This window comes from Rhizobium sp. BK512 (assembly GCF_014194915.1).
Classification (GTDB): Bacteria; Pseudomonadota; Alphaproteobacteria; order Rhizobiales; family Rhizobiaceae; genus Rhizobium.
Genome location: NZ_JACIAS010000012.1, coordinates 169,415 through 224,185, shown reverse-complemented (window position 1 = coordinate 224,185; position 54,771 = coordinate 169,415). Strand labels below are relative to the sequence as shown.

Here is a 54,771-nt window from a genome sequence, read left to right as displayed (position 1 = left end):
GGTGCGGACTTCAGGAGAAAACTTGTTCGTCGTCTTGCTTGTCATAGACCCTACTTCTCACGAGTTGGGGTCTCCGGCAAAGCCGGGACGGTTCAATCGCAGGCTGATGCGCGCGACCGACGTGACAGATTGACAATGCTAAGATGAGTTCCGGCGGAAATCTGGATGAACTGCCCCCATTTCGACCGGACACTCGGCATAAGCAGAAAGGCTCAAGCACAGGCTTGAGGACAGGCTTATGTCTAACGAGTATCGACACGTTGAATTGCTCACGGGTGATGTTCGCCGGAGGCGGTGGACAACCGAGCAAAAGCTGACAATCATTGAGCAGAGTTTCGAACCAGGCGAGACGGTATCGTCTACGGCTCGCCGCCATGGCGTCGCGCCCAATCTGCTTTACCGGTGGCGCAGGCTCTTGAGTGAGGGAGGTGCTGTAGCCGTGGATTCTGACGAGCCGGTTGTCGGCAATTCGGAAGTAAAGAAGCTGGAGGATCGCGTCCGCGAGTTGGAGCGCATGCTCGGCCGAGACGATGGAGGTCGAAATCCTCCGCGAAGCCCTTTCCAAAGCGGACTCAAAAAAACGGATATCGCGGCCGATCTTGTTGCCGAAGGACGGTTCGCGATGAAGACTGTCGCAGACACGCTGGGTGTCTCCCGTTCCAACCTCATCGAGCGGCTGAAGGGCAAATCAAAGCCGCGTGGGCCATACCACAAGGTCGGGGATGTAGAGCTTCTGCCCGCCATCCGCAGTCTGGTGGATCAAAGGCCAACCTATGGCTATCGGCGGATCGCCGCGCTCCTCAATCGCGAAAGGCGAGCCGCCGATAAGCCTGTCGTCAACGCCAAACGGGTCCACCGCATCATGGGAAACCACGTCATGCTGCTGGAGAAGCACACGGCCGTTCGCAAGGGCCGCCTCCACGATGGCTAGGTCATGGTCATGCGCTCCAATCTGCGCTGGTGCTCGGACGGTCTGGAGTTCGCCTGCTGGAATGGCGAGGTCAGGCTCAAGCAGTTCCGCCGCGTCGCCACCAGATACGATAACACCCAAAGATCATTCTCGGCATTCCTCGCTTTGGCCGCAGCCAAAATATGGCTGCCATACTTTGTCAACAGGGCCTAGGAAAGTTTCACGGAACAGCAATGAGCTACGGATGGATGAAGGGTTGCTACTCGCCTGAACGCGTGGAGCAAGAACAGAAGCTTTTAACGACCGCCTTTAGTTCGTGAAAATCGACAAGGCAGGCAACTCCATCGCCGAAGCTGATGGGGCGGTGGGGCCTTTAACGATTTCTGAACTTTTTCTGCGCGTTTGCTGCGCCGCACGATTTACGAGCATTCTGCAACCTGATACCCAAAGCTCAGGGTTGAGGTTTCAGGTTCAAAATGGCAATCACAGATAATCGGCGTTACCGGCCTTCGTTCTGGCGGCGGGCGGTTGCTTTGCTCACACAAACTCCAGAGACATTGAGCGAGTGGCACTGGCACGGCGAGCAGATGCGCCGCCAGTTGCCTGACGGCACCTTTGCCGAGCGCGAGCCTACGGAAGAAGAGCTCTTCGACAAGGTCGAACGCCAGGCCTGGTGATCAGCCAAACGTGATAGCGAAGGTGGAAGCATAAGCCGCATTCACCACCGCGATCTGATCTGCGGTCAGCACTTCATTCCAAATCTTTGCAGGCAACGCGTTGGCGCTTGAGAGGCCGTTGTTGCTCGTATCGCTGTTGTAGCCGTAGAGCTGGGTTCCTCCCGAATTGCTCGGCGACGCAGAGCGTTGCGTCGGCGTACCAGTGATGACATAGTTCAAGGATTCGATTACAGCTGTCGGGTTTTCGACATGAACTGGGCAAGCGTGTTCTTGAAATCCTCGAACAGCGGCATTGTGCTGTCAGGGCTTGCGGCTGACCACCAACGAGCGCGTAGTCCACATACTCGCGCTGGGACGTGCCGCCCTTGCCGAACACAAGGTGGAGCCATTGCTCGTTAGATCCAAGATCGCCCAACCGTGCCTTGGAGTACGAGTATGCGGGCGAAACAGCGACGTCGATGCCCGGCGACGTACCGCTTGGGAACAGCATGTGGCCCGCCGCTGGCAGGATCTTGCGCGCCTTCGTGGGATCGCCAGCACCGCCGCCGCCGTTGGTGTAATACTGCTGGATCAACGGATGCTAATCGTCATCGGGCGAAAGCAAGGTCCCGCCCTCCGACGTTTGACGCTGACTTCGATGCCTCGATCTTTACAAAAATTCTCGTTCAATGGTCGCAAAAGTTACGATCGGGTATTTAAGCAGAGGGAACATACAGACGCTGTTGGTATTTGCAGTGCGCGGACTCTTTGCCAAGGCCCTAGCCGGAAATCATGGCGAGGTTTGTCGACACTCTTGAACATCGACTTAAGCGTGTAATGTTTAAACGCGCCGCAGCCTTTACGTGTTTTGACCGGCCGTCTACCGGATATGCGGGGCTCATCAGGGCAATCGGAACATGCTTATCGGTCGCATTCTTCCCGATTGGAACTCATTTCTTTCACCGCACGTTTGGCACAGCATTTTAAGACAGGGCCGAGATGTGCCACCTCTATATTGTCAATGGCCTGACCCGCTTCATCCGTGAGATTGCGAAATTTTAAGGTGTCATTTGCCCGATGGCAAGCTAATGATCCTCGGTATGCGGATACAGTGGATGATCATCGCGACGCTAACGAGCCTGTTGATGTGGGGCGGCGTCTATGATGTTGCCTTCGGCATCCTGCGTCGCGGTCACCACGATCTGACGATTGCTCATATAGAGCGTCGACTGGAGCGGCGCTTTCTGTAATTCCGGCTGCTGATTAGCATGTCATAGGTTCGGTGATGGCAACTTGCGATCGGTCTGTCAGCCGGATGGCGCCGGGTCCAAAGCAATCGAGAACGAGTAGAGACACGGCTTGCCTTCTAGCCAGGCGGGGCGCGTCTGCGAGAATGAGAGGATGTAGACATCACCGACTGCTGCCTTGTCGGAGAAAACAAACGGAAAATCACCCTCTGGCGGCTGGAAGTCTCGCACAGCACCCTTCTGCAGTCCGTAGCGACAAGCACTATCGCCGTTTATTGTGAACCTGACAGTCTTTGCCAGTGTCGGCGTAACCTTATAAAGTCGACTCGATCCTATTGACTGGCCGCTCACCTCCACATGGTCTTTAAGCTGAAAGCTCTCCAACGGTTCGGCCGTCGCTACGATCGGCGATGACATCAACAGTGCTAGGTGGAAGGCAAATTTGGACTTGCGCATTCAGCTCCTCCTAAGAAAACTCACTTCGCCCACGCTGCGCCCAAAAAAGTGAATATCGATCGAGACAAATAGTAATTGTGTGCAGCCAATACACTGGCATCGTCACCCCTCCTCACGGCGTGGCCGCGCAGATATTTCGTGAGGCAACTCGCGGCGCTTTTCTCACCTATATCGATCCCACTCGCTTATCTTGTCAGTAGCCTGCCTTAGATCCGAGCCGTGAAACCTAAGACGGAGTGAGCGGTATCAGGCCATAGGTTTCGCGTAAATCGTCGATGCAACGATAGAAGGTAAAAATCCACAAAAGGTTAGCCATCATGGTAGAGACCATGGCTGCCTTATCAGTGCAACATGCTGAGAAGGGTTCGCACGGCGAACGCCACTCGATACTCTCCACATCAGCGCACAACAATTGAATAGGTACCATCGCCAACGACTACGCCATGGGAAACTGGCAAATCAATTCAAGCACGTGACTTCTTACAGTTCGTACCATATGCGCGGGTTATCGCCTGACTGGATCATCAGCCAGCGAAGATCCGTATCCTTCCAGCCCTTGATCGCGTTCGTGCGGTTGTCGAGCACAAGATCGCCCTGATCGGTCTTGACGACCAAAACCGCGTGACCTTCGCCGTAGGGCGTCTTCGTCACCGCAATCCGCAGCGCCTTCGGCGACCAGCCCATCGCAATAAGATGATCACGCTTCGTCAGCGCGAAATCCTCGCAGTCACCCGATTTCACGTTCACCTGCCAGACATCGCCCTGATCCTGGCTGTCGTTGACCGGGCGAATCGAACGGTTGACCGAGGCATTGACCGATCGAAGCTGCTTGTTCGCGAATTCATTCAGCGAAATTTCCGAAGCTCCACCGCGTGCCTCGCATTCACTGGGGTTTTGCGCGCAGAACATCACATGGGCGAAAGGTGCCGTAGTCCGGCGCTTTTCGGAAATATAGCTGAATGCCGGCGCGGCCTTCAATCCGCGGGCAATACCGGCAGGACCGGCGGCCTGCGCGGTCTGAACCGCAAACAGAGATGCAAGCGTCACCGCAGTAACCAGTGCGTGCTTAAACATTTTCTTACCCCGTTTCGACGACCGCATTGCGGTCGAATGTCCATGCCGGTTGAAATCCGGCCTCCATTGGTCGAAGCTCTATCCAGCTTCAGCCAACGGCGGGAACATACGGAGGCAGGGCTCTCGATCCGTTTAAATCGTTCTGGACAATTTTAGCGAACCATCTTTTTCCGAAGCGACCGACTGGGCGGCCAATTCTGGTACTAGTGTCGCACCGGATTCGCGCGGGGTTGCCAAAGTCGCAGAATTCTTGCAGACACAGGCCCAGAGGCGCCGAGGGGTCGGCCAACCATTCAAATTTTGGCCGTGGCTGTGACGGATAGATTGAAGACCATACTTGCCGGCTTCTACTGCACGGTGGTGCTCACTGCCGTCATCCCGTTCGGCTTGGTCGATGCAACTCCTTTTGCGGCGGTCGCGATCGGCATGTTTGCGCTCGGTCTTGCCGCACTCATGCTTTTTGGTGAGCCAAAGCGTGCTCGCTGGATCTTTGTTTGGACTTTGCTGCTGTTCCTCGTCACATTAGCCTGGGTCGTCGTCCAGACAATTCACATGCCCTGGCCGTCGCTTATCAATCCCATTTGGAAAGATGCGCGTGTCCTTTTAGGCGAATCGAGGGATACGATTTCGGTTGCGCCGGCCGACACGCTCGCTTCTCTACTGTATATTGCGTTGCCCGCAATGACATTCTTGACGGGCCTGATCATTGCCGATACCGACAAGCGGGCGCGCCGAATTCTGATGGTCCTTGCCGTTGGCGCAGGTTTAATCGCGCTGTTTGGGCTTGCTCAATTTCTATTATCTCCGAAGATGCTGCTGACCGAGAACAAGCGGTACTATCTCGATAGCCTCACCGCCGTTTTCGTCAATCGCAACACAGCGGCAACCTTCCTCGGTCTGGGCTTTCTATTAACTGCGACATTTGCTTCCGAAAACGGCCGCGCCTATTTCGGTTTTTCATCCGCGCCATCAGGCAGTTTCAATGAAGGCTTAGGCTTTTGGCTATTCGTTGGCTTTGGGCTTTCCTGCCTAACCGCCTTGATGCTAACCCAATCCCGCGCCGGTCTTGTTGTGACAGGCTTGGGCTCGGTCGTTTATCTTCCGTTTCTTGCTAGCCAATGGAGAGGCAGACGCTCCGGACAGGCGTTGCAGGCCGGCTCTGCTTTCCGCAAATGGCTACTCGTCGTCGGGGCACTTTCGCTCCTTTTTGTCGCCGTTTTCGGCGGTAGAGCGATCCAGCGCGCCGACCAGAAGGGCACAGATGACGGTCGCTTCTGCATATGGTCGGATACGGTTCATGCCATTTCACACAACTGGCTTGAGGGAACCGGCTTTGGTACGTTCCGAACCGTTTACCCTGCCTACCGGACGCCAGATTGCGGAATCGGCGGCATTGTCGACAGGGCCCATAATTCGTATCTTGAGGGCTTCCTGACGCTAGGAGTGATTTTTCCGATTGTTGTCTTGCCGATTTTTTTCGTTCTCCTGAGGGCTTTCTGGATCGGGTATCGAGAACGCCATAGGCTAAGGCATTACGCTATCTTGGGTTGTTCTGCCACGATTTTGACGGCGGCCCATGCGACAGTCGATTTTTCAATTCAAATTCCAGGGTTTGCCATATTTTTTATGGCGGTTCTTGCTGGCGTCATATCAATTTGCTGCGGTCGCGAAGAAAGACTCAGTGAAAACAGGAAGGCCCCGTCAGGGGAGTTGCGAATCGGCCACCCAGTCGAACCTGTTGAAATATGACGATTTCAAGGCTCCCGATAGTCAAAATCGCCATTACAGAAATCCATAATATTCGTCTTGGTTGCATTTGAATTGCGGCAGAATCTTAATGTATCAAACGCTGCTAATTTACCATAAATGGGACAATCCATGTTGCCCTCTTGCCACAATAACCTTCTGTTAGGTATGGAGTACCTGACGGGGTCGGATAATTACTTGTCTTTTAAGTTGTCGACGGGCTAGACAGTTTCGAGCTATTACTAAGTAGGGTCAAGATGCGCATTCCTGTAACTCGCCGTAGCGGCATCGTCGCGTCGATGCTGATCGTGCTTTCCAGCTGCACGTCTCTCCCGAGGTCTGGTCCTGATCATACCGAGATCGATCGCGCCGCAGCAATTAAGGTTACCACTCCTGAGCGTAAGGTTGGGATTGACTACGTTCTGATCGATCTCAACAAAGGGATTCTGCCCTTTTTCGATAAGGTCCCGTCGAGTTCTCTGCAGACTGGGTTTGGTGGTGGCCGCGGGGGTGCTCCTGACATACCGCTCGGCTTCGGCGACGTCGTACAGGTTTCGATTTTCGAAGCGCAGGCTGGTGGTCTCTTTATTCCGTCTGACGCTGGCAGCCGTCCGGGTAACTACATCACCCTCCCGCAACAGACGATCGATAAGGCCGGCACGATCAGCATTCCCTATGCAGGCCGCGTCCCGGCCGCAGGACGTATGAAGGAAGAGGTCGAGCAGGATATCGAAGACAAACTGGCAAGCCGCGCGATCGAACCGCAGGTCGTTCTCACGACTACAACCAGCCGCTCTTCGGAAGTAGCGGTTGTCGGTGACGTTAATAGCCCGCAAAAGATCGTTCTTTCTCCGGCCGGCGATCGTATCCTCGACGCGATCTCCGAGGCGGGCGGCCTGACGACGCCCAATATTGAAACCAACGTTACGCTTCAGCGTCGCGGTAAAACCGCATCAATCGCATACGAAACGCTGCTGAAGAACCCGTCGGAGAATATCTTCCTCGCGCCCGGCGACACTGTCTCTGTCGAGCACGAGCGCCGAACGTTCATCGCGCTTGGCGCATCCGGGATCAATAACCGGATCGACTTCGAGGATTCGAACCTGACCCTTGGCGAGGCGATGGCGAAGGCTGGAGGTCTCCTCGATTCGCGTGCAGACCCTCGCGAAGTTGTCGTTTATCGAAAGGTCAATCGCGGTATCCTTCAACGGCTGAATATCGATACAGGCCGCTTCAAGGATGATCAGGTACCGGTCATATTCCGTGCGAACCTGCGCGATCCAGCGACACTGTTTGCGGTTCAGGAATTCCGGATGGCGGACAAAGATGTCATGTATGTTTCCAATGCACACTCTGTCGAGCTTGTGAAGTTCCTGGATATTCTGAATTCTGTCACCTCTACTGTCAGGGGCGTTTCCAACGATGCGCTTGATACGCGCGAGGCGGTCCAAGAGCTGGGGAATTAAATATATTAAGTAATACTTCGAGCACCTGATATCGAACGGACTGGTGCTCAACGGAGTTTATGTTATAAGCTCCGTGTCCATTGGAGGCTGGGAATGATAAACGCAGGGAAGAATACTTTAACGGGCACAGCTATCGTCGCGCTCAGCGTTCTTGGCTTTGCGACGTCATCATTTGCGGGCAACTGCTTTTCGGGGCCCGGTGCGGCAAACGGCTCGCAAATGGATGCCTTCAGGGCAACGCCTGCAAGCATCCTTACGGGCAATCCGTCTGACAGCTTACTCATTGGTTCGGTTCGCGATCTTACCGCAACCGAAACGGGTGTGACGGCAACGATGCTGACACTGGCGGCGAACCCGGCGACGACGGATGCTCAAAGAGCAGCGATCGGCGCAGGTCTCGGACGTGCCGTTAACGTTTGCCGTCCCCAGCATTCCGACCTTGCCGATGAAATCTCGGCTGCTATCGCAGCAGCAATCCTTGGTAATCCGGCGCTCGCGGGTCTGCGCACGGCATTTGAGGCATCACTGACCGGTCAAACTGCTGTTGCTGCGCTCGGTGGTGCAGGTCCGGGCGCAGGTCCGGCGGCTGGTGGTGACATCAGCGGTCCTGGTGCTTCAGGTTTGGGCGGCCCTGCGGATGGCGCCGATGGCGGTGGCGCTGCTCAGGGTGCGGGTTCTCTGCAGACTGGGGCTTCAGGCGGCGGCAACTTTACGATTATCCGTAACAGTTCTGTCAGCGGTAGTATTTAATCCGCATTAATAGCAGGTATTGCTGCACTTCAGGGGGCCGTTCGGCCTCCTTCTTCATGTCGTCCCCTTCTAGGAAGAACTCCTGTCTCGTACGCCGGTAAATTCCGGTGATGGAGCAGATCGTTTTCACATCGGTTTGGACCGGTAGATCATGTCTCAGCGCGCAAACGCAAAAGGTCGAACGCAACAAGGCGCCGCAGTCAAGATTGGGTTTCCCCTTCCCTCCCCCGTGTCTCTCTTATTTTTTGTAACTGCGATTGCACTGCTGATCTTTGCAGTGTCCGATATTCGGCAATCGGCTCGCTTTGCCGACGTCTTTCTCGTTGCAGAGAGACTTGAGCAATCCGGACAGGTCAGCCCTGAGACACTCACCAAGACCACAGCCATGACCGACATGATTGTCTCCGGCGACTATTGCCGCTCGGATATCGTCATGGCGGGTACGACGCTCGTGCTCAATCGGCTGGATACGGCCGATGAAATCACCGGCTATGACGCGTGGCTCAGAGCATCTGATGGCGCTGAACGTTTCATGCGCCATGCAGTCTCTTGCATGCCGACCGAGAGCAACCTCTGGCTGAGGCTGGCAATGGTCCGGTCCGTGATCGTGCAAGAACCGAAGGCGATTGCGCGATTTGTCGATATGTCCGCCCGGCTTGCGCCGGCTGACGAGGTCGCTCTATTGGCGCGCGTGTATTTCTGGAATCGTCTTCACGCAGCTACGCTTGAGGCGGCGCGTAAGTCGCTCCAGGGCGACGTCAATCTCCTCCTGGCGCTCGGTGACCCTCATGAAGTCGGACCCTCTTTGGCTGTGATCAGCCCTGCCCTGCTCCCCTTTGTAAAGGAAGCCGGCGCTAAATTGCCGCCCGATAGAAAGGCCCTACTGCTCGCGTTCGGCGTTAAGGCTTTCGGCGCGCTTCGCCGATAGAACTAGCTTAGTATCGTCGCCCGGCCATCCGCGATCCGAAGGATGGTTAGCCTGCCCGTTGCAAATGCTCCAGTATCTATAGCAATCCGCCCATTCCCGAAGAAGGGTCGTCCGACCGGGGTATGCCCGTGTACGACAACTACTGGCAGTTCGGGCCCCTGTGTAAGAAATGGCTCACGAATCCATAATAAATCTTGGTCCTGTTGTTCGGAAAGGGGAACCCCGGGGCGAATTCCGGCGTGAACGAAAACTAAATTGCCGACAGTCACCATTGACGGCATATTTACCAGCAGGTTTTTGTGGTGGGTTGGAATGGCCTCATTAATGGCGCGCGCTAGCGCCAGAGTGCCCCCATGTCGCAACAGGTAGGCCGGATCGATGCCGTATGAATTTAGGGTCTTCATTCCGGCAAATTGCCGCCAACTGAAAAAATAATCCGGATCGTCAATTAAACGTAGAAACTCGTCTTCGTGATTGCCACAGAGCGCAACCTGCGTGATTTTTCCATTGGCGGGCTTGGTTATATGCTCGATCACCTCCTTAGATTGAGTGCCTCTGTCGATGTAGTCTCCCAATAAAACCAGCAAAGCCGAACCACTATAATTTTCGGCATCGCCGTATATAATGTCTTTTGCTCTTAGCAGCTCCGTGTAACAGCCGTGCACGTCACCAATTGCATAAACAACGGAGAAATCCCCCGGGTTGAAGCTTAATTTGCTCCTGAAATGCCTTTTCTTAGATGTTGAGCCCGCCTCAGGTTGTACGAATAAATTCCTTATGGCATCGCGAATATGTATCATAATTCCGGCAATTCCTTGAAAAACTATGCTAATCCGCGATCTGAAGTTCGAAGCAATTTATGAGAGGGCCTGTTTCCCAACGACATTAGACGAACTAAGTTTCTAGTTGATTGACTCAAATATTTTGGCCCGGGCTCACGGCATTTGCATTTTTCTGATATGAGCTCCCGTCTTGAACGGCCGCTTCCTGGCTGCGATCGTAGTGCGGCAAGCCTAGGCTTCACCGCCGGCCGAATAGAGAAGCGACTAACCGTCTGCGACGATGGCGGAATGGCAAGCGCACTTGCGGGGTTCATCAAGCAATTCCAACTTCGTTTCGCGCCGTGTCGAGACTGAATTGAGCGCCATGGCCCCTCGCAGCCAAGTGCCGTTTTAGTGCAGTGGAATATGGTGAATGGCCAAGGATTCCAGATAGGCGATGACTGTCAAAGGCTTGATATGTGCCGAGATCTTTTTATAGTGCGGTGATAGTCTCGTTTTGGGTTAAAGCTATGTTATCCAATGTGCAGTCGCTTAGGGGATTCGCCGCCCTAATGGTTGTTTATTACCATGCGCACGGCCTTCTAATAAAACGCCATACAGAGCTCGGTTTAACTAACGAATTTTGGGCCCGGGAACACGGGCTGACAAAATTTGGCGCGCTTGGCGTTGATATATTTTTCATCATTTCCGGTTTCATCATTTTTCATTCTGCGTGGGACAAGAAAATTACTGCTCGTTCTTTCTTATTCCTACGGGTGAGAAGAATTTACCCGCTTTACTGGGTTGCCTCGATCTTGTTCATTGCGATAACGTTCCTTCCTGGTACAAGCTATTCTTTGTCTGGATTGGATATTTTTGCGTCCCTCTTGTTAATCCCCAAGTATTTTAATGGGGACGTAAAGCCTGTCCTTGAGGTAGGCTGGTCGTTATATTACGAGATGTTCTTTTATCTTCTCTTTTCGGCGCTTATATGGCAAGCCAGGGAGAGAATTCTAGTTCAGATGACGGGTTTATTTTCTCTCCTTATAATCGCGGGGAATTTTGTTAGTATAGATTTTGGCATTTGGAAGGTTATCACTAACGAACGTTTGCTTGAGTTTATCGCAGGCGGGTGGGCTGCTTATTTTTATCGAAACGGCAGTATTCGCTGGAATGGCTATTTGCGATGGTGTGCAATAATTGTGGCGGTGTCGGGTACTATTGCGTTTGTTCTCTTTGATGAGTGGCGGGAAGATTATAGCGCGCTGATCACAAGAGCTCCCATCGCGATTGCGGTCTTCTCATGCTTCCTGTTCGACGAAAAGTTGAAGAACTATGTAGGAGGTCGAGTGACGTCATTCCTCGGAGACGCGTCATACTCAATCTATCTCTTTCATATGTTTCCTTTCATCATCCTGTCGGGCATGTGGAAGCGAGGCTTGGGCGTTCCGCCGTTTGACGGTATCGCTACATGGGCAGTGCTGATATGTGTCGGCGCGGCCGCTGGGATCGGAGCTCATCTCTTGATCGAGAGACCGATGATGTCGCTCCTACGTGGTAAGCAGTTTTACCGCACCGTGCCCGCCGGATAGGTCTAGGTTGGTATTAAGGCGGGCCGCTAAGAGGTTTCACCTGAGTTCGAGTGTTCAGTCCGGATGGGGACCTGTCTCGGGGTCATGTCAGCGCCCTGCGGCCCTTGCTGACCGAGTATGTATTGGTCGATGTCTCTTAGCGGCCGCCGGCGAATGGCCGCGAAACTTAGTACTGTCGATTATTGCCAGTCGTCGATCAGCCCGGGTTCCGACTTGCGTTTCCAAAGCGCGTCCCATACGCCTTCTCCGACCATCGGCGGCACCCGACAAATGCCGAGTTTCACTTTCCATAACGCTCATAGATGCCACGCCATGACAGCGCATACCCAGTTAGAGCATTTTCGTCGAGATAGCTGCGATTATTGCAGGAAGGTTGGGAATCTCGTCTCGCTCTGCAGGCAGAAACCCTTGAATGTTCCACCGGTCTGTATCCAACACGCTGCTGCTGATTGGGTAATCACTTTGTCAACAAGGCGCTGGTTAGTCGCAGCACGAGGAATTTCATAGCGCAGCAACGACGCTCTTTTTTCGCGGCAACTGCCTGAGAAAGAGAGTATTTGAAGGGCTGTGACGCTCGCACGCAAGCTGGAACGACTCCCACTAATTTGGCCATTCCTTCCCTAACCAGTCGGCTGCGGGTGCTCAAATGCATCCTTCTGCTCGGCAGGCGCTGTGAATGTATGTCGACAGTATGCACAACGATTTAGCGAGATACTCAGCGAGTTACGCTGTGTGAAGTACCAGCCGCGTTATCAAGTCCTCGCCGTAAAACCCGGAAAATATCGTCATTGAAGAATGGGGCCAATATAGCGATTGGCCCCGTCCAATCGTTAGATTAACCAATCGGAATGGAAATCTGCGGCGTGAACGCCCTTGAGAACAACCATCGATCCTTCAGGAGCCTCTGAATTGATAAGATGAGTATCGGCGCCGGCGTCGACGATCTGCCAGTTACCAGGCTTCTCGACATCAATGCGATCCCCCGCAGAACCATCAAAATCCATGATGGTGTCAACTGCAGGCAATTTCGGCTGACCATTCACATCTTCCATAATCAGGTCACCGTGACCGATAACAAAGGTATCTGCGCCATCATCGCCGAAAAGGAAGTCGGAGCCGGTTCCACCAGAGATTTTGTCGTTTCCAGCTCCCCCATGGATGGTGTCAGTGCCGGCACCGCCTCGAATGAAGTCGGCGTCGTCGCCGCCATAGATCGTATCGTTGCCGGTACCGCCCTCGATATAATCTTTACCCTTGCCGCCATGGAGAACGTCATTGCCGGATTCCCCATAGATGAAATCGTCGCCATCGCCGCCGTCAACGAAGTCATCTCCCCCGGCGGCATGAATGATATCGTTGCCACCCTCGCCGTAGATCGTGTCGCGAGTCTCGGCAAGCGATCCAGATCCCATGTCGATTGTGTCATTGCCTTCACCAGCGTGGATGTTGGTCAATGTGTATTTCGAGATTGCCAGATTGAGGCCAGGATCGGACGTTCCCGTCCTGAAAATGATCGTGTCGTTGCCCGCACCACTGTCGATATTGAAAGTGGAATCCTTTACGAGCGTCGGGCTGTCCCAGCCGGCGAAGCCGGCGTTGAGTGAGTTCACCACATTCACGGTGATCTTGTCGTCGCCCGCTCCCGTTTTAATGTCGGCTCGCTTGGCATTTTCTAGGGTAATATCTGCAGAGTTGGCGGTGGTGTAGTCAAGGTTGGCGTAGACGAAGTCGGAGACCGTTACGGTGTGGTCAAGATTGTCGTCGACCTTAATATAGGCGTCCTTGTTCACCCCCCAGTTGGTGGTGTTCTCAATTTTGAAATCAAAGGTGTCGTCGCCTACGACCGCGCTGTAGACGCGCTTCGCTGTCGGATCGTCGAAAACAACGTCGTCACTCACCGTGACTGCAAGCTTCTCTGCGCTCGTGCGAAACTGTAATGCCATAAATGATCTCCCCGCGCGAATACATCGCGACCAACTAGAATACACGGAATAGATGCGCTTAAGTTTGTCTGCACCTATCTGGGCGAAGTCTTAGCTTAGTGGTTAGACATCGTAAAGGAAATATTAAACGAGGGTCGCGTAAAAAATATGACTATCGTTAATACTGGCGCAGAGTGGTTACAGTCAGTATATAAATACTTCTAGTAGCACTTCTATATTAAGTTGCAAATCGTTTGCGGGGGCCGATCTGGGGTTCGCACCAATTAACGTACCCAAGTGGACCAGTGGCGAAGGTTCTACAAAGAGGTAAGGTTAACTTTTAATTAAACGGCTGAGGATGCCGCTTTGCGAACAATAAATGGTTGCCGGCATGAGCCTGCTGTGCTTGGAGTATTATCGCCTGATTAGACAGTAGATAGTCCCGTTCTGCGCGGGTTCAGAAGATCGGTACTGAGATGAGTAAGCCACAGTTCGGCGGAATGGGTAAAATTAAATATATCGAGATGGTCGGTCGATGCAAGTTTGCCGTGTTCGGCGTGGTGATTGCCAGCGCCCTCGTCAACATTTTGTATCTGACGAGTTCCCTGTTTATGCTCCAGGTATACGATCGGGTGATACCGAGCAAAAGCATTTCGTCGCTGATTGCCTTGGCCATTTTAGCGTTGTTACTATACGCCTTCCAAGGGCTGTTTGAGGTATTTCGCGGCCGCTTGCTGGTTCGCATCGCTGGCGCTTTTGACGAGGCAGTTGGCGCCGTTGTGTTTCAGGCCGCGATCAGAGCTCCCATATCGAAAAAAATGGCGACTGACGGATCTCAGTCCATGCAAGACTTTGATCAAGTTCGAACGTTCCTCGCGAGTGCAGGACCGTCCGCACTTCTCGATCTTCCATGGCTACCTTTATATATCTGCATCTGCTTTTTGTTCCATCCTATTGTCGGAATTGTCGTAATTGCTGGCGGGCTGGTTTTGCTTTTGCTCACATTCGTGACGAATTTCAGCACGCGCGCGTCAGCGAAATCGGTTTTTGATCTTGCCGGCCGTCGAAACAGCCTTACCCAAGCCGCACAACGAAACGCTGAGGTTGTCCAAGCAATGGGTATGGGGGCGGACTTAACAAGGATGTGGTCCGAGCAAAACGATAATTATCGTATCAATTATCGAAAGAATGCCGACGTGGCCAACGCCTATGCGGTCATGTCGAAAATATTCCGCGCTGCTCTGCAATCAGGCGTTCTCGCGGTAGGGGCAGTACTCGTCATTGAAGGTCTCGCCACCGGCGGCATCATTATCGCCGCGTCAATTCTCACCTCACGAGCCCTGTCTCCGATCGAGCAGATCATCGGCAACTGGCGAAATATCAAAGCAGCTCAGCAGGCTTGGCAACGGCTCCAGGCGACGCTAGCGGACACGCCACCATGGAACGCAAGAACGGCACTCCCCGCTCCATTCCAGTCGCTCGTGGTTGACGAACTGGCGAGCGCACCACCTGAGCAACGCCAGCCGACCATCTCGGGAATTACATTTTCGCTGTCAGCGGGAAGTGCTCTTGGCGTGGTCGGGCGCAGTTCATCAGGAAAGTCAACTCTTGCGAGGGCGGTTGCTGGAATATGGCCTGCATTACGTGGAACTATTAGGCTGGACGGAGCCGCGATAGACCAATGGGATCCGGAGCACCTTGGCAAACATGTCGGTTACTTGCCGCAAGACATCGAGCTGTTTTCTGGAACTGTGGCTCAGAACATATCGCGATTTCGGGAGAACCCTGAGTCTGGCGACATCATCAACGCGGCCAAAGAGGCAGGCGTCCACGAAATGATCCTCAAGCTTCCAAGGGGTTACGATACGGAGATCGGGCGGAACGGATCGATGTTATCAGCGGGGCAGAGGCAGCGAATTGCATTAGCGCGCGCACTCTACATGGATCCGTTTCTCGTTGTTCTGGACGAGCCGAATTCCAACCTGGACGCCGAGGGGGAGGCAGCGCTGACGGAAGCAATATTAAGCGTTCGTCGTCGCGGCGGCATTGCGATCGTTGTCGCTCATCGACCCAGCGCTTTGGCGGCTGTCGATCAGATCCTGATGGTCAACGATGGTCAAGTTCAGGCGTTCGGGGCGAAAGAGCAAGTTTTTGCAAGAATTATAAGGCAAGTGCCGACTTCCATGCCGGAGGAGCGTCCCGTTCCGCTCAAGATCGTAGGTGAGGCACACGAATGAAGCGCGCTTCCGTAACATCAGACGTTTCTTTGCGTCGAAACGCACTCGCGGTTATGGCGCTCGCGGTGCTGCTTGTCGTTGGAATAGGCGGATGGGCAGCATCGACATCGCTGTCGAACGCAGCGATTGGCGATGGTACCGTAATCATCGATGGTAGCTCAAAGAAGATACAACATCTTCAGGGCGGCATCGTATCTAAGCTGTTGGTGGAGGAAGGCCAACATGTCAATGCCGGCGATATTCTTCTGCAACTTGATAGTGCGTCGGCAAGAGCGAACCTCGGTATTGTAGAATCATCTCTTGCGCAGCTCTATGTGCGAAGAAGCCGCCTGCAAGCCGAATCTGTCGGCGCGGCCTCATTCTCAATGGACGACTTGTCTCGTGCAAAGCTCGATACTGCTGACAGCAAGAGATTCATTGATAGCGAGATGCAGCTTTTTGCAACTCGGCGCTCCGCATTGCTCGGGATGAAAAAGCAATTGGAGGAGCAGAGCGCGCAGCTCGGTGATGAGGTCAGCGGCCATGAACTCCAGATTGAAGCAATCGATAGAGCCACCGTACTGGTGACTCAGGAAACGTCGGCCGCCGACAGCCTCTATCAAAAGAAGCTTCTTACACTGCAGAGACTGAATGCATTGAAAAGGCAGATGATTCAGTTGGCAGGCGATAAAGGGGAGCGATTGGCAGCAAAGGCTCAGGCAGAGGGCAAGATTGCAGAGACGAATCTGCAAATCCTGCAGCTCGACGAAGATCGCCGAAACGAGAATTCGAAGGAGTTGACGGATGTCAACGCGAAGATCGCTGAGATGGAGGAGCGCCGCACAGCCGCTCTAGATCAGATCAACCGTCTTGATATCCGTGCGCCCGTCGCCGGCCAAATCTATCAGCTTGATATTCACACAATTGGAGGGGTGGTCTCAGCCGGGGAACAATTGATGCTGTTGGCCCCTGATCAACAATTGCTGACGGTCGAAACGAAGATCGCTACGCGGAATATTGATCAGGTATATCTATCTCAGCACGCGGACATAAGGTTTTCAGCCTTTGATCAGCGGACGACGCCAGAGGTAGAAGGGAAAGTCGTTGCAATATCGCCGGACGTTATCACCGATCAACGCACAGGAATCAAATACTATTCAGTGATGGTCAGGCCCGATTCAAAAAGCCTTGCACAACTGAAGGGACTTGCGCTTTATCCGGGCATGCCAGCTGAGGTGTTCATCCGTGTCGCTGATAGAACCGTGATCTCTTACCTGACAAAGCCGCTCACCGATCAAATGAAATATACATTTCGAGAGTGACCGCGGATATCTTGACGGATGACAAACCCGTGGAGGCTGCCGCGCGCTCAAACTCCACAGATCAGAGGCAAACAGAAACTCTTTATCTGACCCGCAAAACCATAGTCCGAAGATCTAACGCCTTCATTTCTTGCCGCACAGAACGCAGTTACAGCAAGCCTCAGGCGGGGAACTAAATTCTTGCGCCAGCCGCATGATCTGGTTCGCCCGCGCAGCAATATAGCGGCGTTGCCGCACTCAAGCTGTCGTACTTTTTGAGGCTCGCTTTGATGCTGTTTGCCTATTCCACCCTGGCAGAGCGGCTCCATGCTTCCGGTTGTCCAAACGCGCCGACTGCCTTGACCATGCAACGCACGTCCTTCCCAAGGTCCTGATCTTCCAAGGTGAATGTCGCCGACGGCGAGATGGAACGCGGGTAACCGTCAACATACCAGTAATACCACACGTCGCGCAGTTCCGGCGGAAGGTTGGCTTTGCAAGTTAGAGCCTGCCCGGCACTGCGTACCCCATCTATTGTCGGCAAAGCTAAGAAAGGCTTCTCGAACGCTTCCAGTTTTTGCGCACGCTGGAGCACTTCGACAAAATCGATCTCGAAGTCGTGGCTGACTGCCCGATCCGGCTCTCCATCCTCCAACCTCAGTGCGTAGTCGATAATTAGGTACCGTCTCTGAAGATATTCCTTCGGTGTGGGGCATCGATAGAGCTCAATCATCTGCTCCTCACCATTTTTTTCCAAAGAGACCGACAGGCTTGTGAAGTCACTGCCGGTAGCAAATTCCCAAGTATGCCATTTTCCGTCCCAAACGGTGAAATCTTCCTCGGTCCCAAGCCTGGCCGCTCGGAGTTCGCCACCCCAGACCTTATAGCGCTTAGCATCTTTGCGCAGATGTCCGAGCAACCCGGGATAGGCGGCCGAATGCACATGCGACGATGCACCATTCAGATAAAGCGGATTCTTGCCGTCGAATTCCCAAAAATCGATTTCAATTCGTTCGAGTTCTCTCGCGAAAAGCGGTTCCAGTGAATAGCACCAAAATGCCGGAAACAGCCCTCCGGGTACTTCCGAATATTCGCTAAATCTGCAGCGCAAGCGGAATATTGCTTCCCCCTCCCACGAGTGACCCTGCCCCGCATCGTTTACAGTGTAAATCGCCGGCGCAAACCACTTTTTCTGATTTCTGAGCGAAAGCTTTAAGCCAGCTCCGTCGGGTTCAGCGGTCTGTTGGTAGAGATTGAGCTTCTTGGTCGGAGGGATGACCTGCGCGCTAGCGCCGACCGCTGAGTTCCATCCGGGTGCGAACCAGGTGGGCGTGGATCGGGGAGCAACCGCGGAAGACGCGATGCCCGTTCGCCTGAAGTCTTCATAAAACACACGTTGAAAGTCTGGCGTAAGTCTTGCCGGAGCCCCCATCCTTGCAGAGGTTTGGCCGGGACGAAGGCCATCACCCCAGTTTTGCCAAGCTTCGAGGTCCAATTTGTAGGTCGGTCCTGAGTCTTCTTCATCGATTGTCGGAGGTGACAACCGATATGGATGATCCCCAGGGAGATCCGCTTGGCGCTTCACGCGCCAGGCAGCCCATCCTTCGATCTTCTGGACCATCCGCTCGCTAAGTTCGCCCTGGCCAAAGACGATGCAGTCGTAAGCCCATTCCATCTCCGGCGATCTCTTACCGCCTATTATGCTTTCAGGGCCGCCGTCCGGCATGGGCCAAGCCCAATTTATGATCTCGTTTACATATCCGCTATCGACGCCGTTCACGCTTGCAAACAATCGACCGTTACGGCGATAGGTCAGGCTAACATTCCACGCAGATCCATCGAGAATAAAACCGGTCGCTTTCAAGCTTGCTTTAACGGTTCCGGATTCAGTAGCGCCATGCCAGACTGTAGCAACGGTAGCTTTGGTTGCTGCGCCTTGAATGGCGATCTTCGGATGGCAATTCTGGGCGCTAGGCCCGTCATTAACGCTCAACACCTGAGCGACCGAATCCGTGTCGCCCGCGTTCTTCGCACGTGTGATCGTCAGGCACCATCGGTACAGTCTGAGGCTGTCTTTGACATTTGGAAAACGGAGGTGAACGTTCTCGTTTCCCGAAAAAACAATACCGTCATTTGAGGTTTTCTCCGGCTGCAGTGTTTGGACCGGCTGCGAAGCCTCAAGAGGTAGAATACCTCGCCCCTTGTGCATCGACACAGGACCTTCAGGAACATCTTCCTGGAAGAATGCCGTCGCCAACATATGTGGCAAGGACTTCAAGTCCCAGACACCTGCGCTATCCTGGACCGAGACGTCGCCGCTCGCGGCGAAGGCATTGGATAAAGTCGAAGGTAAAATCGCGACGATCGCTATCTGTGACGTCGCGCTGAGGAGGAAATTGCGTCGAGAAGTTTTCATCGTGCTCCATCAACGTTTGATTATGAGTTTGCAAAGAAGGGTGGTTGTCCAGCCACGCAGTGAAATCAGATTTCTTGCCATTATCTCCAATAGGTAGGCGAAATTAAATCATCGACTAGGTAAAAATGTGGATGCTGGCGACGGGCCGGGACAACTCTTCAACAGAGTGATCCGAGGTTCTTTGGAGGTTAGACGAAGATGGTCTGATGACCAACCGCGCCGATTTTGCGCCGATTGAGCGCGTCGGTGCCGGTAGCAGAGGGACGCAAGCGATCACTGGGCGAACGTCAGTGTCATCGCGTGAAGCGCTTCGCAACGGCACACGAGGCACGCCGATGATAGCGAGCGCCTCGGCGCATCTTTGACCTCTCTCGGCCGCCGGCAAGCTCACTGTCACCGACGGCACTATTGAGAGACACGCCAAGGCAAGCCGCGAAGTGCATGAGAACATTACGCGGCACAAACGGAAGCTGTATCAGGCCGCTTTCGCGCCAGGCATCATAGAGAAAAGCGGTCTAAAGGAACGGTCTATAAGATCGACTTGGTGCGCCAGCGCACGCGAACCTTCCGAGATTAGATCCGGGCCTTCCTTGTTGATCACTGCTCGGATGTTCTCGAGCACCTTCTCGGACCATGCAGCTTCCTGCAGCCTGACAGTCTTGATGGGGTAGTCCATCTGTTCGAATATTGCGGTCAATTTGAACACCGACGGCTCAATGCTCAAGACTGGCGTGTCTTCGCACAACGCAAGTATCGACGCGTGCAAACGACTGCTGACCAATACCGCGCAATCTTTGTAGAAGGACCGAAGCTCGATGTAGCCGGGCTGATGTTCCACCACCGTGCCATTGCTGCTCAACCCGGCGAGATAGGTCGAAAATTCGCGATCATGATTGACTGCATTCGAGACGAAGACAACCGGGCGCTTAAATTCTTCCAGTCCTTTCATGAACTGAACCCATTCGTTGGATCCGGATAGTGCCTCAAGACCGTTAATAGCAAGCGCGATGCTGCCTTTTTGAGATTTGGCCTCGCGCGCTTTCTCTTCGCGTGACGCGAGAAAAACTAGGTCCGGAGATTCGTGCAAGCGCTCCTTCGAAACGCCCAGGCTAAGAGCGACTTCAACCGATTTGGCATCGCGCACCCCCACATAGTCCAAATGTGAGTACACGTGCGCGATCAATGTCCGGAGGCGTTCATCAGCAATTTCCAGACTGTGGTTGATGACCGCCGTCCTGCGGCCGCTGAGTTGGCCGATTCGTAGTAGAAGAAGAAGCCTCATGACCTGATCAGGACTGCCGGTTGGGTGGATCTCGCCTGCCGGATTCCACACGATGAGGTCCGACGAGGTGCATCCCGTAACCGCCTGCAACAACTGAGGCTTTTCTATCAGCAGAAGTGACGCCAGCGTTTTCCGCAGCGCGACTTTTCGCTTAACGCTCCTGAGAAAGCCGGTGAGTTCCTTTGCGGTTTCATCGAGCTTAACGAGCCCCTCCCGAGCTTCGGGGAGTGCCTCGGCGCTTTTGTCGCTGAAGCGACGTATCAACTCTCTGGCAAGATTGTCGAAGCTCTGGATCGGATCGGCGCCAAGCCCTTTCAATGAAAAGGACTCGAAATATCGCGGATAGCGATCCAACGCGACAACTTTTCCGCGTCCCGCATTGGATACGAAATATTTCAAAAATTGTTTGGAAAGTGCTTCGTTTCCGGCATTCTGGGTTGTCAGACGCGAGATCAAAAGGGTGGTCCCCTGCGACATGGAATTCTATCCTTTCGGAATGGATACGAGATTGACTTTACGAATCATTTGGCGAATCCGCGGAATGTACGATTCACCCGCGGGACCGAGCCAAAAGGAGGGCGCGGCCGACAGAAGCGCCAGCATTACGACGGCGCCGCCGGTGCCGCCAACAACGTGACGAAGGATGAGCGGCCACTCAGAAAACGTCCAGACAAGGAGTGCATCGGCTGTCGCAATAACGGCAGCAAGTATACCGGCCTTGCAATGAATCCAAAATATCGGAAGGGCCGAGATGTTTCCGATCCTAAGGGCAAAAGCGATGGAGATGATGTAGAAGATCGTGACAGCGCCAGATGTCATTAGGGCAACCCCGGAGACACCATGGCTAAGACCGAGTACAGCACCTCCCACCATCAACGCCGCGTAAATGAACTGTCTCACGACGGCGGCTCCCGATCGTCCGGCAGCAACAGCGAAATTCTCTGAAATCTTAAATGCGCATCGTGGGACGAGTGCCGCGAAGAAAAACTGCGCTACGAGGATGGTTTGATCCCACTTCGCGCCGAGTGCGGCATAAACGATAAGCTGCGCGTGCACCACCAAGAAGACGGACATGCACGCGTAAGCCGGCACAGCTAGATGAAACGCTTGTCTGAAGCTCGCCGCCAAGCGAAGCGGGTCGTCGCGTCGCGATGAGAAAGCCGGTAGAAGAACGCGGGAGAGCGGGGTTGCCGTGATACCCACCACAAGGTCAAGCAACTTCCATCCACGCGAATAAATGCCAAGGTCGTAAAACCCCATGGAGCGTCCGACCACAGCATTCGCGCCGGTATTTGCGACCCAGTTCATGACATTTGCCAAGCTGAAAAGAGCAGAACTGGTCAGATCCCGGAACGCAGCCTTTTCGAGTTCTGGCCGGAGCGATATTTTGGCCTTGAAGGCAACAATAGCGGCTTCCATGGCGCCTGCCAAAACCATTCCGACAACCAATGCCCAAGGGCCAAAGCCCCAGAGCGCCATCGGGACTGCAACAAGGACGTTCCCAAATATTTGCCCGACAAGACTGCCAACGGCAATGCTTCCGAACCTGCTGTCTCGTTGAAGTGTTGCGCTCGAGACGGCAAAAACTGCCTTAAAAGGGATTGTTAGAGCCGCGACGTAAAGCAGATCACCGACCGACTCCGAGCGGAAAAAAAACCCGATCTGAGGGCTGAGAAGCACAATCAAAGCAATCAATACAAGGCTCAGCAGCATCGCAACGGTCAACGTTGTGCGTTGCTCCGCTACACTTACAGATTGCTTTTTTATAAGACTTACACCGAATGCGCCGTCAAATATAACATTTGCCAGTGCAAGAACAACCAATGCAGCACTGACCAGACCGAAATCGTTCGGCGAAAGTAGCCGCGCAAGGATGGCTGTTGACAATACGCTTACAAGCGCGCTGCCGATCCTTCCACCTACGAGCATTGTGAAGCCCTTTAGTACCTTGGCTTTAGAACTCATCGGATCTCGCTTCACTTCTGATAGAAATTGTAAGAGGCCTTTTATCTGGTACCCTTGGGCGTGAACGAGTCGTTTTCGCCAGCCACGAGGGAAACAACCTTCGCGGATCGCGGGGGCGCGCGGCTGTTGAGATTGAACTGGACCATCTCCGTAAGGTCAGGGTTTGGAGAATCAACATAGCTTCCCGGTCTGCGACTATCCCGCACATGAACAAATATCGTTCCAAACTCGATCTCAAACCAATTCCAATTCGGGAAAGGTTTTCTCTACGCAAGCTCGCCAGGTAAAGCTCTCAGCTCTTATTCTGGCATCGTCGCCGCGAATCTGACGTCCTCTCGGGTTGTCCACACTCTCGGCAATCACTTTGGCAAGACCTGGAATATCATCGGGCTCGAGCAATATTCCAGAATTGCCTAGAACTTCGGGGATGCCGCCTGTGCGGGACGCTGCCGTTGGACATCCCTGTGCGGCGGCCTCGAGCAAGACGAGTCCGAAACCTTCAACTTTGCCGCTCAAGAGTTGAGCATAAAGGACGTGAAGGGCAGAACGCCGATAAAGTCGTTTCAAATCCCCTTCGCTGATCCGACCAGTCATGAGGAGCGAGACATTCAACCTCTTTGCCTCTGAGACAACTTTCGAGGTATATTGCTCGTCTTCCGGACGTCCGGCTATCACATAGACGAGCTTGTTTGGGCCGACCTTATCCTGCGCCACCGCAACGGCTCGAACCGTCTCCAAATGGCCCTTCCGAGGTTCGATACGTCCGACAGTCGAGATGACAGCTTTATCCGGCGAGATTGCCGCGAGCTCGGCATTGTCAAAATCGCCTTCCGTGCTCTCGAACCAACTCGCCTCGACTCCGAGGTAGCTGACCGCGTCCCGCGCTGGTGCTCCGAAAGCGTTGACAAAGATCTCCCTCGTCGCTTGGGAATTGTACAAAACCATTTCAGACGAAAGATATGCTCGTCGTGCCAACGCGAACAATGGTGAGGTTTTTCCAAACTTGGCGACCTCGCTTCCGTGGATCATCGATCGATATGAACGGCGATGCCATATACGGGTCGCATATAAAAAAAGCACGCTCCGAATATCCGCGGCGAGGATAATCGTATCAGCGGGCAAAGCTCCGATGATGCGCAGTGTGTCAATCGCGCCTCTCAGGCCTATCTTATGATGGCGCAATATCCGCCGATTGTCTTCGTGCCTATCATTTTCATAGGTGAGTTCTGGATACGATGGCGCTGCCACCGTTACACGGTACCCAGCATCGCGCAGTGTCCGCGCAATGCCGCCAGCGTAGGTGGCGATGCCTCCGGGGAAAGGCACGTATTCGCAGCTGATCAACAAAATATGGCGAGATTTGATATTTCTCATATTTCCATTGGTCTCCGTGCCTTAGCTATACGAGTTGTCTGAAGTGCAAGATTGCAGAAAACTTAACGCTCTCACCTTCTTAGAACCATACTTCTGAATTCAACTGCCCCGCTGATCGTGCTCATCCGGGTATGAAAGCCAGGTGGTGGTCTTCTGGAAAAGAGGCGGTCATTGCCGCTTCAACTAACAATCACGTCCGGCTGTGCGGGAGCGATGAAGACTGAACCAAAATTGGGTCGAACGACGAAGCTGACACATTGATCTGTCCCTACGCACAACATATTGCAATGCAATATACAGCCATAACCGCCACCTTATGCAAGGGCAATTAGACGAATGCAATGGCCGCTGCACGAAAATTTTGCGACAAATCGTGCAGAATTGACATAGTCGGAACGATAGGGTTCGATGCATCGTCTTGCTTCGGCAAATTGGGAGCGGTTCTCCTTAATCACCGCTAAAATCGCTTTAGCGAGCCGCCTCTCTATCGCATCCGGAAACGACAAAGGTTGCAAATTGCCTATCAGAATCGAGATCAGTGCTTCTGAGACACGGTGGTCATGAAGCGTTGATACTTGTGCTTGTCTTGACCTCGTGGGCGAAAATGAGCCGCTTGAACCCGCTAAGAAAAAGGTGTGAGTATCTTGAGATTTAGAGCTTTGGACTCAATACGAGGAATTGCCGCGACGATCGTGGCATTGGTCCATCTGACCGCCTCGGGCTTTTTCTACGATATTCCCGTCATTCGAAATGGTGGCCTTTCAGTGCCGCTATTCTTTGTCCTTAGCGGATTTGTGATGTCCGCATCCTATGGCACGAGACTCAGGGGGCGCGAAGATTTGCGAACGTTTTTTATAAGGCGTTTCGGTCGCGTCTATCCGATCCACTTCGTGATGCTTACCGCGCTTCTCGTTTTGGAGATTCTGAAACTGGTGATGGTCAAAAACGGGATCGAAAGTGGACAGTCCCCATTTTCGGGATCTAACAGTGTCTCATCGCTTGTTGCAGGCTATCTGCTCTTGCAGTCAATCATCCCGTTCGGGGACTATACGTGGAATGGACCGAGTTGGTCCCTAAGCGTTGAGTTTTACACATACGCAATATTCGCCGCGGTCGTATTTCTCGGCGCTACGCGATTCAAGCTTGCAACGTGCTTGCTTTGGTTGAGCAGCGGAATCCTTTTGGTGTGGCTCGAGGTGAGTGGAACACATGTCCACATGACGAGTGGCCGAGGACTGCTTTTGTGCATCTTCGGCTTTATGTCCGGCGTCTTGCTGCACTCTCTCTTTATGAAATATCATGAGATTTTGTCAGCGTTTTCAACGCTGCTGGAATTTGCTGCGTTTCTCTTGGCACTTTCGATATTCTGGTTTGATCCGCTTGGCGACGTCGGAACAATCCTGGCGTTTTCTGTTGTCATTTTCATTTTCGCGGGCGATCGGGGAAAGGTCTCGGCGCTGCTTCATACCTTTCCGTTGCAATTTCTTGGGCAGATTTCCCTTTCGATCTATCTCACGCACTTCGTCATTCTGTCAGTTCTAAACGGGGCTATTAGAGCTGCCCAGTCGGCTTTCAAGGTCCCGCTAATGACCAACGTCAATATGATCAATTTTGGACCGAGCGGCTCTATGGACGCATTGGCGCTCGTCTACTTGGCCGTTGTAATCGCCGTAAGCACGTGCACATTCATTCTCATCGAGGAACCATTTCGTCTGTATTTTAACAGCATTTCGAAGAGACTGCCGGCGCGTTATTCTCTGAGTGCCGGGATTGCTGAGATCCGCCGGTTACATGCAGAGTCGCGCCCCTTCGCAAGCAGCTTCGCGCCAACCGATCGGCAACGAACGCAATCGATAAATAACGACGCCTGACGCCTCTCGCTGTCGAATTAATTGCCTGGCGGCAGGGAACTTGGGCCTGCCACCGGGCAAGTAGCAAGGCAGGTTCTGAAGCCTCGAGATTTATTGGGAACTCGGATACATCCACGTCATATTTCTCCCTTAAAACACGCTCGCGACTCCATTGGCTGAATGCGGCGCAGACTGCCCGCTTGGTCTCGGCGCACCAGCAAGCTAGGTTTCCGCTCCGGTTGCTAAAGCGCCTCTACAAACCTCGGAAAACAGGCTCGATGGTCGTTGACAAATTATGCTGCATTGCAAAAACTAGCCGTGCTGTGTATGAACGGGCTTCATTCAACTCTGCGAAAGATTTGATATGCATATAGTCATGATTGGTTCGGGTTACGTCGGTCTGGTATCCGGCGGCTGCTTTGCTGATTTCGGTCACCATGTCACCTGTGTCGACAAATCCGAAGCCAAGATCGCGGCTCTTGAGGCCGGAGAAGTGCCGATTTTCGAACCGGGGCTGGATGCCATTATCAGCCATAACCGTGCTGCTGGCCGTCTGGACTTTTCGCTCGATCTAGCCGGCCCGGTCGGGGATGCTGATGTCGTCTTCATCGCTGTCGGCACCCCGTCGCGCCGCGGCGACGGTCATGCGGACTTGAGCTATGTCTATGCTGCAGCGCGCGAAATTGCCGCGGCGGTCAGGGGCTTCACGGTCGTTGTGACTAAGTCGACAGTTCCGGTTGGTACCGGTGACGAGATCGAGCGCATCTTCCGAGAGGAGTTCCCCGACAAGGACATCGTCGTCGTCTCCAACCCGGAATTCCTGCGTGAGGGTGCGGCCATCACCGATTTCAAGCGGCCCGACCGCATCGTGATCGGCACTGAAGATGCGCGGGCCGTCGAGGTCATGCGTGAAGTCTACCGTCCGCTTTACCTCAATGAAGCGCCACTCTATTTTTGCGAACGCCGCACCTCCGAACTCATCAAATATGCCGCCAACGCCTTCCTGGCGATGAAGATTACCTTCATCAACGAGATTGCTGACCTGTCCGAAAAGATCGGCGCCGACATCCAGAAGGTTGCCAAGGGTATTGGCATGGACAAGCGTATCGGCGACAAGTTCCTGCATGCCGGCCCCGGCTACGGCGGCTCCTGCTTTCCGAAGGATACACTTGCTCTCGTCAAGACCGCCCAAGACTTCGACAGTCCGGTGCGCCTGATCGAGACCACGGTTGCCATCAACGATAATCGCAAGCGCGCTATGGGCCGCAAGGTGATCGCCGCCTGCGACGGCGACGTGCGTGGCAAGAAGATCGCCGTGCTCGGCTTGACGTTCAAGCCGAACACTGACGACATGCGAGATGCACCGTCGATCACCATCATCCAGGCACTGCTGGATGGCGGCGCAACTGTCCATGCTTATGACCCCGAGGGCATGGAAGCCTCGAAGGGCATGCTCGGCCCGGTCACCTTCGGTAGCAATCCTTACGAGATCGCCTCAGGCGCCGATGCCGTTGTCATCGTCACCGAATGGGAAGAGTTCCGAGCTCTTGACCTCGAGCGCCTGAAGACCAGCATGAAGCGGCCAGTTATCGTCGATCTACGCAATATCTACTCGGCCGTCGACGTCAGCAAGCAGGGCTTCGACTACTTCCCGATCGGCAAGCTGTCCAAAAAGGCTTAATTATGCGCTATTTCATTACCGGAACTGCCGGCTTTATCGGCTTTCATCTGGCCCGCCGGCTTTTGGAAGACGGTCATATCGTGACAGGCTTCGACGGCATGACGCAGTATTACAATGTCAAGCTCAAGCATATGCGTCATGCGGCACTGACGCAGTTCCCGTCTTTTACCCCTATCGTCGCCATGCTCGAAGATCGACAAGCGCTAGAAGCGGCAATTGAGGCCGCCAAGCCCGACATCCTAATCCACCTCGCTGCTCAGGCCGGTGTGCGCTACAGTATTGAAAGCCCGCGCTCCTATCTGAGCTCAAATGTTGACGGGTCGTGGAACATTCTGGAACTCTCGCAGAAGCTTGACCTCAAGCATCTGATGTTGGCCTCCACCTCTTCGATATATGGTGCAAATCCGACGGTGCCGTTCCATGAGACAGATCGTGCCGACGAGCCGCTGACAATTTATGCTGCGACCAAAAAGTCGATGGAACTTATGGCGCACAGTTCGGCCCACCTCTACAAGGTGCCAACCACTGCCTTCAGGTTCTTTACCGTCTACGGCCCATGGGGCCGACCCGACATGGCGCTTTTCAAGTTCGTAAAAAATATCGTTGACGGACAGCCAATCGAGATCTACGGCGAAGGAAAGATGAGCCGCGACTTCACCTATATTGACGATCTGGTGGAGGCGATCGTTCGCCTCTCTGTCGTACCGCCATCGGAGACAAACCGCGTTGACGACCGGAAGGTCGAGACGCTTTCGCATCACGCTCCGTTCCGCGTGGTCAATATTGGTGGAGGTCAGCCCGTTGGGTTGATGGAATTTGTCGAAAAGGTCGAGGCTGCCCTCGGCCGAAAGGCAGTCCGCAAGATGCTGCCGATGCAGCAGGGCGACGTGCCGCGTACCTATGCCAGCCCGGCATTGCTTGAAGCTCTTACCGGATACAAGCCGGAGACAGGACTCGATGAAGGCGTCAAGGCTTTCGTTGAATGGTATATCGACTATGAAAGTGAACTGGGTCAGTCGTTCGGGTAGGAATTCCCTTCGTCTGGTCCGTGTTTTGCAACTAGGTTACGGCGTCCGGCCGAGGCGTGCCTAGGACTGACGAGACCACAGGTCTTTTCATTCCGGTCGGATGAACCTTTTTGGTCCAGCAGGTAAACGACAGCTTATGCCAACTGCAGCGAAACATAACGCGCAAGATCGTATTAGCTTTCTTATGGGAGGCCTCTTTCTCCTGTATTTTATCTGTCTGATTTATAAGGTTACGGCTGCCGCCTCTCTGGTTATGGTCGCGTTCGCGGTTCTTTCCTTTTGTCTGCCAACGCCGCTTCCAGCATTTGTGCTGTCACCAATATTTATCTTCACGGTGCTCTATTCCTACGAGTTCACCGGCACCGCGCTAATTGCGGATTTCAATGAGGGTATTTATCGGAATGTTCAATTCACGTTTCTGCTGATGGGCGGGGTAGCCTTCGCAAGATGGCGTAGCGCGATGAGCAAGCCGATCGCCGACAAAATCCTCAAATACGGAGCACTGTTGTCGGTACTGATATTTGTCCATATGATTCTATATCATATCTATATTGGTCGCCTGACGCCCTGGAAGTATCTTTTGGATACGAAGTCGATCATCTCGGTAGTCGTAGTGCTTTTTTTCGCATTTCAAGACTATATCAAGGGTAGAGTTGGTTTTGCCGGCTGGTTTATCGCTTTGGCTGTTGTGGGTGTTTTGATTGTGCTCAGCGGAGAGCGAAAAGCCTATATGCTTTTTGCAGTGTGTTACCTTTTGTGTCGGGATCCCTTATTCATAAAGGGTCTCATTATTATCCTAATAGCGTTTTGTCTTTCGTTTTATCTCTACGCCTCGGATGAGAATGGGTATATCTCCCGGCAAATACTGAGCATTTTCGAGGAATCTCGCCCAATGACTGTATCGGAATTTTATCTGATACAAGATGTCGGCGATCAAAGTAATATCATACGCGATTTCGTTAATCGAAATGCCCGCGAGCTATTCTACGAAAATCCCCTTTTTGGTCTGGGTGCGACAGGCTACCAGAAATGGGCCAACGCGAATTTGGGTGCCCAGTTTGGTGATCCAAAAGGCATCAACATGAATGTTCACGGCGAGATCAATCGTATCCCGGCAGAGGGTGGCCTTGTTGGAATTTTCATCGGTCTCGGCTATGTCGTACTGGTGGCGAGCGCGGTTTTTTCGCATCTAAAGATGCCGCGCTTTCGAAATTCATCGCTATCGCGTGCTTACGCATATTTGTTCGTTTTCTTGTTGTGTTATTGCTCTTTCGAGGCGTCGGATACTTTCATGATAAGTTTGGTCCTTTTCTTCGGCGTCGAAGTTGCCCATGTTCATCATAGAGATAGGTATAGTTCGCTTCGAACTTTGAATAATCGAGGCTGGCTCAATTCGAGACACCGCTATCGGCACGGGACTGCTAAGCCGAACCAACCGGAACAGGCCGCTCAGCAAATCTAACTTCCGTACCGACTACATTCACCGAACTGTCTTTGCCAAGGCAATCTAGCTTTACGAGGAAACGATGAAAATCGTCCATATCATCACAAGACTGATTAGAGCCGGAGCAGATGAAAACACGGTGTTAACCTGTGTCAGCCAAGCCAGAGAAGGACACGATGTCATACTGGTACATGGACGAGAGTTTGACAGATCGTACCATTCCTGGCTGCCGCAGGAAGGGGTTCGCCTGATCGAGCTGGAGTCTCTGGTGCGCAGAATGTCGCCGCTTCAAGATATCAGGGCGCTATTCCAACTTACGTCGCTTCTCAAAGAGCTTTCCGCAGATATCGTTCACACACATACGAGCAAAGCCGGTATCCTGGGACGTATTGCAGCATATATTGCCAGGACGAAACTTATCATTCATGGCGTTCATATCGTGCCGTTTGTTAATGGCGGCTGGTTCGAGCGCCAGATCTATCTGTTGGCTGAGCACATCACCTCGAAATTTACGCACGCATTCATCGATGTATCGCAGGGAGTGCGAGACATTTATCTTAAATACGGTGTCGGTCGGCCTGATCGGCACCATGTCATCCACTCGGGCTTTGATCTCTCCAAGTTTCGGAATGCGTCCTTTCCAAGTGATTGGAGGCAGATCCTTGGCATCGGCGAAGCAGAGGAAAAGCCTCCGGTTATCACAATTTTGGGAGCGCTAGAGCCGCGGAAGCGGCAAGGCGAATTCATTGCAGCATTTCACCGAGTATTGAAACGGACACCCAATGCGCGCCTGCTTATTCTTGGAGAAGGCTCGCAGGCTGCAAAGCTTCGCCAACAGGTCCAGGATCTGAATTTGACCGACAATGTCAAATTGATCGGATTCCGGGACGACCCAGAAAAAATGATTGCCCTCTCCGATCTATGTGTCCTCACATCGTCCCATGAGGGGCTCCCTCGCGTTGTAATGCAGTATCTCGCCGGTGGGCGTCCTTGTGTTGTATCGGAACTGCCGGGGTTAGATGAGGTGGTCAAGCACGGCGTAAACGGGATGATTATCCCTAGCGCGGATGTGCCGGCTGCCGCTGATGCGGTCGCAGCGCTCCTTAGCGATCCGGAAATGCTATCCCGGCTCGCGCGCGGGGCTCGGGAAACCGACTTGTCCAATTGGGCGGCAACAACAATGTGCACGCGCATTGCTAACGTTTACGAAGCACTTGCCGGAGATCAGGAATTCAGACCTGTTCGACGGCAACGGTCTGCGGTTTCGTAGTTACGATCATGGCCTCGATCATGCCCAGAAGACTGATCCTCGTTGTCGCCGCATTCTTCCCGGACAGTTACGGCGGGGCGGAAAGGCAGGCGCTTATTCTCGCTGAGGCCTTGGGCCGTGCTGGCTATGAGGTGACCATCGTAGCGCCGACGACCGACAAATTGGTGCCGCGTGAAGAGCGGACAGCATTCGGTGTCATAATACGCAAATTCGTGAGTGCTTACCCCAATTTGGGAGGAAAAAACATACTGTCGTTCATCTCTTGGACGATGTGGTTTCGCCGTTTTTTCTCCAGATCCAAGTGGAAGGGCGTTCCGATTTACGTCTTTCATGCGAGGCTTCATGCATTTGGCCCTGCATTGACCGCGATACGCAACTCCGCTCCGCTTCTCATCAAGCTCGGAGGCGGAGGAGAAGCGTCTGAGTTTCAGGCGCTGAGAAGCAAAAAATATCTTTACGGGCATTTTGTTGAATGGGTTCTACGGAAAAACGTTGATACCTTTGTCGCAAACAGCAGGCAGATAGCTACCGAACTTGGAAGGTTGGGTATTTCTGCCGGCAATATCGCCGAATTTCCAAACGGTGTTGTTTTGCCAACCGAAAGCGCCTGGATAGAATCCATGAGGAAGCGGCAGGGCCGGCGGTTTATCTACGCCGGTCGCCTCGTCCCGGACAAGAGCGTAGACGTTTTATATCATGCCGCGATTGGCTTGGCCGAGGAAGGGCTCGCCCTTAATCTGCGGCTCATCGGGACGGGGAGCGAGAAGGAACGGCTGGAAAAGTTGCCTTCCACGACCAAGCATCGGAACGCTGTCACTTTTCCCGGCTTCGTCTCTGATGTCTATCCGGAACTCGAAGTGGCCGACTTTTTTGTAAGCGCTTCAAAACGGGAAGGACAATCAAATGCCCTCCTTGAGGCGATGTCGTCGGGCCTGATACCGATCGTCTATGCCGCCAGTGGTGTAGAAGAAGTGGTCTCGGATGGCGTCAATGGCTTTGTCGTGAGAAATTCGACTGTCGAAAGCTTTCAGGAGACGATGCGAAAAGCGTTGGAGATGGACGATGAGACACGCAGACGGATGTCATTGGCGTCGCGGCAGTTTATTGAGGCCAATATCGGGATCGATGCGGTAGCTCAACGAACCATCAGGGAAATCGAGACAATAACTGTCGGGGCGTGAGCCAGCGGATGATGTCGACAAATAGCGCGGCGATATAGCCGGTCGCATTCACCCAGCTACCCGTTCCGCAAATCGAAAGAACTCTAATGTCAAAAACCAATTCGACAATTGAGCTCGCGAAAGATGACCTGCGCGTTTCTGTCATCATCACGTGCTACAACGAAGGCAGATACATATCTGCTGCCGTCAAGAGCGTTTTGAATCAGACGCGGCAGGATTCAGTCGATCGGATCATTATAGTCGACGACGGCTCAGCAGCTGACACCATTTCTGTCCTGAAAGAGATAGAAAATTTCGATCCTCGCATCCAGATTATCTACGGTGCTGGCGGTGTCGGCCTTCCCGGGCAAAGACGAATTGCAATTGCTGAATCAAAAGCGCCTTTTTTTGCTATTTTAGATGGCGACGATTTATGGGCGGAGGAGAAGCTGGAGCTACAGCTGAATCTTGTTGTAAAAGACCCTGATGTCGGACTGATCTACTCTGATTTCTACACCTTCCCCGATGGTGACTTGTCGGCCGCGCGAAGGGCCGGAGTAATCGATATATCCGGCGCCGAGGATTTGGCGATCCGATATTTCCTGCGCGATCCGCCGATAATCCCGTCGACGACCCTCATTCGGCGGACGGCCTATGATGCGTGCGGAGGCTTTGACGCCGCCGTAAGAGTATTTGAAGATACTGACTTCTACATTCGCCTTGCCGGAGTTACACGATTTGCTCTAGTGGATCGTCCACTTCTCTACAAGCGCAACCGAAACACGAGCATAACCGGTGGCAGAACCGACCTTATGGCTCAGCATGCTTTTGTGGCGTTCAAAGCAGCGACACAAAATCCCCGGCTTTTACCTCACGTACCTGCACGCCTTTCTGAAAGGGCACGCAAGCTTGCCAACCAGCGATTTCTCGCCCGGGACTTCAAGGGCGCCCGAACGCTTTCGGATTTCGCACTTCGACTTCGGCCGATTCAACCTGCCGCCATTCTCAGTTACGTCCTATGCCGACTACCCGAGTGGGCGTCTGAAAGGCTAATCAGGACGGTATTCGCGAAGCGCGCGGCCGTCGTGGTTTCGCCAAAAACAGATGCGACTAAGGCTGAGGGCGCAAGGTGACACGATTCAGCGTTAAGCTCTTTTTAGCGACGCGGCGTATACTTCAGTCGGCCGTCAACTGGACATGGCTGCCCTGTCGAACACTGGATAAGCGCAGGCCTGATGGCATGGGGATTTCCAAAATGCAGGTGCTATGCTGATTGAGACGATGCCATTGCGACGGCCTCGACGAGGGTGTTAATCGAAATGACTATCTTATCCTTGCCGGCTCATTCGGTTTTGAATTAGCTTTTTTCAACCTGGTTGAGTAAAGTTGAAGACAGAGTTTTCACTGTACTAGGCTAAACCTATGGAGGCCTCAGATTGCTTTCGCCAGAGAAGGTCCCGACATATACTAGCGGCGATTGGGAAGATCGCGATTCTGTCCAAACGATAGACGTTGAAAAGCTCATCGCAATCGCCCTGCGGCAATGGCGTCCGGTTGCAATCAGCGTGATCGTATTTCTCGTCCTGGGCGTCATCTACATTTTAACTGCGGTGCCCCAATATACAGCATCAACGAGCGTTCTTATCGACCGCGGCAACAGCGAGCTCCTCAACCAACTTTCAAACGCAGGCGTACCTGTTGAGGATGAGGCTTCGGTCTTGAGCGAAGTCGAGCTCTTTAAGTCCGATACGATCAGCTTAGCAGTTGTCGATAAACTCAAGCTTTTAGACAATCCTCAGTTTACTTCGCCGCACACTTCCCCCTTGACCACGTTGCGTTCGATGTTGCGTTTTCGCTATTGGTTTGCCAGCGCAGACCTTGAAAACGACGATCTTGATGCGAAAAGACGTGACGCTGCCCAGACAATCGTCGATACGATGGATGTCGACCGCGTCGGTCGATCCTATGCGCTCTCGATAAGTTATACGTCAACCTCGCCGGAATTGGCATCCAGCATAGCCGGCGCTATAGCGGACGCATACCTGGTTGATAAACTGAACTCTAAGTACGATGCTACCCGGCGCGCCAGTGACTGGCTCCAGGAGCGTATTGACGAACTTAAACAGAAAGCGCTCGACTCCGATCTCGCCGTTCAGAAATTCCGGACAGCGCATGGCCTTCTTTCTTCCGGTGGGCAGTATCAACTTCTTAGTGATCAGCAGCTTTCCGAACTAACCACACAGCTAATCACTGCTCAGGCTGAAACTGCCAAGGCGCGCGCCAAGTACGAGCGTGTCAAATCGATTATCGACAACGGGCGCACCGATGCGATCGTGACCGACGTTCTCGACAACTCGATCTCGAACGACCTGCGCAAGAAATATCTGGAGGCGTCGAAGCTTGAAGCAGAAATCTCCGCTCGCCTAGGTCCTGACCACGTTGCAGCGGTTCGACTGCGCAGCGAAATGGCGGAATATCAGCGGTTGATGTTTGAAGAATTGAACCGCATCGCCGAAAGCTATCAGAGCGAACTTCAAGTAGCGGAAAGTAGAGAGAAATCTCTGAAAGACAGCGTTTCACAGGCCAGCGGCGTGACGGCAGCAGCAGGCGAAACGCAGGTCCAGCTCCGTGAACTCGAGCGCACCGCAGATACCTACCGTAACCTGTACCAAACGTTCCTTGCGCGGTACCAGGAAGCTACGCAACAACAATCCTTTCCCATTACCGAAGCACGCATTATTGCCAAGGCGCAGGTGCCCACAGTGCCGAGCGCACCCAAGAAGCCGCTCATACTCGCGCTGGCAATGGCTCTTGGCGCACTTTTCGGGAGTGGTATCGGTGGGTTTCGCGAATTCCGCGATCGCTTTTTCCGCACCGGTGAACAGGTCCGTGAGGTCCTGTCGTTGGAATATATCGGCCATGTGCCTGCTGTCGACGCGAAGGAAGCCGCCAACGGCGCCAACGATCTGGAGTCGACACGCGGACTGCAAACCGGTAACGGGATCACCAACTACGTGGTCAACCATCCGCTGTCGGCCTTTGCGGAAACGATGCGCAGCGCCAAAATCGCCGTCGATATGGAAAATCCGAGTTCACGCAGCAAGGTCATCGGCGTCGTTTCCTGTCTTCCGGGCGAGGGCAAATCGACTATCGCCATAAACCTTGCGCAACTCCTGGCAATGCAGGGTTCACGCACGCTGCTCATTGACGCCGATCTTCGCAACCCTGGTGCAACGCGCGCCATCGGCCGCCACGCCGAACAGGGCATTCTGGAAGCATTGCTGGAAGGCAAACCGCTGAAGGACGTGCTACTGCTCGACAGCAAGACCAAGCTTGCTTTCCTGCCGGCCGTGGTCAAGCGTCGCGTACCGCACTCCTCTGACCTGCTTTCCTCATCCATCATGGTCAACATGTTGGATGAATTGAAGGCACATTTCGACTATATCGTTCTCGACCTGCCCCCGCTTGGCCCGGTCGTCGACGCCCGTGCGATCAGCCCGATGCTCGATGCTTCTCTGGCTGTCATCGAATGGGGCCGCACATCGCGGCGCGTCGTCCGTACGACCTTCGCAGTTCAGCCTGAACTCATGCAGAAGTGCATCGGCGTGGTGCTGAACAAGGTCGATACGGAAAAGCTGAAGCTTTATCGTTCCTATGGTTCCGGCGAGTATTATTACAACCGCTACTCCGCCTACTATCACGAATCGTAAGCAGGGCCTGAAATGGACTATGCGGCGAAATTCGCCGCATAATTTTTTTGCTCACGTCAGTTCCGAAAAGAAGCCGCTGATCGTCTCAATCTCATTGGGGCGGATGTCATGGCCTCCCGAATGCCACTCCGTCTGCACCTGTGCATTCTGGCTCTCGAAATAGGCGGAAAGCGCTTCGGTCAACGCGACAGGCGAGATCGGATCGCGCTGACCTGCGGTGATCAATATTCTGCGACCGCCAAGATCGGGATTGGCGCGCGGTCGAAAAGGGATAAGCGGATGAAGCAGAGCTGCCGCGTCGAACAGGCCCTTCTCGATAAGCACGTTCGCCAGAATGTTTGCGCCATTCGAAAATCCTAGCCCGAGAATCCTGGATGCACCGTGCGTCGAGGCTAGATCCTGGACGTAACCACTCATCTTGTCCGTCGCCCGAGCGAGGTCAGCCATGTCGTAGACACCTTCGCCGGTTCGCCTGAAGAAGCGCGCTGCCCCATACTCGGATACGTCGCCGCGCGGCGAAACGATCGTCGCCTCCGGCAGCAATCGCCTGCCGAAATCGAAGAACTGATTCTCGTCACCCCCCGTCCCGTGAAGCACGAAGAGAATGGGCTTTCCGGGTGCACCGGCATGCAGCCGGTGCACATAACCATTGTCAGTCATCGTTCTGTCTCCGCTTAGGCTTCGAGCGGCTGGAGATGCTGCTCGATAAGGGCACGCAGATGCGCATGCTGCTGCGGCAGCTTCAATGCTTCGCCGAGGTGAGCCGTATCCTCGTCGCGGTCGAAGCCGGGTTCGTTGGTGGCGATCTCGAACAGTACGCCGCCAGGCGTACGGAAATAGATTGCCCAGAAGTAATCGCGGTCGATGACCGGGGTGACCTGATAGCCGGTGTCCATCAACGCCTTGCGCACTTCGAGTTGCTTCTCGCGGTTTTCGACGGCGAAAGCGACATGGTGGACGGAGCCGGCGCCCGGAAGCGCACGGGCAATATTGGGCATGGTTTCAAGATCGACGAGATGCGCACCGTTCCCGCCGGGAATGCTGAGACGCTTGACGCCGTCGCGTTCTTCCTGAACTTCATAACCCATGAACTTCAGAAGTTCAGCTGTGGCACCGTCATCTCTCAGCCGCATGGCAACGGAGTGGAAGCCTCTGATGGCATGATCTTCGCTGACGCCACCGTGCGTCCATGGAGCACGGGCGTCATCCTTGACCTCGACAAGTGCGAAGCCGTCGCCGTCGGGACCAGCAAAATTCAGGCGTTTTTCACCAAAGGATTCATCCGTCTTCAAGCCAGTGACATTGAGCTTAGTCAGGCGATCGCTCCAGAAGCCCAGCGAGCCCTGCGGAACCGAGTAGACCGTGGTGCTGACTTCACCTGTGCCCGGACGCCCCTGCGCCATCTTCGGGAACGGAAAATAGGTCATGATCGTGCCCGGCGAACCGGTCTCGTCACCGTAGTAGAGGTGATAGACATCGGGAGCGTCGAAATTGACGGTCTTCTTGACGCGGCGCAGGCCCAGCGCATTGGTGAAGAACTGGTTGTTGGTCCGGGCGTCCTCGGCCATCGATGTAACGTGGTGCAGACCCTTGATTTGATCGAGCATTTGAGACCTCTTTCTGCCCGCAACAGGCGGGCTTTCGATGGGTCATAGATGAGCTTTTCGAGCCGGTTCTCATAGTCCGGCAAGCTGACACGCATTGTCTCCATTTTGTGAACGACAATGCGGCAGCGTTCAAGGATTGAATGGAAGCTGCCAATCAATAGGTTCACGGCCATGCGACTGTAGAAACGCATTCGCCTTGGAGAAATGTCGCGATCCGAAAAAGCCGTTATGGGCGGAAAGCGGCGACGGATGCGGCGCCTTCAGCACCAGATGCCGCCTTGAATCGACAAAAGCCGCCTTCTTTTGGGCATAGGAGCCCCAGAGCATGAAAACGACGGCTTCACATTCGTCGTTCACCTTGCGGATGACCGCATCGGTGAAGCGTTCCCAGCCTTTGCCCTGATGCGAGGCCGCCTGAGATTCCTCCACGGTCAGCACACTGTTGAGGAGAAGCACGCCCTGTTGGGCCCAATGTTCAAGGAAGCCGTGCCGCGCCGGCGAGATTCCCAGATCGGTCGCCATCTCCTTGTAGATATTGACGAGTGATGGCGGAATACGCACGCCTGGGCGAACGCTGAAGCAGAGACCATGAGCCTGGCCGATGCCGTGATAAGGATCTTGCCCAAGAATCACGACTTTAACCTTCGCAAGCGGCGTCAGATCCAGGGCGCGGAAATACTCCCCGCCTTTGGGGAAAATCTGTCTGCCAAGCTGCTTCTGCTCGACGAGAAAGAACTTGAGCTGCTGCATGTAGGGACTTGCAAACTCGCCCGCGAGCGCCGCTTTCCAACTCTCTTCAAGAGTGACTGACGTGTCGTTCACGACGCAAACCTCCCGGATCGATGCAACCCATGTACGATAGCCGTTCTAGCAAAATTACCCAGAGCCACAATACGCGACGGCTTTGACGCTATGCCTTGCTATCTCGCAGATGCGAAGAGAGCTTGGACTGTCATAAATTGGAAATTCTCCACCATTACCAAAAGTGCTGGTAACGATACGCAAATGATGGCAATACTTTGCTATGCCGTCTGCCGTTTTAACTATGCCCTAATTTTGCTGTTTACCCAAGCAAATCAGCACAGTAGAAATCGGTTGTTCACAGCGCGAGGGTGTTTCGCATGAAGTTTGGGACAAGCGGCCTTCGTGGTCTTTCGGTAGATCTCACAGGACGTGCATCGGCGCTTTATGCCATGGCTTTCGGCAAATATTTGCTGCAGAGCAACAAAGCCGCACAGGGCGATGTCATTCTGATCGGCCGTGATTTCCGGGAGTCCAGCCCGGAGATTGCTGGCAACTGCGCCGGCGCGCTCGTAAGCCTCGGCTTTAGAGTTCTAGACTGCGGCACTGTCCCGACACCGGCGCTTGCGCTTTACGGCCTGGAAAGAAAGGCCGCTTGCCTGATGATAACGGGTTCGCATATCCCGGCGGACCGCAACGGCATCAAATTCTATCGCCCAGACGGCGAGATCGACAAAGCGGACGAAGCAGCGATTACCCGATTTGCTGCCGAAATCGAAGCCTCCGGCGAATCGGTTGTTAGCGAACCTGTAGCTGTCGAGGATCACTCTGCACCCTGCCTGCAGCTCTTCTTTGAGCGCAATGCGGGTCTCTTGCCGGCACGTGCGCTTCTGGGCATGAAGATCGGCATCTATCAGCACAGCACGGTCGCCCGCGACTTGATGGTCGATATTCTCGCCCATTATGGCGCCGAGGTAGTCGCTCTTGGTCGGTCCGAAACCTTTATCCCGGTCGACACCGAAGCCGTTTCCGAAGAGACGATCGCCCTTCTGAAGAACTGGGCCTCTACACATGGCCTTGATGCGATTGTTTCCACGGATGGCGATGGCGACCGTCCGCTGGTTGCCGATGAAACCGGAACGCCGTTGCGCGGAGATCTTCTGGGATTGATTTCAGCCAATTTCCTCGGTGCCGGTACCGTCGTCACGCCGGTCACCTCCAATTCGGGAATTGAAGCCGCAGGATCCTTCAGAGTCATTCGGACCCGCGTCGGCTCTCCTTTCGTGATTGCCGGCATGGAAGAGGCCGTTGCCGCAGGCAAGAATCTGGTGATGGGCTTCGAAGCGAACGGCGGGCTCCTGACCGCAACACCCTTCGATATCAACGGCCGCAGCGTGCGAGCATTGCCCACGCGCGACTGCTTCGTGCCTATGCTGGCAACGCTTTCGCTCGCCGCAATCCGCAAGGAGCCACTTTCGATCGTTGCGGCTTCATACAAACTGCCCTTTGCGGCGGCCGATCGTCTCGAGAACTTCCCGGTCGAAACCAGCGTAGCCCTGATGGCTTACCTGCGTGACTCCGACGCCAACCTTGCAGAATTCCTGCAGCCTGTTGGCGAGGTTAGCTCGAAAAGCGATATTGACGGCTTGCGCGTGACGTTGCGCGATGGGCGCATCATTCATTTTCGGCCGTCCGGCAATGCGCCGGAAATGCGTTGCTATGTGGAAGCCGAAAGCGAGGCAGCCGCCTTACAACTCTTGAATGCGGGATTGACCCGAATTAAGCGCTGGGCAGAAGCCCGGTAAGCATGCGACAAACCTGGCCGTTCATTTCAAGGAAGAGCATCCGATGACACAGAAAATCGTTCCCGTGATCATGGCTGGCGGCAAGGGCACGCGCCTTTGGCCGCTCTCGCGCGCAACGGCGCCGAAACAGTTCATCCAGTTTGTCGGGGACAAGACCCTGTTTCAGGAAACCCTGGTTCGCGTTTCCGATCCGGCGCTTTACGAAGCCCCTGTCGTTGTGACGAATGAGGACTTTCGTTTCCTCGTCGCGGAACAGGCCCGCGAACTTGATATTCCGCTCGCCGCTGTCTTGCTGGAGCCTGTCGCCCGCAACACTGCTGCCGCAGTGGCAGCTGCTGCGAGCCTTGCCTCCGAGCATTTCGGCAAGGAAGCCATCATTCAGATGCTGGCCTCTGATCACGAGATCCTTGCAGACGATGCCTATTTCGACGCCATCCGCACGGCACGGGATGCAGCCCTCAAGGGCAAGCTCGTCACCTTCGGCATCACGCCGACGGAGCCGGCGACCGGCTATGGTTACATCGAGGTTGGCAAGCAGCTTGCAAGCGGCGCGCACGAGGTCAAGCGCTTCGTCGAAAAGCCGGCACGCGAGAAGGCCGAGCAGATGCTGACCGCCGGTGGCTTTTACTGGAACTCGGGTATCTTCATGTTCCCGGTCGCCGAACTGCTTTCCGAAATGCAGGAATATGCACCTGATGTGCTGAAGGCGGCGGACAAGGCACTCTCCAAGGCTACGCGTGATCTCGATTTCACCCGTCTGGATGCCGAACACTTCGCAAAGAGCCCCGACATCTCCATCGATTACGCTGTCATGGAAAAGACGTCCAAGGCCGCTGTCGTTCCCTCCGCCTTCAAGTGGTCGGACATGGGTAGCTGGGATGCCGTTTGGAAAACCGGCACTCAGGATGAAAACGGCAATATCGCCGCGGCCAACACGACGGTCGTCAACACCCGCAACTCGCTCGTGATGACGCATGGTGTTCACCTTGCCGTCCAGGGCATGGACGACGTCGCCGTTATTGCGAGCGAAGACGCCGTTTACGTCGGCCCGCTGAAGGAAAGCCAGGAAGTCGGCAAGCTCGTAAAGCTGCTCGCCGGCCATAAGAAGACATCGAAGCTGACCGAGACCCATCCCACATCTTACCGTCCGTGGGGCGGCTACACTTCGATCTTCAACGGCGATCGTTTCCAGGTGAAGCGTATCTTCGTGACACCCGGCAAGAAGTTGTCGCTGCAGAAGCACCATCACCGTTCCGAGCATTGGATCGTGGTGAAGGGAACAGCCGAAGTTACGATCGGCGACAATGTGCAGATGCTGCGCGAAAACGAGTCAGTCTATATCCCGCTCGGTGAAGTCCATCGCCTTGCAAATCCGGGCAAGATTCTGCTGGAACTCATCGAGGTCCAGACGGGCTCCTATCTCGGCGAAGACGATATCATCCGCATCGTGGACGAGTTCGGTAGAACGTAACACGCGGCAGGCCGTTTTGGCTTGATTTGCTGCGATGCAACATATAGCTCATACGTCATTATCCTTGGAGACAGCTTCATGCATATAGTCATGATTGGTTCGGGTTACGTCGGTCTGGTATCCGGCGGCTGCTTTGCTGATTTCGGTCACCATGTCACCTGTGTCGACAAATCCGAAGCCAAGATCGCGGCTCTTGAGGCCGGAGAAGTGCCGATTTTCGAACCGGGGCTGGATGCCATTATCAGCCATAACCGTGCTGCTGGCCGTCTGGACTTTTCGCTCGATCTAGCCGGCCCGGTCGGGGATGCTGATGTCGTCTTCATCGCTGTCGGCACCCCGTCGCGCCGCGGCGACGGTCATGCGGACTTGAGCTATGTCTATGCTGCAGCGCGCGAAATTGCCGCGGCGGTCAGGGGCTTCACGGTCGTTGTGACTAAGTCGACAGTTCCGGTTGGTACCGGTGACGAGATCGAGCGCATCTTCCGAGAGGAGTTCCCCGACAAGGACATCGTCGTCGTCTCCAACCCGGAATTCCTGCGTGAGGGTGCGGCCATCACCGATTTCAAGCGGCCCGACCGCATCGTGATCGGCACTGAAGATGCGCGGGCCGTCGAGGTCATGCGTGAAGTCTACCGTCCGCTTTACCTCAATGAAGCGCCACTCTATTTTTGCGAACGCCGCACCTCCGAACTCATCAAATATGCCGCCAACGCCTTCCTGGCGATGAAGATTACCTTCATCAACGAGATTGCTGACCTGTCCGAAAAGATCGGCGCCGACATCCAGAAGGTTGCCAAGGGTATTGGCATGGACAAGCGTATCGGCGACAAGTTCCTGCATGCCGGCCCCGGCTACGGCGGCTCCTGCTTTCCGAAGGATACACTTGCTCTCGTCAAGACCGCCCAAGACTTCGACAGTCCGGTGCGCCTGATCGAGACCACGGTTGCCATCAACGATAATCGCAAGCGCGCTATGGGCCGCAAGGTGATCGCCGCCTGCGACGGCGACGTGCGTGGCAAGAAGATCGCCGTGCTCGGCTTGACGTTCAAGCCGAACACTGACGACATGCGAGATGCACCGTCGATCACCATCATCCAGGCACTGCTGGATGGCGGCGCAACTGTCCATGCTTATGACCCCGAGGGCATGGAAGCCTCGAAGGGCATGCTCGGCCCGGTCACCTTCGGTAGCAATCCTTACGAGATCGCCTCAGGCGCCGATGCCGTTGTCATCGTCACCGAATGGGAAGAGTTCCGAGCTCTTGACCTCGAGCGCCTGAAGACCAGCATGAAGCGGCCAGTTATCGTCGATCTACGCAATATCTACTCGGCCGTCGACGTCAGCAAGCAGGGCTTCGACTACTTCCCGATCGGCAAGCTGTCCAAAAAGGCTTAATTATGCGCTATTTCATTACCGGGTGCTGATCGCAGCTGGCCTATGTCTAGCCGATTGGTCATTGTATCGCGCTGAGCGAGGCAGGTGCTGCCAGGCTGCGGATAGGCTCGACCGTGAAGATGCGGTCGAGTTCCGCCGTTGCGAATGCTCGGACCTCGCGCAAATATTGTTGGCCAGAAATAGCTTCCTGTCTGAGTGAGCTATCTTCATCCTCGACAAGCCTGTCGTTTGCAAAGGTTGCGCCAATGTGGTGGCGGCTCACATCCCGCACATTCGAATAAACAGGGCGCCGAGCTCCCGTGAGAGCTTGTTCATGCTTTGCTTCCTGGTCCGAAAAGTTTTTCGCAAGCTGACGCAATCATATTGCTTCGTCGTCCAATTTATCTGTCGCCCCAAGTAAGTTGGGATCTTTGACAACACTCACTGTTCGCGGAATGTGTGGCTAATCTGGTCCATCAGCGGTTTTGTCATGTACGAAATGACCGATCTATCCGCGACCTTGATGAAGACTTCCGCGGGCATGCCTGGGTAGAGCGCCATATTCGAGAGACTTGACAGGCTTGCCGGCTCTGGCTTGATGCGGACGGGATAGTATTCGGCGCCGTTTCGCTGTTCCGTCACGACATCAGGCGAAATCGATACGACATCTCCTTGCACTTCCGGTGTCGTTCGCTGGTCGAACGCGCTGAAGCGGATGTCGACTTTCTGACCGAGCGCGAGCTGATCGATATCGCGAGTGGCGATTTTCGCCTCGACCGTCAGGTCGCGCTGATCCGGCGCCAGAAGCATCAGCACTTCACCGGGATTGACGACGCCACCCACGGTATGGACCGTAAGCTGATAGATGCGACCGTTCATCGGCGAACGAAGCTCCAGTCGGTTCAACTGATCGACGGCTGCGATGCGGCGCTCCTGCATCTCCGATATCTTGGCCTCGATGTCCGTCAAGTCCTTTGAGTTCTCGGTTCTCCGATCCTCATCAAGCTGCAGGATCTGAAGGTTGATTTCCGCGATCTTGCCTTCGGCCTGCGCGCGCGACGACAGGCGCTCACCGCGATTTCCGTCGAGTTCGACGCGCTGCCGCTTTAGGCCGTTGACCCGCTGCATGGTGACGATCTGCTGGTCATAGAGCTTCCTGGCTGCATCATACTCCTGATCAACGAGCCGGCTGGCTTCTTCGATGGATGCAAGCTGAAGCGTATCGCCCTTTATCTCCTCGGCGAGCTGCTCCTTGCGCTCCTCCAACTGCTTGCGCATGCCGATGAGCGAAGACCGGCGTGCATCGAAGAGTTGGACCTCGCCGTCGATGAGGTTCTTGCCTGCGGTGACATCCATGCCATCTGATCCAATATCGCCGGGAGAGAATTCCGCTCCGACACGTTCGGCCTGCAGCCGGGCGCGGCGCACATAAAGCTGGGCGAGATTGCCGTTGATAATGGCAAGGTTGGCCCTCACCGAGGTGCTGTCGAGACGCAGTAGGACATCGCCGGCCTCTACATGTGCCCCTTCCCGCGCCATCAGCTCGGCGACGATGCCCCCCGTAAGATGCTGAATCTTCTTCACGTTCTGGTCGATAATGACCGTGCCCTGGCCAACCACCGCATTGGACAACGCCGTCGAGGCTGCCCAACCGCCGATCCCGCCAACAAGCGCGACCGATAGCGCCCAGACGGCAAGGATGTGGCGATTTAGCGAGCGTTGCGATTGCTTGATCATCGGCCCTGCTCCAGAGCCTCAGCGACCACCTTTAGAGCGGCATGCCGCGGCTGGTCGCTGAGGCTATCGCTCCGGATGACCTTGGCAAGCACCACGTCTTTCGCTCCGAAGGCTGACGCCTGGCCGTCGCGCATCGCCAGAACCAGATCGACGCTGGAAAGCGTGCTCGGCCGATGGGCGACCACGATGACGATGCCACCGCGCTGGCGAACGCTTGCAATTGCGCCGGCGAGCGCCGTCTCGCCATCAATGTCCAAATTGGAGTTTGGTTCGTCAAGAACGACGAGAAAAGGATCGCGATAGAGTGCACGGGCAAGGGCAATGCGCTGGCGTTGGCCTGCCGACAGCATGGAGCCGCCCGGCCCAATGTCCGTTTCGTAGCCCTTAGGCAAGCGCAGGATCAGGTCATGTACGCCGGCAATGCGCGCAGCGGCAATGATATCCTCCGCATTGGTCTTCCTGTCGAAGCGAGCGATGTTCTGCGCTACGGTGCCGGCAAAGAGTTCGACGTCCTGCGGCAAGTAGCCTACGTGGCGTCCAAGCGAGACGTCGTCCCATTGGTCGAGCGCTGCGCCATCGATGCGCACAGATCCCCGATACACGGGCCAAAGGCCGACGAGCGCACGCACCAGCGAGGACTTGCCCGAGGCACTCGGGCCGATCACGCCAAGCGCGCTGCCGGCCTTCAGGGTAAAACTGACGCCCTGGATAATCAGCTGCGATTTACCAGGCGGCCCGCTCGAAACCGCCTCGACGGCAAGTTCGCTGGAAGGCGCAGGCAGAGCAAGCGGCGAGACGGCCTCAGGCAAAAGAGCTAGCGTCTGCCGCAGCCTGTTCCAGGATTGTTGCGCCGCGACGAACCCCTTCCAATTGGCAATCGCCTGTTCTACAGGTGCGAGCGCCCTCGATGTCAGAATTGACGCTGCGATGATTATGCCGCCAGACGCCATGTTTTCGATGACCAGCACGGCGCCCGCTGCAAGCACGCCCGATTGTAGGCCCATGCGGAAGATCTTCGAGACGATGGAGTAGCCGTTGACGGTATCGGCATTGCGACACTGGATATCGCGATAACTGTCGTTGCAAGCTGACCAGCTGTCGGAAAGGTCGTCGGCCATTCCCATGGCCTGGACAACTTCAGCATTTCGCTGCGCAGCACCTGCCAGCGCATAGCGTTCAGCCGCCAGTTCGTAGGCTAGCCGGGCGGAAGTCTGCGAACTGCGATTGGTTAGAAACGTCAGCACAATCAGGATAAGCGCGCCGCAGACGGCAATGATGCCGATGACGGGATGAAAGAGGAAGCAGATCACGACATAGAGCGGCACCCAGGGCAAATCGAAAAAGGCCGACGGACCGGGGCTAGAAAGGAAGCTGCGAACCTGATCGAAGTCCCGCAACACCAAAAGCCCGTCACCGGCCACCTTGCCTTTGAGGGGCGCCTTTAGAGTCGCCCTAAAGACGCGGCGGTTCATGATTTCGTCGAAGACCCCCGATATGCGCACGAGAATGCGCCCGCGCACGATATCGAAAGCGCCCTGGAAGGCGTAAAGCAAAAGCGCTAGCAGCGCGAGAGCGACCAGAGATGAGATGCTACGGCTCGGGATTATTCGGTCGTAGACCTGCAGCATGAAAAATGAGCTGGTGAGATAAAGAAGATTGACCAGCGCGCTTGCGACGGCGACGGCGATCAAGCCGCTGCGGCTGCGTACGATTGCGACTGTCGCGACGTTGTTCTCGCCCTTTCGAGCCGGCGAGGTGTCTAGTTCGTTCAAAAGTCGAAGCTCCGTTATACGCCCGGTTCAAACGCTATCTGCGAAACAGGGCAAGAATTTGCGAAAGCTTGGGGTACTCAGGGTATAGTTTAGCAATCAACAGGTCTTTTGCGGTCTGGCTTGATTTCAATCTATCTCGGGTCAAAAAATGACATGAGCACCGCCCGCATTCGTCCGCCAAAAAAGTAAGACTGGGACACTGACGAAATGGCCAGGCGACTGCATCCACGGGATCTCGACGACAGAGACGTTTTCTACAATCGATCTTAATCTGGAGCCAATCGAGTTCGTGTTCCGAAGGCATGACGATAAGCCGCCGACAAACTTTGAGAAGCGAGCCATCCGAGCCAGGCGACAAAGATTGCGGCTGAAACGCGCGATGGCTGGATATAGCTTACGCTATGGACGACCCAAACCGGCTATTCGATATTCAGCATAACCTCCTCGCGTCAGTGTCTGTCGCTCCGTGAAAACTAATGCAGCTTCAGACAAGGATAAAATCCTGCCACGATAGGTGCGGGCTGCCGCTAAGCTCTGCGAACTGGATCTTGCCACTGGAGCCGGAGCCATCTGCATCATAGTATAACTTGCCTGTCGTGTCGTCGTAAACGATGCTTGCTGCAGCATGGGTGCTCTCGTTGCCGATCTCGAAAGGGATTTCGCTCCACCAGCCCGCAAGGCCCTTGAATACCCCTGTGGCCAGCTGAATTTTGTCCGAGCCCGACTGGAAGTCCAAAATCGTGTCAACGTTTGTTGAGCTCGGAGTTTGGTCGAACACGAAGGTATCGGCGTACTTCATTCCCTTCTCATCACCGATCAGGATATCATTTCCAAAACCGCCGCGAAGGATGTCGCTGCCGCCACCGCCACTCAAGGTGTTATTTCCGGCATTGCCGTTAATCGTGTTGTCGTATCCGTTACCCTGTCCGTCGATGTTCCCGCTTCCCGTCAAAATCAGCTTTTCCAAATACTGTCCCGCAAGTGAAAAGGACGCGGTACTGTAGACCAAGTCGGTTCCTTCATTTTGCCTTTCGACGACGACATCTCCCTGATCGACAAAATAGATGTCGTTGCCCTTGCCGCCCTCCAGCCAATCTGCGCCTGCCCCACCGTCGAGCGTGTTGTTGCCGGTGTTTCCGTAGAGCTTTTGATTCCCGTCGGATCCCCTGAGCCCAAGATTTTCTCCGCCGAGCAACCGATAAATCTCGACGTTGTCGATTGGCGTGGCGATGCCGATCGTGGTGTAAATCGTGTCGGTGCCTGCCGACGCCGATTCGACGACAACATCCCCAGGATTGTCGATGTAATAGATGTCATTGCCGTCCCCACCGATCATAACATCGGCGCCCGAGGATCCGTCGATCGTATTGGCGGCCTGGTTTCCCGTTATCGTATTGTCTAGCGAGTTTCCGACGATTGAAGCGGCGGCATTGCCATCCACCACGACGGCTTCGATATATTGACCGCGCATGTCAAAGCTGACCGTCGTATAAACGGTATCGATGCCTTCACCGGAACGCTCGATGACCTGGTCTTTGATATTGTCGACGAAATAAGTGTCGTTCCCGACGCCGCCAGCCATCCAATCGGCGCCCGCACCGCCATTGATCGAATTGTTGCCTGCGTTTCCAATGATCGTATTGTCATACTTGGTGCCGATAGCGTTGAGATCAGCCGTTCCTGTAAGCGTTAGCTTTTCCAGATATTGGCCTCTCATGTCGAAGCTCACGGAACTGATAACCTGATCGTTTCCGCCATCGATTGTTTCGTAAACCATATCTGCGGCATTATCGACATAATAGGTATCGTTTCCGTTCCCTCCACTCATTCGATCCCCGCCTTCACGGCCGTCGATCCGATCGTCGAAGGGCGTTCCGGTCAGATAATCGGATCCGGTGGTGCCGACGACGTATTGTGCAGTGTATCGCGGATCAGCATAGGCTCTGACATAGTCGACTTGCATATCATAAACGTGGCTCGGGTCCGCGCCTTCGGACGTTGTCATTGCCAAATCGACCAGCATATAATATGGCCCGCTTGTATATTCGTTTGCGGCGGTTCTGGCCAGTTCCACCCCATCCATGTAGGTGATGATCCAATCGGGGGTGATCATCGTGCCATAGGTGTGATAGCCGCTATCAAAGAGCGAGGTTGGCATTCCGGTATATTCGGATGCCCATATATGTTCCGGTACATCCGGCGTATCTTCGCCCGGCCTGAAGTGAAGGGCTGTATGGTGACCGTCCGGATCTGCCGCGTATGCTTCGACGGTATCGACTTCGACCCTCGGCTTATCTTCTGCCCCCTCAGACAATAGCCAGAACGCAGGCCAAGCGCCGATGCCGCTTGGAAATGACGCCCTCACCTCGAAATATCCGTAGGATTGCGCAAATCCCAAGCCGTCGGCGTTGACGGACTGGAGGATCCCTGATTGCCACTTGCCGTCAATTTGCTGCATTTTTATATGGAGCGCGCCGTCCGCAACCGAGAAAGGATCGTACGGCGTCGCCCCGCTGGTGAATGATGCGACCCCAAAGGGACTATGAACGCCTGAATACCAGGTAGCTTGGGTCTTCCCATTCGGAGCCACGCTGAGAGTATCGAATTCGTCTTGAAAGGAAATATTGTAGGTTGAAAGATTCAACGAGGTGCCAGCATACTGGTTCGTCCAGGTGATTTCGTCCAACGCCATACCAAACCTCCAAGAGATGATCCGGAGACTCTATGGCTTGTAGCATTTCAAACAGCTTACCAAATTCGGAGCAATTTTAATCGATATCAAATACCATTTGCCAAAAGTTTGCCTACCAACGACGGTGTGAGTCGTGTCATTGTCCTCGAGCCGTAGTCCTCCTCCATTTCCTAGTCTTCGCAGGCGCGAGCGAGACTCGATAGTTGCCACCCGCTGTCGAACGTCAAGTTCTGACCGGGTCGCAGCGAACTAGCTCGTCGATTGAGATCGATATCGCGCCTGAACTCGGAAGAGGATTTGCCTAATTCGCTGCTTACGGCGGTAGGCCTGATCTCAAAGGAACAGAAAATCGTCGTAATGAAGCGTCGTCAGATTGGAAAGCGTCGCAATCTGTACGGCCGCGTCTTGCCCGTTCCCGTCCGCATCGTAGAAAAGCTTTCCGGTTGGCTGGTCGTAGACCAATCGGTCATTCGTATCCAAAGCCTTGGTGCCGACGACGAGGTTTCCCGCGAAGAAATTTGCGGGATCGATGGCCGTGAAGACGTTGTGGTCGAGAACGATCTTGTCGCCGGCACTTTCCGAGAAATCCTCGACCTTGTCGATGTTGTAAGCGCTGGGTTTGAAGTCGAAGACGAAGTGGTCGGCTCCAGCTCCGCCGTTCAGGATATCGTTGCCGTTGCCGCCTACCAGCTGGTCGTTTCCGTCGCCCCCAGTGAGGATATTGTTCCCGGAATTGCCGGTTATGATATTGCCCGCGCTGTTGCCTGTCGCATTCGTATTTGCCGTGCCCAACAGGGTCAGGTTTTCAACAGTTCCAGTCACGTGATTCTTGTCGGCCAGACTGAGCGTGACGTAGGATTTAACGGTGTCATTGCCGGAGCCGCCAGCTTCGATCACAATGTCATTGGTGTTGTCAACGATATAGGTGTCGTCGCCGGCTCCACCTTGCATGTGATCTATTCCGGTGCCTCCGTCGAGAACGTTATTTGCTGTATTGCCGACAAGGACATTGTTGAGCCCGTTGCCAGTCGCGTTGATCGGCGCATTGCCTGTAAGTGTAAGCTTCTCGATAGGGCCGATCGCATGCACTCTGTCCGCCAGACTGAAGCTGATCGACGACATGACGGTATCGGTTCCGCCGCCGCGGCTTTCATCGACAATGTCGGTCGGGGAGGTGACCGTAAACGTGTCGTCTCCGGTGCCGCCGTAGATGTGGCCGGGTTCCGGACGGGCGCCGCTACCTGCGGCTATGTTGATAATGATGGGATGGTCGACAACGTCCAGGTTGAGCGAGGATATGTTGCTGAAGCTTTTGACCGGCGTATCGCCCGCCAGTGGGTCGTAGACCTGCACGGTCCCGAAAGCTCCACCCAGGTTGACGCTGACGTTGGTCGCAGCCGCCTGGATCGCCTTGTCGGTCGTCTGGTTCCATATATCCGGCTCGTTCCAGATGATGATCTGATAGCTTCCGTCGGATTTCTCCGTCAGGTAGCTGCGCGCAGTGGAAGGCAGTCCGTTGATGGAGTAATTGAGCGTGCCCGGATTGAAGTTCGCCTGGGTCGCGCCGTCGTCTTCGAGAATTTCGGTCAGATTGTGGATCGCCATTGCTGCCGGTTTCGGCGTGTAATCCAGGCGAAACAGCCCGAAATGCTTTTCCTGATCGGAACCCTGCGGATCCGAATAGGCATCGAGAAGCTGGTAGATGAAGGTTCCCTTGGATCCCAGAAAGGCGCCGTCCATCAGAGTGTTGAGAAGCAGTTTTGCCTGCGTCGTCTCGTCGACGCCTTCCCATCCGCCGTTGGTGTCAGCGGTCAGCGACGTGTGATAGCCGATCTCGGTGATGGTAAGCGGTTTGCCGGGATCGGCCTGCATCTGGTTGCCGGATTCACGCGAGAGCCAGGAGAAGGGCTGGTCGCCCTCTTTCGCATAGGTGTGGATCGTCGTGTAATCGTTGGAAGAGGCAACCGTGTAACCGGTAAAGCCGAGAACCGGAATATCCTTCAACAGCGGATCGGCATTGACTGCATTGAAGAGGTCCTTCTGGTAGGCAACTGCCGCAGCCTCTCCCGACAGACCTTTATAAGCCACCGGCCAGTTGTTGACCTCGTTCGGGCCTTCGATGCCGACGATCGAACCCGGATGCGCTTCGACGAAGGCATGCAGTCGCTGGACGACAGTGGCGGGAGTGTCATCTCGCCCGGAAACAAAAACGAATTTGACACCCGCATCGGCCGCATCCCCAAGATGGCCTTGACCGTAGGGGTCGGAGGCAGGGGTGGGGGCATGATCTCGAACTGTGTCGAGACCAAGGTAGCCCAGGGCTTTAACAACTTCCGCGATATTGGAATATTTCCCGTCGGTGTAGTCGATATGTGTGTCGATGCCGAATGAATCGATAACGTCAGTAATTCTAGTAGCTTGGACCATTTCATCCTCCTCGCCTGGAAGTAGAAAACATTACTTCGATGGTATAGTGATTCCCTTCAAAAGTAGGGCCTGATTTACAGTAGAATCCGCCAAAGTTATGATCGCGTTAACCATATTGTATTGTTCGCAATATGATTGCTAAGCATGGGGCTCTGCGTCCGACATTCCTGGCGCCGCGGCTTCCTAATCGCGCCATGCCTCGCCTATTGTCTTCATAACGAGTGCTGTCTTTTCTGAAGGGAGAAAGCGGCCGTAATATTTTTGGATCATTGGAACAGAGTCGTGGATTGCAAGCGCGGCGAGCTCGATGGATCCTGTCTTCTTCAATACGTATGTTGCCAGGACGTCTCGAATACAATGTGGCCCATGCGGCAGCAGTCCTTTTATCGCACCCTTATCGGTGTAGGGATTGTATATGCCATATTTTGCGACTGCCTCGCGCCAATCAGTGTAGAATGACGCCTGATCATAATCGAGGCGACCCTTCCTTTTGATGTTTCCCTTTACAAAGAAAGTACCGGGATCGTTGTGAGCTCCAACGAGCAATGGACGATGTTCTTTCAAATAAGCGGCGATGAAAGCATAGAGGTCATCGACATCCGGGAGAACGCAAAGGTAAGGTTTTCCGCCATCGAAAAAGCGCGAATGGCCGTTCTTGAACGCTATCGCGGGCACGAGAACTTCCCACCTTGCCGTGTCTGATCGCCACCGCAACTCCCCTCGACGCTTTTGAACAAGTGACAAGACAGATGTCGGACGGTCTGATGTAGCGACGAGAAGTTCACGAAGGTTTTTCTGCCGCAATCCGAGATGGAGACCAAACTGCATCATGAGGAAAGCGCGGACTGCTTGTGCCTCCTCATATGCGCTCAATCCCCCTCTCTGAACATGCGTGATGATTTCCTTTGTAATTTTGCGGTACTCTCTTATCGGGTTGTCGGTAGCGAGGATGGTTTCGATAGCTTCGAAGGAACTACGGTGGACCTGCTCGACATCTAACAATGCGCGGCCCCGACGATAAGCGTGCAATTGCATTGCATCGCATACATCATCCCAGGCACATTGCGCCTTGCGGATATCGGCAGCCGATATCAGGCCCGCAATCGGCTTCAAACGAGAAGCAAGCCATCGGTTCTGCCTCAGCCATCCCGTTCCATTGCGAACCAGGCTTTTTGCAAAAGAAACCATGCTGCGCTCATAGGCGGTGTAGAAGCCACGTCGCTTTTCGCGCCACATCACGTACCAGTCCCACACCGCCGGAAAGACTAGGATAGCAATTGTAAGATCTTCCACGGAAGCGCCGAAACCCCCAACTCGGCCATCCGGAGACGAAGCCAATGCGCCAAAAAACAATCCGAGATTTCTCCTCGCGGTTTCTGCGCTCGCCGCGTTCCATCGACCCAGACGGTCTTTGCCCTCCGGTGGCAGCGTTGCGGTTTTGAATGAAATTAGAGCATCAATCTCTTCTGCGAGTTGACGCGGTGGTCGACCAAAGTGATCAGCGGAAACGGAGGAACGCCGCTTCTGAGGCTGCCACAATCCCTGACCATCAGGAACTAGAAATTTCATTTTGAAGGAGTGTTTGACTGCCTTTGCTTGATACTTTCGAAATTCCGTCAAGCCATAAAAAACGTTTTGTGCAATCCAAGCCTTGATCTCGGCTTGTTTCATAGCAGGAAGCACGAGGAAATTGTCGGGCAAATGCCAAGCGAACAAGGTCCTTCGCTGATGCGGCACGTCCCGGATGGCGTAGCAGGAGACATAGCCCGTCAAAGAATACAATTTCTGTACGAGGTGGCCATGAGGCAACCCGTAACGCGCCTCGATCATGTACAATGCCCGTATGCTTCTGGTTTTCGAGGGGAAGTTTCGATCGCGGCACCATTGACTCAGTTGCGCCGTCGATATTGATGCGCCACCTTCTTTCAAGGCGGCGGATAGCGCACGTATCGTGTCGCCGTGCCTTCGAATTTCCGTTCTCAGAATGACTCCAAAACCGATCGGCTTTGGGATGGTAGGCAGTGCCAGCGTCATTATGGCTCCTTGAGGCTTACTACTGACTCAGCTATCGATGAATCGCGTTCTGGGTAGCCGATGGGGAGATAGTGAATCGAGAAACGTTAGTGCGTCTCATCGATCCGAAACTTAAAAAAGGGATGACTCCCAATAATCAAATGTTCGGATTTATAAGCGTCGCGAATGATCGACAACGTTGATGGTATCGACGTGACAAGTAGGTGCCTGAAACTTGCCAGGCTTTCGCGCCATCCACAGCGCGATTTAATATTTAGCCGATCCTGCCCGCGCGGCTCTCAAGGCAACCTAAGGGTTCAGGTAGGTTAGATCACCTGCAAAACAAAGGGTGGTGAAGCTCTCGGGCGCCATGGATCGAAGGCTAAACGACGCGACACGGCACCGACCGCTCCGCGCTCAAGTTCCGCTTAGCGCCCTGGGTCGTTCCTCGCAATCCACTACGACAGAGTCACCTGCCCGGCCGCACCAGCGACCGGGCAATATCGATGATGTCGTCGCGGGCAGCGGTCGGGTCCTCCCGGTTCCAGGCGACACCGAGCCCGATCTTGAAATCGACGCCCCTCACTTTCTTCAGCTCAAAGCCGCGGTTCGGCAGATCCTGCGTCCATTCCGGCACGAAACCGATACCAAGACCGGCTGAAACCAGCGACACCAGCGAGAAAGTGTCGTCACAGGTGTAGGCGACATTGTCGGTCAGATCGTACTCCTCGAACTTCTCGGCGAAATACTGTTCGCTGTAGGAACGGTTCTGGCGGGAAAACGAGATGATCTTCTCGGAGCGCAGATCTTCAAGATCGATCTCGCTTCTCGCAGACAGCGCGCTTTCCTTAGCCACTGCCAGCAGATAGCGCTCATGGGCAATCGAGAAGAAGCGGAGCGAGCCGATATTCTCCACCGGTCGGATGA

Annotated in this window: 40 protein-coding genes and 2 pseudogenes (1 of these 42 running past the window's edge); 23 read left to right on the top strand and 19 right to left on the bottom strand. The window is 54.4% G+C overall.

What is annotated here, in order from left to right; translation table 11 throughout:
* Positions 1–238: 238 nt before the first annotated feature.
* From FHX06_RS36350 to FHX06_RS32700, 4 genes and pseudogenes are all read left to right on the top strand, one after another.
* Positions 239–460: pseudogene (locus FHX06_RS36350) on the top strand (transposase); the annotation flags it as partial.
* Between the two features lie 162 nt (positions 461–622).
* On the top strand, positions 623–931 hold the full coding sequence (locus FHX06_RS36345; RefSeq protein ID WP_409564447.1) for an IS3 family transposase: 309 nt from the start codon (positions 623–625) through the stop codon (positions 929–931).
* A gap of 72 nt (positions 932–1,003) precedes the next feature.
* Positions 1,004–1,123: pseudogene (locus FHX06_RS35835) on the top strand (IS5/IS1182 family transposase); the annotation flags it as partial.
* 320 nt (positions 1,124–1,443) lie between these two features.
* The gene (locus FHX06_RS32700; protein ID WP_162728642.1) at positions 1,444–1,587 is read left to right on the top strand and encodes a hypothetical protein; all 144 of its coding nucleotides are present in this window, start codon (positions 1,444–1,446) and stop codon (positions 1,585–1,587) included.
* Here FHX06_RS32700 and FHX06_RS32695 read toward each other — a convergent pair whose 3' ends face one another.
* Entirely contained in the window at positions 1,588–1,806 is a 219-nt protein-coding gene (locus tag FHX06_RS32695) for a hypothetical protein (RefSeq protein ID WP_183882357.1), read from the bottom strand. It abuts the gene before it with no gap.
* Between the two features lie 875 nt (positions 1,807–2,681).
* Between FHX06_RS32695 and FHX06_RS36135 the strand changes: the two genes are divergently transcribed.
* Complete coding sequence (locus tag FHX06_RS36135) at positions 2,682–2,816, top strand: hypothetical protein (protein ID WP_281413475.1); 135 nt, start codon at positions 2,682–2,684, stop codon at positions 2,814–2,816.
* Between the two features lie 57 nt (positions 2,817–2,873).
* Here FHX06_RS36135 and FHX06_RS32690 read toward each other — a convergent pair whose 3' ends face one another.
* A complete protein-coding gene (locus FHX06_RS32690; protein WP_183882355.1) occupies positions 2,874–3,269 on the bottom strand; it encodes a hypothetical protein in 396 nt (131 codons plus the stop codon).
* A gap of 480 nt (positions 3,270–3,749) precedes the next feature.
* Positions 3,750–4,343: a transglutaminase-like cysteine peptidase gene (locus FHX06_RS32685; RefSeq protein WP_018114623.1), complete on the bottom strand. Its 594-nt coding sequence runs from the start codon at positions 4,341–4,343 to the stop codon at positions 3,750–3,752.
* Between the two features lie 324 nt (positions 4,344–4,667).
* On the opposite strand from FHX06_RS32685, the gene FHX06_RS32680 reads away from it, so the two are divergent.
* The 4 genes from FHX06_RS32680 to FHX06_RS32665 all read left to right on the top strand — a co-directional run bounded on the left by FHX06_RS32680 (position 4,668) and on the right by FHX06_RS32665 (position 9,233).
* Complete coding sequence (locus FHX06_RS32680) at positions 4,668–6,092, top strand: O-antigen ligase family protein (protein ID WP_183882353.1); 1,425 nt, start codon at positions 4,668–4,670, stop codon at positions 6,090–6,092.
* 296 nt (positions 6,093–6,388) lie between these two features.
* Positions 6,389–7,555, top strand: a complete 1,167-nt coding sequence (locus FHX06_RS32675; protein WP_246715737.1) for a polysaccharide biosynthesis/export family protein — start codon at positions 6,389–6,391, stop codon at positions 7,553–7,555.
* Between the two features lie 93 nt (positions 7,556–7,648).
* Positions 7,649–8,305, top strand: a complete 657-nt coding sequence (locus tag FHX06_RS32670) for a hypothetical protein (RefSeq protein WP_112970275.1) — start codon at positions 7,649–7,651, stop codon at positions 8,303–8,305.
* 151 nt (positions 8,306–8,456) lie between these two features.
* Positions 8,457–9,233, top strand: coding sequence for a hypothetical protein (locus tag FHX06_RS32665; protein ID WP_183882351.1), 777 nt, complete (start codon positions 8,457–8,459; stop codon positions 9,231–9,233).
* Positions 9,234–9,235: 2 nt separating this feature from the next.
* On the opposite strand, the gene FHX06_RS32660 is transcribed toward FHX06_RS32665, so the two are convergent.
* Positions 9,236–10,033 carry a metallophosphoesterase family protein gene (locus FHX06_RS32660; RefSeq protein WP_112970273.1) on the bottom strand — a complete coding sequence of 266 codons (798 nt, stop codon included), beginning with the start codon at positions 10,031–10,033 and terminating at the stop codon, positions 9,236–9,238.
* Positions 10,034–10,524: 491 nt separating this feature from the next.
* Here FHX06_RS32660 and FHX06_RS32655 point away from each other — a divergent pair, with 491 nt between their 5' ends.
* Complete coding sequence (locus tag FHX06_RS32655; protein ID WP_112970272.1) at positions 10,525–11,586, top strand: acyltransferase family protein; 1,062 nt, start codon at positions 10,525–10,527, stop codon at positions 11,584–11,586.
* Between the two features lie 830 nt (positions 11,587–12,416).
* Here the strand turns inward: FHX06_RS32655 and FHX06_RS32650 are convergent.
* On the bottom strand, positions 12,417–13,529 hold the full coding sequence (locus tag FHX06_RS32650) for a calcium-binding protein (protein WP_112970271.1): 1,113 nt from the start codon (positions 13,527–13,529) through the stop codon (positions 12,417–12,419).
* Positions 13,530–13,984: 455 nt separating this feature from the next.
* Between FHX06_RS32650 and FHX06_RS32645 the strand changes: the two genes are divergently transcribed.
* Both FHX06_RS32645 and FHX06_RS32640 read left to right on the top strand, forming a co-directional pair.
* Positions 13,985–15,745: a type I secretion system permease/ATPase gene (locus FHX06_RS32645; RefSeq protein ID WP_409564442.1), complete on the top strand. Its 1,761-nt coding sequence runs from the start codon at positions 13,985–13,987 to the stop codon at positions 15,743–15,745.
* Positions 15,742–17,046: an HlyD family type I secretion periplasmic adaptor subunit gene (locus tag FHX06_RS32640; protein ID WP_112970270.1), complete on the top strand. Its 1,305-nt coding sequence runs from the start codon at positions 15,742–15,744 to the stop codon at positions 17,044–17,046. Before FHX06_RS32645 ends, FHX06_RS32640 begins: the two co-directional genes overlap by 4 nt.
* Before the next feature lie 280 nt (positions 17,047–17,326).
* Here FHX06_RS32640 and FHX06_RS32635 read toward each other — a convergent pair whose 3' ends face one another.
* The 4 genes from FHX06_RS32635 to FHX06_RS32620 all read right to left on the bottom strand — a co-directional run bounded on the left by FHX06_RS32635 (position 17,327) and on the right by FHX06_RS32620 (position 24,062).
* The gene (locus FHX06_RS32635; protein ID WP_183882349.1) at positions 17,327–19,441 is read right to left on the bottom strand and encodes a hypothetical protein; all 2,115 of its coding nucleotides are present in this window, start codon (positions 19,439–19,441) and stop codon (positions 17,327–17,329) included.
* Between the two features lie 475 nt (positions 19,442–19,916).
* Positions 19,917–21,200, bottom strand: coding sequence for a polysaccharide pyruvyl transferase family protein (locus FHX06_RS32630; protein ID WP_113211832.1), 1,284 nt, complete (start codon positions 21,198–21,200; stop codon positions 19,917–19,919).
* 6 nt (positions 21,201–21,206) lie between these two features.
* The gene (locus FHX06_RS32625; RefSeq protein WP_113211831.1) at positions 21,207–22,688 is read right to left on the bottom strand and encodes an oligosaccharide flippase family protein; all 1,482 of its coding nucleotides are present in this window, start codon (positions 22,686–22,688) and stop codon (positions 21,207–21,209) included.
* Between the two features lie 234 nt (positions 22,689–22,922).
* A complete protein-coding gene (locus FHX06_RS32620) occupies positions 22,923–24,062 on the bottom strand; it encodes a glycosyltransferase family 4 protein (protein ID WP_112970266.1) in 1,140 nt (379 codons plus the stop codon).
* Between the two features lie 635 nt (positions 24,063–24,697).
* Between FHX06_RS32620 and FHX06_RS32615 the strand changes: the two genes are divergently transcribed.
* The 8 genes from FHX06_RS32615 to FHX06_RS32580 all read left to right on the top strand — a co-directional run bounded on the left by FHX06_RS32615 (position 24,698) and on the right by FHX06_RS32580 (position 36,205).
* On the top strand, positions 24,698–25,933 hold the full coding sequence (locus FHX06_RS32615) for an acyltransferase (RefSeq protein WP_312866622.1): 1,236 nt from the start codon (positions 24,698–24,700) through the stop codon (positions 25,931–25,933).
* Between the two features lie 343 nt (positions 25,934–26,276).
* Positions 26,277–27,593, top strand: coding sequence for a UDP-glucose dehydrogenase family protein (locus tag FHX06_RS32610; RefSeq protein ID WP_112972776.1), 1,317 nt, complete (start codon positions 26,277–26,279; stop codon positions 27,591–27,593).
* Between the two features lie 2 nt (positions 27,594–27,595).
* The gene (locus tag FHX06_RS32605; RefSeq protein ID WP_183882345.1) at positions 27,596–28,621 is read left to right on the top strand and encodes an NAD-dependent epimerase/dehydratase family protein; all 1,026 of its coding nucleotides are present in this window, start codon (positions 27,596–27,598) and stop codon (positions 28,619–28,621) included.
* Between the two features lie 136 nt (positions 28,622–28,757).
* A complete protein-coding gene (locus tag FHX06_RS32600; RefSeq protein WP_183882343.1) occupies positions 28,758–30,083 on the top strand; it encodes an O-antigen ligase family protein in 1,326 nt (441 codons plus the stop codon).
* 64 nt (positions 30,084–30,147) lie between these two features.
* Positions 30,148–31,335, top strand: a complete 1,188-nt coding sequence (locus FHX06_RS32595) for a glycosyltransferase family 4 protein (protein WP_113213273.1) — start codon at positions 30,148–30,150, stop codon at positions 31,333–31,335.
* A gap of 8 nt (positions 31,336–31,343) precedes the next feature.
* Positions 31,344–32,516 (top strand): glycosyltransferase family 4 protein, encoded by a 1,173-nt coding sequence (locus tag FHX06_RS32590; protein WP_113213272.1) that lies wholly within the window; start codon positions 31,344–31,346, stop codon positions 32,514–32,516.
* A gap of 86 nt (positions 32,517–32,602) precedes the next feature.
* Entirely contained in the window at positions 32,603–33,628 is a 1,026-nt protein-coding gene (locus FHX06_RS32585; RefSeq protein ID WP_183882341.1) for a glycosyltransferase family 2 protein, read from the top strand.
* A 303-nt stretch (positions 33,629–33,931) separates the two neighbouring features.
* The gene (locus tag FHX06_RS32580; RefSeq protein ID WP_112972730.1) at positions 33,932–36,205 is read left to right on the top strand and encodes a polysaccharide biosynthesis tyrosine autokinase; all 2,274 of its coding nucleotides are present in this window, start codon (positions 33,932–33,934) and stop codon (positions 36,203–36,205) included.
* A 51-nt stretch (positions 36,206–36,256) separates the two neighbouring features.
* On the opposite strand, the gene FHX06_RS32575 is transcribed toward FHX06_RS32580, so the two are convergent.
* The 3 genes from FHX06_RS32575 to ung form a co-directional block, all read right to left on the bottom strand.
* Complete coding sequence (locus FHX06_RS32575; RefSeq protein ID WP_112972729.1) at positions 36,257–36,865, bottom strand: alpha/beta hydrolase; 609 nt, start codon at positions 36,863–36,865, stop codon at positions 36,257–36,259.
* Between the two features lie 14 nt (positions 36,866–36,879).
* Complete coding sequence (locus FHX06_RS32570; protein WP_183882339.1) at positions 36,880–37,812, bottom strand: VOC family protein; 933 nt, start codon at positions 37,810–37,812, stop codon at positions 36,880–36,882.
* 129 nt (positions 37,813–37,941) lie between these two features.
* Positions 37,942–38,634 (bottom strand): uracil-DNA glycosylase, encoded by a 693-nt coding sequence (gene ung, locus FHX06_RS32565; RefSeq protein ID WP_113213269.1) that lies wholly within the window; start codon positions 38,632–38,634, stop codon positions 37,942–37,944.
* Positions 38,635–38,933: 299 nt separating this feature from the next.
* Here ung and FHX06_RS32560 point away from each other — a divergent pair, with 299 nt between their 5' ends.
* The 3 genes from FHX06_RS32560 to FHX06_RS32550 all read left to right on the top strand — a co-directional run bounded on the left by FHX06_RS32560 (position 38,934) and on the right by FHX06_RS32550 (position 43,224).
* Complete coding sequence (locus FHX06_RS32560) at positions 38,934–40,358, top strand: phosphomannomutase (RefSeq protein WP_183882337.1); 1,425 nt, start codon at positions 38,934–38,936, stop codon at positions 40,356–40,358.
* Positions 40,359–40,401: 43 nt separating this feature from the next.
* Positions 40,402–41,829 (top strand): mannose-1-phosphate guanylyltransferase/mannose-6-phosphate isomerase, encoded by a 1,428-nt coding sequence (locus FHX06_RS32555; protein WP_112972725.1) that lies wholly within the window; start codon positions 40,402–40,404, stop codon positions 41,827–41,829.
* A gap of 78 nt (positions 41,830–41,907) precedes the next feature.
* Complete coding sequence (locus FHX06_RS32550; RefSeq protein WP_112972776.1) at positions 41,908–43,224, top strand: UDP-glucose dehydrogenase family protein; 1,317 nt, start codon at positions 41,908–41,910, stop codon at positions 43,222–43,224.
* 58 nt (positions 43,225–43,282) lie between these two features.
* Here FHX06_RS32550 and FHX06_RS32545 read toward each other — a convergent pair whose 3' ends face one another.
* From FHX06_RS32545 to FHX06_RS32515, 7 genes are all read right to left on the bottom strand, one after another.
* Entirely contained in the window at positions 43,283–43,582 is a 300-nt protein-coding gene (locus FHX06_RS32545; RefSeq protein ID WP_112972769.1) for a hypothetical protein, read from the bottom strand.
* Between the two features lie 62 nt (positions 43,583–43,644).
* On the bottom strand, positions 43,645–44,940 hold the full coding sequence (locus FHX06_RS32540) for an HlyD family type I secretion periplasmic adaptor subunit (protein ID WP_112972768.1): 1,296 nt from the start codon (positions 44,938–44,940) through the stop codon (positions 43,645–43,647).
* A complete protein-coding gene (locus tag FHX06_RS32535) occupies positions 44,937–46,712 on the bottom strand; it encodes a type I secretion system permease/ATPase (protein WP_112972767.1) in 1,776 nt (591 codons plus the stop codon). Before FHX06_RS32535 ends, FHX06_RS32540 begins: the two co-directional genes overlap by 4 nt.
* 484 nt (positions 46,713–47,196) lie before the next feature.
* Positions 47,197–49,404 (bottom strand): family 16 glycosylhydrolase, encoded by a 2,208-nt coding sequence (locus FHX06_RS32530; RefSeq protein ID WP_183882335.1) that lies wholly within the window; start codon positions 49,402–49,404, stop codon positions 47,197–47,199.
* Between the two features lie 333 nt (positions 49,405–49,737).
* Entirely contained in the window at positions 49,738–51,831 is a 2,094-nt protein-coding gene (locus FHX06_RS32525) for a calcium-binding protein (RefSeq protein WP_183882334.1), read from the bottom strand.
* Between the two features lie 183 nt (positions 51,832–52,014).
* Complete coding sequence (locus tag FHX06_RS32520; protein ID WP_162728479.1) at positions 52,015–53,865, bottom strand: site-specific integrase; 1,851 nt, start codon at positions 53,863–53,865, stop codon at positions 52,015–52,017.
* Between the two features lie 448 nt (positions 53,866–54,313).
* Positions 54,314–54,771: the 3' portion of a LysR family transcriptional regulator gene (locus FHX06_RS32515; protein ID WP_183882331.1), read on the bottom strand. It continues 433 nt past the right edge of the window; 458 of the gene's 891 nt are visible here — the last part of the coding sequence; the start codon falls outside the window, past its right edge; the stop codon is at positions 54,314–54,316.

What these genes read in the sequence shown, in the direction of transcription:
- FHX06_RS32685 (WP_018114623.1), bottom strand. Translation starts at nt 4,343, where the DNA reads ATGTTTAAGCACGCACTGGTTACTGCGGTGACGCTTGCATCTCTGTTT.
- FHX06_RS32690 (WP_183882355.1), bottom strand. Translation starts at nt 3,269, where the DNA reads ATGCGCAAGTCCAAATTTGCCTTCCACCTAGCACTGTTGATGTCATCG.
- FHX06_RS32570 (WP_183882339.1), bottom strand. Translation starts at nt 37,812, where the DNA reads ATGCTCGATCAAATCAAGGGTCTGCACCACGTTACATCGATGGCCGAG.
- FHX06_RS32635 (WP_183882349.1), bottom strand. Translation starts at nt 19,441, where the DNA reads ATGAAAACTTCTCGACGCAATTTCCTCCTCAGCGCGACGTCACAGATA.
- FHX06_RS32595 (WP_113213273.1), top strand. Translation starts at nt 30,148, where the DNA reads ATGAAAATCGTCCATATCATCACAAGACTGATTAGAGCCGGAGCAGAT.
- FHX06_RS32605 (WP_183882345.1), top strand. Translation starts at nt 27,596, where the DNA reads ATGCGCTATTTCATTACCGGAACTGCCGGCTTTATCGGCTTTCATCTG.
- FHX06_RS32550 (WP_112972776.1), top strand. Translation starts at nt 41,908, where the DNA reads ATGCATATAGTCATGATTGGTTCGGGTTACGTCGGTCTGGTATCCGGC.
- FHX06_RS32665 (WP_183882351.1), top strand. Translation starts at nt 8,457, where the DNA reads ATGTCTCAGCGCGCAAACGCAAAAGGTCGAACGCAACAAGGCGCCGCA.
- FHX06_RS32520 (WP_162728479.1), bottom strand. Translation starts at nt 53,865, where the DNA reads ATGACGCTGGCACTGCCTACCATCCCAAAGCCGATCGGTTTTGGAGTC.
- FHX06_RS32625 (WP_113211831.1), bottom strand. Translation starts at nt 22,688, where the DNA reads ATGAGTTCTAAAGCCAAGGTACTAAAGGGCTTCACAATGCTCGTAGGT.
- FHX06_RS32670 (WP_112970275.1), top strand. Translation starts at nt 7,649, where the DNA reads ATGATAAACGCAGGGAAGAATACTTTAACGGGCACAGCTATCGTCGCG.
- FHX06_RS32655 (WP_112970272.1), top strand. Translation starts at nt 10,525, where the DNA reads ATGTTATCCAATGTGCAGTCGCTTAGGGGATTCGCCGCCCTAATGGTT.
- FHX06_RS32555 (WP_112972725.1), top strand. Translation starts at nt 40,402, where the DNA reads ATGACACAGAAAATCGTTCCCGTGATCATGGCTGGCGGCAAGGGCACG.
- FHX06_RS32650 (WP_112970271.1), bottom strand. Translation starts at nt 13,529, where the DNA reads ATGGCATTACAGTTTCGCACGAGCGCAGAGAAGCTTGCAGTCACGGTG.
- FHX06_RS32660 (WP_112970273.1), bottom strand. Translation starts at nt 10,033, where the DNA reads ATGATACATATTCGCGATGCCATAAGGAATTTATTCGTACAACCTGAG.
- FHX06_RS32675 (WP_246715737.1), top strand. Translation starts at nt 6,389, where the DNA reads ATGCTGATCGTGCTTTCCAGCTGCACGTCTCTCCCGAGGTCTGGTCCT.
- FHX06_RS32525 (WP_183882334.1), bottom strand. Translation starts at nt 51,831, where the DNA reads ATGGTCCAAGCTACTAGAATTACTGACGTTATCGATTCATTCGGCATC.
- FHX06_RS32560 (WP_183882337.1), top strand. Translation starts at nt 38,934, where the DNA reads ATGAAGTTTGGGACAAGCGGCCTTCGTGGTCTTTCGGTAGATCTCACA.
- FHX06_RS32645 (WP_409564442.1), top strand. Translation starts at nt 13,985, where the DNA reads ATGAGTAAGCCACAGTTCGGCGGAATGGGTAAAATTAAATATATCGAG.
- FHX06_RS32530 (WP_183882335.1), bottom strand. Translation starts at nt 49,404, where the DNA reads ATGGCGTTGGACGAAATCACCTGGACGAACCAGTATGCTGGCACCTCG.
- FHX06_RS32590 (WP_113213272.1), top strand. Translation starts at nt 31,344, where the DNA reads ATGGCCTCGATCATGCCCAGAAGACTGATCCTCGTTGTCGCCGCATTC.
- FHX06_RS32585 (WP_183882341.1), top strand. Translation starts at nt 32,603, where the DNA reads ATGTCAAAAACCAATTCGACAATTGAGCTCGCGAAAGATGACCTGCGC.
- FHX06_RS32640 (WP_112970270.1), top strand. Translation starts at nt 15,742, where the DNA reads ATGAAGCGCGCTTCCGTAACATCAGACGTTTCTTTGCGTCGAAACGCA.
- FHX06_RS32630 (WP_113211832.1), bottom strand. Translation starts at nt 21,200, where the DNA reads ATGTCGCAGGGGACCACCCTTTTGATCTCGCGTCTGACAACCCAGAAT.
- FHX06_RS32610 (WP_112972776.1), top strand. Translation starts at nt 26,277, where the DNA reads ATGCATATAGTCATGATTGGTTCGGGTTACGTCGGTCTGGTATCCGGC.
- FHX06_RS36345 (WP_409564447.1), top strand. Translation starts at nt 623, where the DNA reads ATGAAGACTGTCGCAGACACGCTGGGTGTCTCCCGTTCCAACCTCATC.
- FHX06_RS32575 (WP_112972729.1), bottom strand. Translation starts at nt 36,865, where the DNA reads ATGACTGACAATGGTTATGTGCACCGGCTGCATGCCGGTGCACCCGGA.
- FHX06_RS36135 (WP_281413475.1), top strand. Translation starts at nt 2,682, where the DNA reads ATGATCATCGCGACGCTAACGAGCCTGTTGATGTGGGGCGGCGTCTAT.
- FHX06_RS32600 (WP_183882343.1), top strand. Translation starts at nt 28,758, where the DNA reads ATGCCAACTGCAGCGAAACATAACGCGCAAGATCGTATTAGCTTTCTT.
- FHX06_RS32620 (WP_112970266.1), bottom strand. Translation starts at nt 24,062, where the DNA reads ATGAGAAATATCAAATCTCGCCATATTTTGTTGATCAGCTGCGAATAC.
- FHX06_RS32540 (WP_112972768.1), bottom strand. Translation starts at nt 44,940, where the DNA reads ATGATCAAGCAATCGCAACGCTCGCTAAATCGCCACATCCTTGCCGTC.